The following is a 56,826-nucleotide window of genomic DNA, read 5'->3' on the forward strand; positions in this document are numbered from 1 at the left end:
CTGCATCATCCTGATGCTTTCCTGCTCCGCCGGGTCCGTGCCGGTAATGATAAGATCGCTCAAATTTCCCGGAATCACAAGGGTTTGAGAGGTGTCTCACACTAAATTAAGACTAAGAGTTATCCTAAAGAAATTCTAACCAATTGATCTGGATAACAATAATCTCATGGTCCAAAGAGAGGTGAAAAAAATTAAGAGCGATCTCTCACAGCCCGTGTGAGAGATCTCTTACACGACCGACGGCGAATCCGCCGCGCTTCAGTCCAGCACTGGGCGCAGCGCATCGAGGAAATTCCCCAGCGTCGCCGCCAACAAGGTGCGCTTATCGCTGCCGAATTGCTCCAGCACCACGTTGCCGCTGACGTTGCACAGCGACACCATCGTCATCTCGGATTCGGTGGTCGCCAGGAAGAGGGTCGGTGACAATTTGAGGCGCTTTTGCGTCACCAGATGGCCGATCAGGTTCTCCTGCAGGCGGATGAAATCCTCCTCGCTCCAGACCTGCAGCAGGCTCAGGCGATGCTCCCCAAATTGCGCGCTCATGTCGCCCGCATATTGCTGCGTGTAAAAACGGTGCGCATCCGGCTGCAAACGCAGCTCCAGCGCGGCTTCTACCTTCTCCAGCGTCGCCGCCGGCTCGAAAGGCTGCGGCAACCACAGCACCTCGTCCTCGCGATTCTCCACGATGCAGGGCGACGGCACGCCGTACAATGCCTGGCTGGCCGGCGCGTGGCCGCGCGCTTGCTGCCACAACTCGACATAGCGTTGAGTGAATTCACGCAGAGCGTGCGATACATCATGGTCCATATTCTTTCTCGCATACGTTAAACTGACGGCCATTGTACCTATCTCTGAGCGAGGTGACAGCAGATGTCCTCCTATCAAGACCACCAGGCCCTGTCAGGGCTGACGCTGGGCAAACCCACCGCCTACCGCGATCGCTACGACGCCACGTTGCTGCAGGCGGTGCCGCGCAGCATGAACCGCGAGCCGCTGGGGCTGTATCCCGACAACCTGCCCTTCCACGGCGCGGACATCTGGACGCTGTACGAACTCTCCTGGCTGAAAGCCAACGGGCTGCCGCAGGTGGCGGTCGGCGAGATCAGCCTCAACGCCGACAGCCTGAACCTGATCGAATCGAAAAGCTTCAAACTGTATCTCAACAGCTTCAACCAAACCCCGTTCGCCGATTGGGAAACGGTGCGCAGCACCCTGCAGCGCGATCTGTCTGCCTGTGCCCAGGGCGAGGTAAGCGTCACCCTGTTCAGCGTCGAGCAGCTGGAAGGCACGCCGATCGCCCGTCTGGCCGGCGACTGCATCGACCAGCAGGATATCCGCATCGACAATTATGAGTTCAACGCCGACTACCTGCTGAACGCCGCCGGTGAAGAGGTGGTGGAAGAACAATTGGTCAGCCACCTGCTGAAGTCCAACTGCCTGATCACCCATCAACCGGACTGGGGCTCGGTGCAGATAAGCTACCGCGGCGGCAAGCTCGATCGCGAAGCGCTGCTGCGCTACCTGGTCTCCTTCCGCCACCACAACGAATTCCACGAGCAGTGCGTCGAGCGCATCTTCAACGATCTGATGCGCTACTGCCGGCCGCAAAGCCTGACGGTTTACGCCCGCTACACCCGCCGCGGCGGGCTGGACATCAATCCGTGGCGCAGCAACGTCGTATTCGCTCCCGCGCACGGCCGCCTGGCGCGCCAATAAGTGCGAAACATTGCTCAACAACTGAGCTAACGAGCGGTTTATGTTGGTAAAAGCCCAGGGACGGCGGTAAGGTTAAAACGAGGCTGCGGCCGGGCAGAGCGCCCGCTGCGCCGCAGCACGCCAACCATAACGAGATGCTGTTTTGCTGCGTATGGATTACTACCGCCCCGCACCGGGTGCAAAGGAGTTACCTTGATTACACACATCAGCCCGCTTGGCTCTATGGATTTATTGTCGCAGCTGGAAGTAGACATGCTGAAGCGCACCGCCAGCAGCGACCTGTACCGCCTGTTCCGCAACTGTTCGCTGGCCGTGTTGAACTCCGGCAGCCAAACCGACAACAGCAAACAGCTGCTGTCGCGCTATGAAACCTTCGACATCAACGTGCTGCGCCGCGAGCGCGGGGTGAAGCTGGAGCTGGTCAACCCGCCGGAAGAGGCGTTCGTCGACGGCCGCATCATCCGTTCGCTGCAGGCCAACCTGTTCGCCGTGTTGCGCGACATTCTGTTCGTGCACGGCCAAATCGCCAGCGCCGGCCGTTTCCAACACCTGAACCTGGAAAACTCGGCCCACATCACCAACCTGGTGTTCTCGATCCTGCGCAATGCGCGCACGCTGCATCTGGATGAAGATCCCAACATGGTGGTGTGCTGGGGCGGGCACTCGATCAACGAGAACGAATATCTGTACGCGCGCAAGGTCGGCAGCCAGCTGGGCCTGCGCGAGCTCAACATCTGCACCGGCTGCGGGCCGGGCGCCATGGAAGCGCCGATGAAAGGCGCGGCGGTCGGTCACGCGCAACAGCGTTACCGCAACAGCCGCTTTATCGGCATGACCGAGCCTTCGATCATCGCCGCCGAGCCGCCTAACCCGCTAGTGAACGAGCTGGTGATCATGCCGGACATCGAAAAACGCCTGGAAGCCTTCGTGCGCATCGCGCATGGCATCATTATCTTCCCGGGCGGCGTCGGCACCGCCGAAGAGCTGCTGTACCTGTTGGGTATCCTGATGAACCCGGAGAACAGTGAACAGGTGCTGCCGCTGATCCTGACCGGGCCGAAAGAGAGCGCCGACTACTTCCGCGTGCTGGACGAGTTCATCATGAACACGCTGGGCGACGCCGCGCGCCGCCATTACACCATCATCATCGACGATCCGGCGGAAGTGGCGCGGCAGATGAAAAAAGCCATGCCGCTGGTGAAGGAAAACCGCCGCAACACCGGCGACGCCTACAGCTTTAACTGGTCGATCCGCATCGCGCCGGATTTGCAGCTGCCGTTCGAACCGACCCACGAGAACATGGCGAACCTCAACCTGTATCCGAACCAGCCGCCGGAGCAATTGGCCGCCGCGCTGCGCCGCGCCTTCTCCGGCATCGTGGCCGGCAACGTGAAGGAAAACGGCATCCACGCCATTGAGCAGTTCGGCCCGTACAAGCTGCACGGCGAACCGCAAATGATGAAGCAGATGGATAGCCTGCTGCAGGGCTTTGTTGCCCAGCACCGCATGAAGCTGCCGGGCAGCGCCTATGTGCCCTGCTACGAAATCGTCGCCTGACCCTCAATCCCGGGCGGCGTAACGGCCGCCCTGTTTTTTCTGACCTTACCGCCCATGATGATACACCTACTGATTGTCGACGCCCTGAACCTCATCCGCCGCATTCACGCCGTGCAGGGCACCCCTTGCGTCAACGCCTGCCGCCACGCGCTGCAGCAGTTGATCCAGCACAGCCGCCCGACCCACGCGGTGGCGGTATTCGACGAGGACGACCGCAGCGACAGCTGGCGCCACCAAATTCTGCCGGACTACAAGGCCGGGCGCTCGCCGATGCCGGAAAACCTGCAGCAGGAGATGCCGCAGCTGCGCGAAGCCTTCGCCGAGTTGGGCGTCGCCAGCTGGCATTCGCCCGGCAATGAGGCGGACGATCTGGCGGCCACGCTGGCGGCGAAGGTCGCCGGCGGCGGCCACCAGGTGACCATCGTCTCCACCGACAAAGGCTATTGCCAACTGCTGGCGCCGAACGTACAAATTCGCGATTACTTCCAGAAACGCTGGCTGGATATGCCTTTCGTGCAACAGGAGTTTGGCGTGCAGCCGCAGCAGCTGCCGGACTACTGGGGGTTGGCGGGGATCGGCAGCAGCAAGATCCCCGGCGTGGCCGGCATCGGGCCGAAAACCGCCGTGCTGCTGCTGCAGCAGTCGGGCAGTCTGGACGGGCTTTATCAGCACCTGGAGCAGGTGCCGGAAAAATGGCGCGGTAAGCTGGAGCAGCACCGCGAGCTGGCCTACGTCAGCAAACGGGTCGCCACGCTGTGCACCAATCTGTCGCTGGACGGCAACCTGCAGCAGCTGCGCCTGCCGATACAATAAGGGCGCTGCAAGCAGCGCCCTTCATCAAGGCTTCACGCGGTTAATCGCGTTCGTCGCGGCGGCCCGGCACCGCCGACCACATGCGGCGCACGTGTACGGTGATCTCTTCGCGATCGTGATACAGCTGCTTGGCGTGCACTTCAGCGCTGATGCCGGCGGCGCCCAGCGCTTCGCGGATGCTCATCAGGTTTTGCGACACTTCCTCGTAGCGTTTTTTCATCGGCAGCTTGAGGTTAAAGATCGCTTCACGGCACCAGCCTTTCACCAGCCACTGAATCATCAGGCTGGTCACCTTCGCCGGTTTCTCCACCATGTCGCACACCAGCCAGTAGATCTTGCTGCTGTTCGGCTCGAACTTGAAGCCGTCGGCGCGGTGGTGCGTCACCTGGCCGGTTTCCATCAGGCTCGGCGCCATCGGGCCGTTATCCACCGAATGCACCATCATGCTGCGTTTCACCAGCTGATAGGTCCAGCCGCCCGGGCAGGCCCCCAGATCGACCGCGTGCATGCCGCTGGCCAGGCGCTCGTCCCACTCGTCGGCGGGGATGAACACATGGAACGCTTCTTCCAGCTTCAGCGTCGAACGGCTCGGCGCATCGGCCGGGAAACGCAGACGCGGAATACCCATATAGAACGGTGAGTTGTTGTTGCTGTAGGAGTAACCGACGTAGCAGCAGCCCGGCGCGATGAAAAATACATGCACCACCGGGCGAGTCGGGTTCTCGCGCGCCATCAGCACCTTCTGCTCGCGCATCGCGGCGCGCAGCGGCACCGTCAGCTTGCGGCAGAACTTCATCAGCTCTTTGCTTTCGTTGGTGTCCGGCACTTCCACCCGCAGCTCGCCGCCGCGATCGACCACGCCGATCAGCATGCCGACGATCGGCGATACCCGATCTTCCGGCGGCAGATCGCGCAGCAGCTCCCCCACCACGATCATTTGGCGGGCGAAAATCAGTTCGCGGAACGGAATTTCCCGCGCCAGGCGGTCGGCATCGTCCGGCTGATAGCATTCGAACAACACGTAACCGCTGTGCTCTTTTACCCGCGCAAAGCCGTAAATCTCCAGCTGGGCGGCTTTATCGGTGATCTCCGCCGCACACTCTTTTTCGAAGCCGGGGCGGCAGTACAACGCAATCTTATTCATGGCGCTCGGCCTTTTTCCTCAGACGCAAAGCGCCAATCAACATCAATATCCAGCCGATCAAGAAGCACACGCCGCCAACCGGCGTGATATATACCCAGACCTTCAGGTGCGACAGCGCCAGGCAATAGAGGCTGCCGCTGAACAACACGGTGCCGAACGCCAACAGCGCTCCGCTCCAGTAAAACCACAGGCTCACGCGGCGCTGCATCGCGACCGCCAGCGCCAGGATGGCCAGGGTATGGAACCCCTGATATTCCAGCCCGGTGCGGATCCAGGCCATTTCGTTGGCGCCCAGCGTGCCGCTTAACACATGCGCGCCGAATGCGCCCAACGCGACAAACACAAAGCCGCTGATAGCGGCGAAAACCAGCATGGAACGGCTGCTCATCGTGATCTATCCCATTAAAAATCACCGGCCGCGGCAAGGCGGCGGCCGGCCTTATTGTTCGTAGCGGAAGCGGAACTTCTCTTGTTCGCTGGCGGCGCGCGCCAGGATCCACTGCCGGAAGGCGGCTATTTTACCCAGTTCTGCCTGGCTGTCATGACATACCAGATAAAAAGCGTTTTTACTGACCAACACATCGTTGAACGGGCACACCAGGCGACCGGCTTCGATCTCGGTTTGCGCCATCACGTTATTCACCAGCGCCACGCCCTGGCCGTGCACCGCCGCCTGCACCACCATGGCGCTGTGGCTGAAGATCGGCCCCTGCTGCACGTTAATGTGCTGCAACCCCAGCTGGCGCGTATAGGCCAGCCAGTCGCGGCGTGAAACGTCATGCAGCAACGTATGATAAGCCAGATCGTCTGCGGTTTTCAGCGGATGATCGCCGGTCAGCAGGCTCGGCGAACACACCGGCAGCAGATATTCCGCATACAGGCGCTCGGCGCGCAGCCCCGGCCAATTGCCGCGGCCGTAGAAAATCGCCACATCGACGTCGTCCGCCAGCTTGTCTTCTTCGCGGTCCACCGCCTGGATGCGCACATCGATCCCCGGATAAGCTGAGTTAAAGCCGGAAAGGCGCGGCACCAGCCACTGAATGGCGAAGCTCGGCGGCAGACTGACGGTCAATGCCCCCTTGGCGCTGCGCGCCTGCAGCTTGCGCGTCGCCTCGTTGATCGAAGAGAAGATCTCCTTGATATCGAGGTAGTAACTTTGCCCCTCTTCGGTCAGCAGCAGCGAGCGGTTGCGCCGACGAAACAGCTTCAGCCCGAGGAAGTCCTCCAGCGACTTGATCTGGTGGCTCACCGCGGCCTGGGTCACGAACAGCTCTTCCGCCGCCTTGGTGAAACTCAGGTGGCGAGCGGCCGCATCGAACACGCGCAGCGCATTGAGGGGAGGTAAGCGTTTAGACATTAAATTAGCTACTTTTGTGTAACATTAATCCGAATGATTCGGCGCCGAAAATCGGGCGGCTTTGCGTGGCAAGCCATCGGTAAACGCTAACGGCGTATTGCCATTAGTTTTTTTTATCCGAGCCATTATAATTTGTCCGTTGAGGATGCGCCAGCAAATACCTATAGTGGCGGCACTTCCCGGGCCGGAACGAAAAGGGAGTGGGTGTCGAGGACGCCGATGAACTTTTGGCTTGTGGTTGTGATGTTGTGTTTGCAAATTGTCCGGCGATTCCGGACATGGTAGCTAGGCTACTGTTTTTTCACTTCCTGTACATTTACCCTGTCTGTCCATAGTGATTTTATGCAGCACCGCAAAACTTGCGGTGCTTTTTTTTGCCTGACGCTTATTGGTCGCTTTCAACCATCTCTTTCACATCGGCGCGGTTGATCTGTTGCTCGACGCCGTTGGCGTCTTTATAGCTGATCATGCCGGTATCGTTATCCACTTTAGGCTTGCCGTCAGCAACAATGGTGCGTCCGTCATTGGTATGCATCACGTAGTTGCTGGAACAGGCGGCCAGGGTGAACGTAAGCATCAGGGCAGAGATAACTGCGGCTGTTTTCTTCATTGAGGACTCCTTTGTAGTTTTAAATGCTGATAAATACCTTTTATGTGTATAAATGCGATTAATAAGCGCACATTTAATAGCATAACAAACTTTCTCAGTTTTGCCAGGCGATAAGTCCTAATAGGCAGGATCGCTTGTCTCCGGCGGCAAAATAGGACAGGATCACCCATCGACTCAAGCCAGTGACAATCAGGGTATGACGCCTTTTAACCCCAGCCTTTTTCGCCAACAGTTTCCCGCGCTCGCGCAGGACGGTATCTATCTGGACAGCGCCGCCACCGCGTTGAAACCGCAGGCGGTGATCGACGCCACGCAGCAATTTTATCGCGATGACGCCGCTACCGTGCACCGCAGCCAGCATCGGGCGGCGCAGGATCTGACCGCCCGTTTCGAACGAGCGCGCGGCCAGGTGGCCCAGTTGATCAATGCGCCGTCGGCCGACGACATCGTCTGGGCGCGCGGCACCACCGAGGCGATCAACCTGGTGGCGCAGAGCTACCTGCAGCCACGCCTGCAGCCGGGCGATGAAATTCTGGTGAGCGAAGCGGAACACCACGCCAACCTGATCCCCTGGCTGATGGTGGCGGAGCAAACCGGCGCGCGGGTGGTGAAACTGCCGATCGGCGCCGACCGGCTGCCGGACCTGACGCAGCTGCCCGCCCTGCTCAATGACAAAACCCGCCTGTTGGCGCTGGGGCAAATGTCCAACGTCACCGGCGGCTGCCCGGATCTGGCGCCGGCTATCGCGCTGGCTCATGCCGCCGGCGCGCGCGTGATGATCGACGGCGCACAAGGCGTGGTGCACGGCCCGGCCGACGTGCAGCGGCTCGACATCGATTTCTACGCCTTCTCCGGCCACAAATTGTATGGCCCGACCGGCATCGGCGCGCTGTACGGCAAAGCCGAGCTGTTGGCGCAGATGGCGCCGTGGCAAGGCGGCGGCAAGATGCTGATCCAGGCGTCGTTCGACGGCTTTACCCCGCAAAAGCCGCCGCACTGCTTCGAAGCCGGCACGCCGAACATCGCCGGCGTGCTGGGGTTGGCCGCCGCGCTCACCTGGCTCAGTGAACAGGACATGGCGGCGGCAGAACGCTACAGCCGCGAGCTGGCGGACCGGGCAGAACAGCGGTTGGCGCAGCTGCCGGGTTTTCGCAGCTTCCGCAGTTCCGGTTCCAGCCTGCTGGCGTTCGACATCGCCGGCGTACACCACAGCGACATCGTCACGCTGCTGGCGGAGCAAGGCATTGCGCTGCGCGCCGGCCAGCACTGCGCGCAGCCGCTGATGGCGGCGTTAGGCGTCAGCGGCACGCTGCGCGCGTCGTTCGCTCCCTACAATACTCAACAGGACGTCGATACGCTGGTCAGCGCGTTGACTCACGCCCTCGATCTGCTGGCCGACTGACTTGACTCCCGGAGACGCTATGCTCGCCCCCCATCCTTTTGGCCGAGAGGTCACCGCCGACGCGTTGATCGCCACCTTCAGCGCGCTGAAACAGTGGGAAGACCGCTACCGCCAGCTGATTATGCTCGCAAAACGGCTGCCGCCGCTGCCGGAAGCCTTGCGCAGTGAAGAAATGGCATTGAGCGGTTGTGAAAACCGCGTCTGGCTGGGGCACCAGTTGCTGGAAGACGGCACGCTGCATTTCTATGGCGACAGCGAAGGCCGCATCGTGCGCGGCCTGCTGGCGGTGCTGCTGACCGAAGTGGAAGGGAAAACGCCGCAGCAGATCGCCGCATTGGATCCGCTGGCGTTGTTCGACCGCCTGGCATTGCGCGCGCAGCTGAGCGCCACCCGCGCCAGCGGCCTGGCGGCGTTGGCCGCCGCCGTAAAGGCGATCGCCGCCCGTTACGCCTGACGCGCCGCCTTCGCCACCATCTTTTTCAGCGCGTGCGACACGGCGACGAAGCCGAAGGTGGCGGTAACCATGGTCGCCGCGCCGAAACCTGCGCTGCAATCCATTCTTTTCGGCCCTTCCGCCGTGCTGCGCGAAGCGCATACCGAGCCGTCCGGCTGCGGATAAACCAGCGGCTCGCTGGAGAAGACACAGTCGATGCCCAGCTTGCCCTTGCCGTTTTTCACCACGTTGAAATCGTGCTTCAGCCGCTCGCGCAGTTTGGCGGCCAGCGGATCCTGAATGGTCTTCGCCAGATCGGCCACTTCGATTTTAGTCGGGTCTATTTGCCCGCCGGCGCCGCCGGTAGTCACCACCGGGATCTTGAAACGGCGGCAGTAGGACAGCAGCGCCGCCTTCGGCCGCACGCTGTCGATCGCGTCGATGACATAGCTGAAGTTATGGTCCAGCAGCTCGGCGACGTTGTCCGGAGTGATGAAATCATCGATGCAGGTTACCCGGCATTCCGGGTTAATCGCCAGGATACGCTCCGCCATCACCTCGGTTTTGGATTGCCCGACATGCTGACGCAATGCGTGGATTTGACGATTGGTATTGGTGACGCAGACATCATCCATGTCGATCAGGGTGATGGCGCCGATGCCGGTGCGCGCCAGCGCCTCAGCCGCCCAGGAACCCACGCCGCCGATGCCGATCACGCAGACGTGTGCCTGCGCGAACACCGCCAGCGCCTGCTGGCCGTACAACCGCGCCGTGCCGCCGAAACGCTGCAGATAGGCTTCCGAATAAGCTGTGCTCATAACGCTTTAATTACCTTCGTAATGCAAATGATAAGGGCCGGAAAATCCGGCCCTTGCGGGTCACTCTTTTCACGCCGTATGCGTTTAGCGGGTGGCCAGCAACGAACCGCCGCCGTTTGACTTATTGGCGCTGAACAGCTGGCCGCCGCCATTGTTCTTCAGCACCCAGACGCGGCCGTAGTGGTTGTAGTACCCCGCCGAGTGGCCGGCTTCCGGCCCGATGCCCTGGTACATGTCAAAATGCTGGCCCTTGATGGCGCCGCCCACGTCGAGCGCGACCATCAGACGCATCTCGTATTTTCCCGTGAATTTACCCTTGTTGTCCAGCAGCGGCACTTCGGCCAGCAGCGTGGTGCCCGCCGGGATCAGCGAACGGTCGGAAGCCACCGAGGCTTTGGCGATCAGCGGCACCGCACTGGCGCCTTTCACCGGCGCAAAAGCTTCCGGGCGGAAGAACACGAACGACGGGTTCTGCTCCAGCAGCTCACGCACCTCTGCGGCGCTGTGGGTATCCGCCCACTGACGGATCGCCTGCATCGACATGTCAGCCTTGGCCACTTCGCCGCGATCGATCAGCACCTTGCCGATGCTGCGATAGGCGTGGCCGTTCTTGCCGCCGTAGCCGAAGAACACCAGCGGCTGGCCGTTGCCGTAGTCGACATAACCGCTGCCCTGGACTTCCATCATGAAGTTGTCCATCAGCGAGTTGGTGTAAGCGATGATATAGCGATCGTCGAGCGCGCCGGAGTAGATGCCCGCGCGATCCGGCAAGCGGCCCCTGCCCTTCGGCGGCATGCGGTACAGCGGATAGCGGAACTCGCCCTGTTGGGTATAGCGCGCCTGCACCACCGGCGTATAGTAGCCGGTAAACTGCACGTTGCCGTAATTGTCGACGCCTTCCATCTGGTAAGCGCTGAGGCCGTACTGGCTCAGCATGCGCGTGTCGGCGCCGGACGCCATCCAGCTTTGCACCGCCTGATAGGTGCTGTTGTTGCGGTTAAACAGCGAAGGCGACGCGTACTTGATCTCCATCAGCTGATCCGAGTAATCCTTGGCGTTGACCGGCGAACCTTTGGCGTTGGGCTGATTGACCAGCTCCAGCGATTGATCCAGACGGCCGTCCTTATATTGCTGACCCCGATCGGTCGGCTTGGACGAACAGCCCGCCAACACCGCCACCATCAACCCGCCCAGCAGGTATTTGCCCCAACGTCCTTTCATCGCGCACACTCTCAAACTGATATGATCTACCGGCTGAACGATAACAAACGCTCATTGATAAAGGAATCGCTGCAAATAAAAAAAGCCGCACGGAGGATGGTGATGAAAAAGAAGGCAAATTGCGGGCAAATTCAGCAGAAAAACGGGTTTAGGGCAATAAAATGCAAAAAGGGTTTGCAACAAAACGCATGGAGAGTATAGTGCGCATCCATCGGACGCGGGGTGGAGCAGCCTGGTAGCTCGTCGGGCTCATAACCCGAAGGTCGTCGGTTCAAATCCGGCCCCCGCAACCAACCGATGCCGCATTGGCGGTATTTTTCGTTTGGTTTCGATAACAAAGTATTACACGGACGCGGGGTGGAGCAGCCTGGTAGCTCGTCGGGCTCATAACCCGAAGGTCGTCGGTTCAAATCCGGCCCCCGCAACCAACCGAATGTCGTACCAGCGGCATAACATGAACGGTGGTTTCGTCGTAATACCGCATCAAGACGGACGCGGGGTGGAGCAGCCTGGTAGCTCGTCGGGCTCATAACCCGAAGGTCGTCGGTTCAAATCCGGCCCCCGCAACCAACTCTTGATGACAACAGATAAGCACCCTGACGGGTGTTTTTTTGTATCTGCAATCCGCGAAAATAGCCGGACTCGCGCCCGGCCCTGCCGTTATCGACTCGCCAGCGCGCCGCCGTTGGCGAAATAAGCCTTGATGCCCGCCAGAATCGACTCCGCCACCTGCTGCTGGAAGTGGCTGGTGCGCAGCTTGCGCTCCTCTTCGATGTTGCTGATAAACGCCGTTTCCACCAGGATCGACGGGATATCCGGCGCCTTCAACACCGCAAAACCGGCCTGATCGACGCGATTCTTGTGCAACCGGTTGATTTTGCCCATCCGGTTCAACACTTCCTTGCCGAATTTCAGGCTGTCGTTGATGGTCGCGGTCTGGATCAGATCGAACATGGTGTGGTCGAGATAGCGGTCGCCACTCTTGCTGACGCCGCCGATTTGGTCCGAGGCATTCTGCGTCTGCGCCAGGAACTTGGCCGCCGAGCTGGTGGCGCCTTTGGTGGACAATGCGAACACCGATGACCCGCGCGCGGCGCGGCTGGTGAAGGCGTCGGCGTGAATCGAAACGAACAGATCGGCACGCTGCTTGCGCGCCTTGGCGACGCGCACCTTAAGCGGAATAAACACGTCTTCGTTGCGCGTCATGAACACTTTCATGTTCGGCTCGCGCTTGATCATGGCGCTCAGCTTGCGGGCAATCTGCAGCACGATGTCTTTCTCGCGCGTCTTGTACTTGCCGATCGCACCGGGATCTTCGCCGCCGTGGCCGGGATCCAGCATGATGACGATCGGCCGATCGCGCCCCGCTTTGCCGGCCTGCGGCGCTTCCGGCGGCAGCGTGCGCTCCAGATCGCCCTTGTTGTAATCTTCCAGTAACGCCAGTAGCGGATCATATTCCTCGCCGCCGCTGCCGCCGCTGCCGCCCTTGGTCGGATAGAGATCCATCACCAGACGGTTGCGATACTCCGGCACCGGCGCCAGCGTGAAAATATGCGGGCTGACGCTTTGTTTGAGCTCCAGCACCAGCCGCACGGTATTCTGATCGAACTGGCCGACGCGCGCCTGCTTGAGATAAGGATCGTCGGCGCGCACCTGCCCGGCGATGCCTTTCAGCACGCTGTTGAGATGAACGCCTTCGATATCCACCACCACGCGATCGGGATTGGTCAGGGCGAACTGCTTGTATTTCAGCTCGACGTTGGATTCCAGCGTGACGCGGGTATAGGTGGAGGATGGCCAGACGCGCACGGCGATCACGTGCGATGATGCGGCGAAGCCCGTACGACTCACACTCAGCAACCAGCTGGCGGCAACGCCCTGTAATAAACGACGGCGGCCCAGATTGTGATTAGCGTTTGGCATGCGGCTCCGGCAGTAATAGCTGTTTACAACAGATGAAAAAAACACCAATGAAATGGGGATGCCGAAAACTTTAACCAATCATTCCAGCCCTGTCATCAGAAAATCTTTTTATGGTTTTTCAATTTATTAACGATTTAGCGCCCTTAGCGCACGCTTCATGACGATTTCCCACTTGCCATTGGCGCAATAAAAGAATAAAAATACAAAAATATCGTATAAATATGCAAAGAGGTTTGGCCGTGAAGGAACGTAGTACAGAGCTGGTGCAAGGATTCCGTCACTCAGTCCCCTATATCAACGCCCACCGCGGCAAGACGTTCGTCATCATGCTCGGCGGGGAAGCCATCGAACACGAGAATTTCTCCAACATCGTCAACGATATCGGGTTGCTGCATAGCCTGGGTATTCGCCTGGTGGTGGTTTACGGCGCGCGGCCGCAGATCGACGCCAATCTGGCTCAGCATAACTATGAGCCGATCTACCACAAACACACCCGCGTGACCGACGCCCATACGCTGGAGCTGGTCAAGCAGGCCGCCGGCCTGCTGCAGCTCGACATCACCGCTCGGCTGTCGATGAGCCTCAACAACACGCCACTGCAGGGCGCGCATATCAACGTGGTCAGCGGCAACTTCATCATCGCGCAGCCGCTGGGCGTCGATGACGGCATCGACTACTGCCACAGCGGCCGCATTCGCCGCATCGATGAAGAAGCGATCCACCGTCAGCTCGACAGCAACGCCATCGTGTTGATTGGCCCGGTCGCGGTTTCGGTCACCGGCGAGAGCTTCAACCTGACCTCGGAAGAAGTGGCCACCCAGTTGGCGATTAAGCTGAAGGCGGAAAAAATGATCGGTTTCTGCTCCTCACAGGGCGTGACCGACGCGGAAGGCAACATCCTTTCCGAGCTGTTCCCCAACGACGCGCAAAAGCGCCTTGAAGAGCTGGAGGAAGGCGGTGACTACCATTCCGGCACCGTGCGCTTCCTGCGCGGCGCGGTGAAAGGCTGCCGCAGCGGCGTACGCCGCAGCCACCTGATCAGCTACCAGGAAGACGGCGCGCTGGTACAGGAGTTGTTCTCGCGCGACGGCATCGGCACCCAAATCGTGATGGAGAGCGCCGAACAGGTGCGCCGGGCGACGATCAACGACATCGGCGGCATCCTGGAGCTGATCCGGCCGCTCGAGCAGCAGGGTATTCTGGTGCGCCGTTCGCGTGAACAGCTGGAGATGGAGATCGACAAATTCACCATTATCGAACGCGACAACCTGACCATCGCCTGCGCGGCACTGTACCCGTTCCTGGAGGAAAAAATCGGTGAAATGGCCTGCGTGGCGGTGCATCCCGACTACCGCAGCTCTTCGCGCGGCGAAATGCTGCTGCAGCGGGTGGAAAACCAGGCGCGGCAGATGGGATTAAAGAAGCTGTTCGTACTGACCACCCGCAGCATCCACTGGTTCCAGGAGCGCGGATTCACCCCGGCAGAAGTCGACGTGCTGCCGATGCAAAAGCAGGCGCTGTACAACTACCAGCGCCGTTCCAAAATCCTGTTGGCCGATCTGTAATCTCCGCGGCGCGGCCCTTGCCGCGCCCCTTCAACGCTTATTCCGTTGCCTGCAGCCGTTCAGCCAATCCGCTGCGGCGCTGGGTCGGCATACGAATGGCCCGCAGCAGCACCGCCTCCGTGGCATACAGCGAGAGCTGCTTACGCGCGCGAGTGATCGCGGTATAGACCAATTCGCGCGTCAGCACCGGCAGGAAGTGATTCGGCAACACCAGCACCGTATGGTCAAACTCCGATCCCTGAGATTTGTGCACCGTCATGGCATAGGCGGTTTCATGCGCCGGCAAACGGCTCGGCTGCACCGACTTGATGCTTCCATCAGGCAGCTGGAAATGCACGCGCAGCTCGCCGCGCTCATCCGGCAGCGTAATGCCGATATCCCCATTGAATAACCCCAGCGCGCTGTCGTTGCGGCCGATCATCACCGGCCGCCCCCGATACCAGCGGCCGAGCACGCCCGGTTTGCGGTCGATCAGGCCGGCGCGCTGCAACCCTATCTCAATACGTTCATTCAGGCCGGCAACGCCAAACGGCCCTTCACGCAGCGCGCACAGCACCTGGAAGCGGCCAAAGGCCGCCAGCACCGCCGCCGCATCCGCGCCTTCGGCAGTCAGCCGCAGATAGTCGCGATAGCCCGCCACGCACGCGTCCAGCAGCGCCTGATACTCTTCGCTCGTCGCCAGCGCATAGCCCGCGACATCGCCGAAACTGCCGCTTAAGGCTGCCAGCGCGCGCTCCCCAGCACCGGCGTTGACCGCCAACGCCAATTGACCGATGCCGGATCGAGCGTCAAAACGGTAGCTCTTGCGCAGCAAACACAGGCTGTCGCGCACCGCCGCTTCCGCGTCGGCCTGCCGCCCTGCGAGCGAACAGCCGGTCAGGCGGCTCAGCTCTGCGGCACGCGCATCGCTGTATCCCTGCTCGGCAAAACGGCAAATGTCCCCCAGCACCGCGCCGGCCTCCACCGAGGCCAGCTGATCGCGATCGCCAAGGAAAATCACCCGCGCCCGATCGGGCAGCGCGGCAATCAGGCGCGCCATCATCGGCAGATCGACCATCGAGGCCTCATCCACCACCAGCACATCCAAATGCAGCCGGTTGCCGCGGTGATAGCGCATGCGTTGACTGTTCGGCTGCGCCCCCAACAGGCGGTGTAACGTCGCCGCCTCCGTCGGGAACAGCGCTTGCTGCGCCGGGGTCAACGCCAGCTGACGGCTGGCGCTGCCAAGCGACTCCGTCAGACGCGCCGCCGCCTTGCCAGTCGGCGCCGCCAGCTGAATGCGCAAGCACGCACTTTCATCCAACTGCACCAGCGCCGCCAACAGCTTGGCGACGGTGGTGGTTTTACCGGTGCCCGGCCCGCCGGAAATGACAGCAATGCGCCGCGTGGCGGCTACCGCGGCGGCGATCTTCTGCCAATCGGGTTCGTCGCTCGCCGAACCGAACAAGCGGTCGAGAATAGTGCGCAGTTCAGCCTCCGGCACCGCCAGCGACTCGCCTTCGCCGCCGATAAACGCCGCCACTTCACCTTCGTTTTGCCACATGCGCTGCAGATACAGGCGCGGCCCGCGCAGCACCAGCGGCGTAGCGCTACTGCCGTCCCCGACCGCCGCGCTGGCCGCCAGGCGCTGCTGCCAACGCTCGCTATCCGGTCGCCCGGCCGCCTCCCACAGCGCCAGCGCCAGCGCCGGTTGGCGCCCTTCAAACAGCGTATCCGCCTGCAGCTGCTCCAGCATCAGACAGACGTGACCGGCCCCCGCCTCTGCGCTCAGGCAGGCGGCGGCCAGCAAAATATCGGGCTCGTCTTCGTTCGCCACCACGCGGGCGAACTGCACGTCCAGCGGGCGCAACACGCCAAGCGCCACCGCCTGCTCCAGCAGTGCGATCATGATCCATCCTCCGTCGCAGCAGCCTCGCCGCTGAACAAGCGATCCATCCCCGCCACCAGCTCAAACTCGGGAAGACAGGTGAAAATGCCGTTGCCCGGGTGCGCCGCATCCACGCCGCGCAGGAACAGATAAATCACCCCGCCGAAATGGCGCCGGTAATCGTAATCCGGCAACCGATGGCGCAAGTAACGATGCAACGCCAGCGTATACAGCTGGTATTGCAGATCATAACGATGCTCCGCCATCGCCTGCTCCATCGCCGGCCGGGTATAGGCGCTGCTGTCTTCCCCCAACCAGTTGGACTTGTAGTCCAGCAGGTAGTATTTGCCTTGCCAGCAGAACACCAGGTCGATAAAGCCTTTCAGCATGCCCTGCACCTGATGGAAATCCAGCGCCGGACAGCGGGCGGAAAGCGGATCGTAACGCTTCACCAGGGCATCGAGCTCCTTCGCCTGCAACAGCCGGTTGATCGGCAAATAGAACTGCAGCTCGGCCTGCTTGTGCTGCGGCGTTAGCGCCGCCAGCGTCACGCCGCTGTCGGTGAGCGGCGTGTTGAGCAATACCTGCATCCACGCCAGCAAAATCGGCTGCCAGTGTTCGGCAAATCCTTGCTGTTGCAGCTGTGCCAGCAACCACTGTTCATCCAACGGCTGGGTGAAGTCCAGCGTTTCGAACAGACTGTGCAGGAAGGTGCCGGGCGTTGCGCCGCGCGGGAAGGTATGCGGTGTGAGCGCTGGCTCACTCTCCTCACTCCGCTCCCCCGCAGCGTCGACATCCAGACGCGGCAGCAGATCCTGCATCAGGCTCGCGCCGTGCTGTTGCAAACCGGTATAGCTGGTCACCCGCCAAAAATCCTGGATCCGCCGGGTAAAGCTTTTCGCCGCCAGCGCTTCGGCCAGTGCCGCCTGAGGGTTCCAGGGTACTTCGTCCGGCGGTTCAACCAGCGACAGCGCGATCCCCCCGCCCGCCAATTGCTGCAGCCGCTCCTGCAGGTACACGGCGTCGCCGGCCTGCCCGCCCTGCACCAGATAACCCAATGCGCTGCGGTGCAGATCGGTATCGCCCTGTTTCTTGCGCGTGCCCTGGAACAGCGGCGCGATGCCGATGCTGCAGTGGTACACCGAGCGGGTCAGCGCCACGTACAGCAGACGCAGATCTTCCGCCAAGCGCTCCTCCTCCGCCCAGGCCTGGCTCTCTTCATTGGCGTCGAGATCCAGCAACGCCTGGAAACTGTGGCGATCGTGATACAGCGCCTGTTGCTGCTGGCGGAAGTTGCCGACGAACGGCAGCCACACCAGATCGAACTCCAGCCCCTTGGACTTGTGAATCGTGATCACCTGCACCAGATGCCGGTCGCTCTCCAGCCGCAGCTGCTGATTATCGGACTGGCGATTGGGCTGGGCGATCTGCTGCGCCAGCCAGCGCACCAGCGCATGCTCGCTGTCGAGCTGTGCCGCCGCCTCTTGCAACAGCTCCCCCAGATGCAGCACGTCGGTCAAGCGACGCTCGCCGCCGGCGCTGGCCAACAGGTTCTCCGCCAGCTGACGCGCTTTCATCAGCTCGCTCAGCATCGGCAACACGCCGCGGCGCAGCCAGAGCGTGCGGTAATTGTCGAACTCGTTAACCAGCGCGTCCCAGGCGCGCTCATCGCGGCTCAGGCCGTCCAGCGTCGGCGCGTCCAGCCCCATCAGCCCGGTGGCCATGGCGCTGCGCAGCGTACGCTCCTGCTCCGGCGCCAACACCGCCTGCAGCAACCACAGCAGGTCTTTGGCCTCCGGGGTGTCAAACACGCTGTCGCGGTTGGACAGGTAGACCGACGGGATAGACAGCGCGCTCAACGCATCGCGCACCAACGCCGCCTCATTGCGGCTGCGCACCAGTACCGTGATATCGGAGGCTTGTACCGGCCGTGACTCCTTGCCGTTCTGCAGCAGTGCCAGGCCCTGCTGCCCGGCGCTGAGCCAGTCGCGAATTTGCGTGGCGCACAGGCGCGCCATCAGCTGTTGGTAATCACTTACACCCGCGCCTTCCCCCTGCTGCAGCCAGAACTGCATCGCCGGCTGCGGCTTGCCGTGCAATTCAAACGCCAGCCCTTGGTTCTTTTCCGCCGCGTTAACCTCAATAAAGGGGATTTGGCCGAACAGGAAAGGCTTTTCTACCTGAGAAAACAGGTGATTGACGCTGGCGACCATCGACGGCGACGAGCGCCAGTTAGTCTCCAGCGTATAGTGGGCGCTCACCTCTGAACGCGCGCGCATGTAGGTAAAGATGTCGGCGCCGCGGAAGGCGTAAATCGCCTGCTTGGGATCGCCGATCAACAGCAGGCCGCAATCGGGCCGGCCGACGTAAAGTTTTTGGAAAATACGGTATTGCTGCGGATCGGTATCCTGGAATTCATCGATCATCGCCACCGGATAGCGCTGGCGGATCGCCAGCGCCAACTGTTCGCCGCCGCCGCTTTGCAGGGCGCCGTCCAGCCGGCTGAGCAGGTCGTCAAACCCCAGCTCGGCGCGCTGGCGCTTTTCCTGCTGAATAGAGGTGCGGATCTCGCTGAGCGCGCGCGCCATGATCAGATCGCGCAGCGTCAAGGGTTCATCGAACAGTTCGTCTATCACCGTGAACAGCGCATGACGCGGCGGCTCGCCTTTCTTGGTCTTCTCCAGCAGCACCGACTGGCGAAATTTATCCAGTTCCTTCGGCAGCTGGTAGTCCTGAGTCTCCTGCCCGCTCCATTCGCCGACCTTGTTCAGCCAGTTCGGCAGGTGTTTACTGCTGTAGCTGCGCTTATCGACGCCGGACTGGGCGATCAACGCCTCCAGATCGCCCGCCGCCGCCCGCCATTGCGCCTTGATGGCGTCGATGCGCGCGACGATCTGCTCGTGGCGCATCAGGACGGTTTCTTCGTCCTTCGGCGGCCGACGCAGCGCCGGCGCTTCGCCGTGCAGGTAACCGGAAAGATCGGCCAGCAACGCTTCCGGGCCGCTCCACTCCTGGCTGACCGCACGCGCCACGCCCAGCGGCAACGGATAGCAGTGGCGACGCCAGAAATCGGCACAGGCCTGCCGTCGCAGCGGCAGCTCGTCCTGCACCAGCGTTTGTTCAAACAACATGCCGGACTCGAAGGCATTGTGCGTCAGCATCCGTTGGCAAAAGCCGTGAATGGTGTAGATCGCCGCTTCGTCCATTTGCCGCTCCGCCGCCAGCAGCTGCGAGGCGGCGTCGCTCAAATCGTCAATTTCTTCCATCAGCGCGATAAACAGCGGATTTTTGCATTCCGCGTCTTTACCACGCACGCAGGCAATGCGCAGCCCGTGGATATTGTCGCGGATGCGCCCGCGCAGCTCCTCGGTGGCGGCCTCGGTAAAGGTCACCACCAGGATTTCTTCGACCGTCAGCGGGCGGGGAAACGCCGCGTCACCGCCCAACCCCAGCAGCAAGCGCAGATACAGCGCGCCGATGGTAAAAGTTTTGCCGGTACCCGCCGACGCTTCTATCAGGCGTTCGCCGAACAGCGGCAGCGACAGCGGCTCCAGCCTCTGCGGGGCAATTTCCGTCATGGTGTTGCCACTTTACGCGGCAAAATCTGCTGCAATGCCGACGCGTTCGGATAGGTGACCCAATCCTTAGGCGCCGCGTAATCCGCCTTGTCTTGCCCGCTGCCGCTAACCTGCGACAGCACCGCCAGCCCCTGTGGCTGGATCACCGCCTGGTGGAAATAATCCGCCAGTTTGGCCGGCGTCAGCTGTTGCACCTGTGCGATCAGTTTCTGACGAGTATCGAAGGCGAAGTTGCCGCGATCGAAATCGTTGGCGAACCGGCTGGCCTCTTCGCTCAGGGTTTGCGGCCGCTGTTTCAGCTCATTGATGAGCGCCTGTTTGTACTGTTCAAAGTCCGCCTCGCTCATGTCCCGTAGGCGTTTCTCGGTTTTCGGGTAGAAATCCTGATAGCGCTGGTACAGGTAGGCCGGCTGTTTGCTGTTGCTCTGCAACAGGAAGCCCACGCCCCACTGGCGCCCCACCGACATCGGGAAGGCGAAGACCGCGTACCCCAATTGCTCCTGCGTGCGCAGCTGGCTGTAAAACCACGGCTGAATAATCTGCCCCAGCAGCGAACTGTAGGCCATGCCGGTCACTTCGTCGTAGCCGGTCGGCACATAAACCGCCGCCAGCGCCGAGTCAGTGCTGCTGCCCACCTGTTGCAGGTTGGCCAGATGATTCTTGTCCACCACCACGTCTTCGCCGTGCCACCATTCGCTACCGATACAGCCCAGACGATGTTTCAGCGTCGACGCCAACGTGTCGACCTGCTGCTTGCTCATGTTGCCCACTACCAGCAGCTCCGGCGTGGCCTCGGCCAGCAGGCTGTCGCGATAGGCCAGCACGTCTTTCAGCGTTAACGTCTTCAGCACCTCGCGGCGCTCGCTGCGTTCGGAATACGGCACGCGGGAAACCATCTGCACCGGCTGAATGGCCAGCTCAAACGCCTTGCCCTTCTCGGCGGCGTCCAGCTGCTCCAGATACCAGGATTTGGCTTGCGCCAACTGATCTTCCGTCGGCGTGAAGCTGGAATACCCCTCGATCAGCGCCGTCAGCAACTGCGGCAAACGCTGGGTGAAACCGTTGGCGTTAAACATCAGACCGTTGTTCGGCGAGGTCGAGAAGCTCAACCCGCCGACCGACGCCTGATAGCTCAACTGATCCAACGCGAGGCCGGCCAGATAATCCGTCAGCGAGAACAGCACCTGATTGCGCGCGGAATCCATGGTTTTGGCGTTGCGGAAAGCGACGGTGACGTCGGCCTTCGGCTCGTCGGCGAAGTAACGACTCGGCATGTACAACACGCGCAGGCCGGGTTTATCCACCACCATTTCCGGTTTTTTGAACTCGTGCGATGGCTTGGTCAGGGTAAAGTCATCCGGGATGTACGGGTTGAGCGCCGGCAGCGACAGGGAAATGCCGCTCTCCAACTGCTGCCACTGCGTAAAGCGCTGCGGCGTGATTTTGTCGACCTGGTAAGGCGCGTTGACGAAATAGGCCGTCTTGTTGTGCGGTTCATCCGGGCTGACGAACCAGATGCGCGCGTTTTGCGGCGTCATGGCGTCCAGGCGTTCGGCGATCGCCTTAGGATCATAACGGTCGGCCAGATAAGGCGCGTCCAGCGCATGCTCAACCGGCACGCGCAGCATGGTGTCCACCAGCCATTCGATATAGTCCATGTCGCGCGTGATCGAGGGATAACGGAAGTCCAGGTTCAGAACATGCGAGATTTCATCGAAATAGCTCTGCTTGATGCCCTCGCTGCGCAGCATTTTCAGGTAGTTGAAAATGGCGGCGACGACCTCATCGCGCTGGGCCAGGCCTTTGTCAGTGAGTGAAACGCTGATGGCGAAGACGCCGCCGTTGCGATCAACCATCGGATCGGCGCCGGCATTGATGGCGTCCGCCAACCCCTGCTTCTGCAGCCAGTCAGACAGGGTGTTTTTGCTGCGGTTGCCGATCAGGTAGCTGATGTAGGTATCGGTTTTGCTGCGAAACGCGGCGCTGTTGTTATCGATGCGGAACTCGACCTTCAGCTGCTTGCGCGGCTGCGCCGGCACATAGTGAATGATGATGCCCTGCTGTTCCGGCGTGACGGCCGGCACGGTGATCGGCGGCACGCTAGCGTCATGATTCGGCACGCGGCCAAAGGTTTTCGCCGCAATGTCGGCCAACTGCGGCAGCGACTGATTACCGTACAAAACGCCCATCATCAGATTGGCGGAATAGTAACGCTTATAGAAGCCGGTCAGTTCATCGTGCAACTTGCTGTCCGGCTTGTCTTTCAACGTATCGAGATTGCCGCCGGAGAAGCGCGCGCTCGGGTGCGCCGGGTTAAGGGTTTCCGCGCCGACCTGCGCCATGCGCATGCCGTCGCGCGAACGCGCCATCGTCAACTCGGCGTTCACCGCGTTGCGCTCGCGATCGGCATTGCCCGGATCCAGCAGCGGCTCGGCAATGGCGTCGGCCATGCGGTCGACCGCCGGCTCCAGCGCGTCATTTTCCACTTCCAGATAGAAGGCGGTGCGATAAGAGGCCGTGCTGGCGTTGTGGCTGCCGCCGTGCTTTTTCAGGAATTCGGACAGGTTTTCCGGCTCTGGATAGCGTTTGGAGCCCATCAGCACCATATGTTCCAGATAGTGTGCCAATCCCAGTTGGCTGTTCGGATCTTCGAGCGATCCAACCGGCAATGCCAGCGCCGCCAGCGATTTCGGCGCCTGGGCATCGGACACCAGCAACACCGTCATGCCATTAGCCAACTTGATCGCTTCATACTGACGCGGATCGTGTTCGCTCTTGTTGATCTTCTCCGTCAGCGGTTGCCATCCTTGCGCGGCCCAACTCAACGGTGCCCAACACATAGCCAATAGTACCAGCCCGGTGATACGGGCCAACTGTCTGCGCATATCCAAAATAAACCCCTATTCTGACGTCGCTACGCCCACTCCCTGACGTTGGCGACGTGCATCAAAACCACATAACCAAATCTGTACTCGCCGGGCTCTTCGCCAATGTGGCGGCCCGAAACACGGCGTGTATATGCCTGTACGTTATGTAAGACCGGGAATCACCCCAATGGTTGAATATAACCTTCGTTATTTTTACCACCTCCCGCCGTACAGCACCACCGGGGGATTGTTACCCCAGGTTATGTCGCGCTACCGGCAGCAGATAACGCTCTGTTTCGGCCAGTATTTGCGCTAAGTATTCATTATCCAATTGGCGGAACACTCGCTGCACGTAGGGATCTTCCCCTTCTCCGGGAATGCGCTGATCGCCCTGCCAGGCCTGCAGCAATTTGGCGCGTGCCTTAATTTGCGCTTCTTCCTCCCAGTCGATTTGCTGCGTTTCCGGCTGATAGCACTGACTCAGCCACGCCCAGCCGCTTTTGTTCAGCAACAGCAGCGGCTGACACAGACCGCGCTGATAGCCCGCCAACAGCTCCGCCAGCTGCGCCTGCGCCTCTTCAGGCGCCAGCGCGGCAAAGCGCCAGACGGAGTTCTTGCGGCCGTAGATGCGGCTCTCGCCGGTGCCGCCGGCGCGGCAGTACACCAGATGCTCCAGCCACAGCAATATGCCGTCCACCGCCGACAGCGTAGCGGGCCGCCAGCGCAACAGGCCGTCATCCTGCACCTGATGCAGCCAGCCACTGAGACGTACGCCGGCAATATCGATATCCAGCTCCAGGCTATGGCTCTCTGCGCGTTCCGCACGCACCTGTTCGGCCAGCTCGCTCATCTCTTCCTGCTGCTTTTGCCAATAGATCTCGCCGAAGGCGCCATAGGGCAAGCCGCCGGCGGCACGCACCCGCTGGAACAACCGTTCGGGATCGTCACCGTCGATCAGGGTATTCAGCAGTTGGCTGTTGAACTGGTAGCGGCTGAGGTTATCCAGCGTGAAGGGCTCTTCGTCCGGCAGCTCGGTCTCTTCCAGAATAAAACTGACGCCCAAACGCAGCTGGAAAAACGCGCGAATCGGATGGCGGTAAAACCGCAGCAGCTCATCCAACGATATTTGCTGCAGCGCTTCGGCAGGCAGCGGCTGGTTGAACGCCGGATGCGCCGCACCGCGACCATCGGCGGCGGGCAGCCACTCGGCGGCATAGCTTTGCGCCTCCGAGCCCGGCAAGAAATTCTCGGCGGCGAACGGCATGCGCGCATGCCACTTCAGCAAGTGCTCACCAACCCGTCGGGCGCTGTCGTCTGCACTGAGTTCCTCATCTCCCGGCAGGCAATAGCTTTGCTCCAGGTACTCAAGCAGCTCAGTGACCAGCACCGAAGGGTAGCGCGGGCTGTTGTCCTGAATGGAACGGCCGATGAAGCTGATATACAGCCGCTGCTGAGCGGACAAAATCGCTTCCAGGAACAGATAGCGGTCGTCATCGCGGCGGCTGCGGTCGCCGCGTTTGACCTGCTGCGCCATCAGATCAAAGCCCAGCGGCGGCAGCGTGCGCGGATACACGCCGTCGTTCATGCCCAGCAGGCACACCACCTTGAACGGAATGGAACGCATCGGCATCAGCGTGCAGAAGTTGATTTGCCCGGCGAGGAAGCGCTGGCTGATGCGCTCCTGATCGAGGCGCGCCGCCAGGTCGTCGCGCAGAATGGTCAACGGCACCTCATCGGGATAGCGCGCCGCCAGGCCAAAATTGATGGCCTGCTGCCACTGCTGTTCGATCAGCGCCAGCACCACTTCGGTGTCGCTGTCCGCTGCGAAGAAGGCATCCAGCAGTTGCCGGCACAGCGGCAGCCACGCCTCGAGCGGGCGCGCTTCGCTCAAGATTTGCCGCCAGTGGCTGAGCTGCGCCAGCAGGTCCGCCAGTTGCCCCGCCAGTTCGGCGACCAACCCGCTCGACTCGTCGTAAGGCAAAATGCCCTGCCAATCGCCGGCGTTGCTGTCCATCGCGTAACCGAGCAGCATGCGCGTAATGCCGAAGCGCCAGGTGTGCTGGCCGGTGGCGGGCAGATCCAGTTCGCGCACGTTATCATCGTCCAGGCCCCAGCGCACGCCGGATTCACCGACCCAATGACGCAGCAGGCGCAGCCCCTCTTCGCCAATGGCGAAACGGGCGGCCAGGGCCGGCACCTCCAGCAACGCCAGTACCTGTTCCGAGGCAAAGCGGCTTTGCGGTAGATCGAGCAGTGAAATGAACGCCTGCAGCGCCGGATGCGCCTGGCGCGCTTTACGGTCGGAAATGGCAAACGGCAGGTAGCGCTCGGCGGGGGCATTGCCGAACACCGCCTGAATGTATGGCGTGTAGCTGTCGATATCCGCCACCATCACGATGATGTCGCGCGGCGTCAACGACGGATCCTGCGCCAGCATGCTCAGCAGCTGATCGTGCAAAACCTCCACTTCCCGCTGCGGGCTGTGACAAGCGTGCAGGCTGAGGGAGCGGTCGTTCTCATCAAGCGGACGTTTGCTGAAGCTGCTTTCCAGCGTTTCCGCGGTAATACCGATTACCGCATGGTCTTCCAGTTCCAGCATATCGCGCTGAACGGCGTGCAGCATGGTATCGGCGGGGATATCGACAAAGGCGTCGACCTCTTGCGCCCCTTCCATCTGCGACAGCAGGTAAAGGTGATCGCGCCCCAGCTTGCCCCAGGAGGCCAGCAGCGGATTGCTGAGTTGCTGCTGCCCTTCGGCGTCAAACAGGCGCGCCGCGTCGGCCGGTTCGCGAAACAGCCCTTGCTCGCGCGCCTGATGATAGTGACGGCGCTTGCGGCTCTGCAAGCGGGCCAGGAAAGCGTAATCCTGAATGTCGCCCCAGTAATAACGACAAGGGTTGGTGAACATCAGGTGGATATCGATATGCCGCCCCAGCGCCTGCAGCGCCTCCAGATAGACCGGCGGCAACGCCGAGATGCCGCAGATAAACACCCGCGGCGGCAAACCGGGCGGACACGTTGTTGCCTGTTCCAACGCGTGGATAAAGCGGCTATACAGATTGGCGCGGTGCCATTCCGGCTGCCCCAGTTCACGCGTGTATTCCACCAGTCGCGCCCAGAGCGGCGCCTGCCATTGCTGAGCCTCCGCCAGACCGTCAATGCGTTCGCCGCGCTGCCAGCTCTCCAGCCACTGCGGGCGATAAACCAAATATTGGTCGAACAGGTCGGCGACCCGGCCGGCCAACTGGTGGATTTTGCGCTTGTCGCCGTCATCGGTCAGATAGTGCTGCAGTGGCGCAAACGCCGGCTGAGTCAGCATCTCCGGCAACAACCACATCAGCTTCCAGGTCATGGCATCCTTGCTGAAGGCGCTCTCTTTCGGGATATCCGGCAACACCCGGGTGAACATGTCCCAAATGAAGGTCGCCGGCAGCGGAAACGCGACATTGGCGGCGATACCGAACTGTTCCGCCAGCTGCATCTGCAGCCATTGCGCCATACCGGGGCTTTGCACCAGCACCACCTCCTGTTGAAAAGGATCGGTCAACGGATCTCTGGCTATCAGCGCGCTGGTCAGCGTTTTCAATAAATCCAGCTGATTGGAATGATAAACCGTGAACATGATGGCTCCTTTAAAACAAGATACGTACCGGCTCAAAAACGGGCGCAATACCAGCGGCTCAGCGTCGCCCACTGCCGTTGCGGAGTTTGTACTCTGACCGTCAATCGGCGGCAATCACTCCCCGCATCGTCAAGTGTCGTCTCGCGCCGCCAGCCTTCCGGCAGCGGTTCAGCCTCGAGCCGACCGGTGACGGCGAACGCCTCCAACTGCTGATGCGCCATCACCCAGGCTTGCCGGTAGTGCCACTGGCGCTGGAACGACTGCAACAGCACCTGATGATACTGTAACAAACCCAGCAGCGACACCGAGAACAACAATGCCGCCACCAACACCTCCGGCAGGCTGAAGCCGTTGCGGGATATCCGCGCTGCCCGAGCGTTAGCCGTCACAGTCGGCCAACCTTTTCTCGGGGCAAAAATCCAACCGACCGCCCGGCTGTGCTTGCAACTTGCCAGCAGCCTCGGCGCCGTCAAAGGTGCCCCATTGATACAGCCATACCGGTTCACCGCCGCGCATCTCCCCAAGGCCGCGTATCGTCACCATGCCCGCTCTGGCAGACAGCCGGGCGCAGGCCGTCAGTTCCGCGCGCTGCCTGCATAACCAGGCCGCCGCACTCAGCTCGGCGCGCGGCCAACGCTGGAGCATGCCCCAACTCAGCGCCGAAGCGGCCTGATTGTAAGCCTGAAGGTAACGCTGCTGATCGGCGGCCAGTAACAGCGCGTTATCCAATTGCCGATGCTGAGCATTGAGCAACATCAGCCCCAGCGCCAACAGCAACATTACCGCCGCCAAAGTGCTGCCGCCTCGCTGGCTCCGCCGGTTCATGGCAACGCCGCCATTTCGACGCTCCCGCTCAGGCTACGCCTGATACGCGCATCGCCGACAGAGCGCCCCGCCAGAGTCAAACGGGCCAGCGCACCGCCATGCTCCCCGCGCTCTATCGCCACATGAAACCGCTCAATGCGCACTTCGTCACGATCGAGCAGCCGCTCCCAGCCGCCGCCATCGCATTGGCTCACGCCGCGCTGCCCTTCCAGGCCGCCATTGCGCAGCCGATAACCGAAATAACCTGCATCCTCGCCCGAGGTGAGCCATTGCCCGCTGCGGGTGATGTCGTAAGCGACGATAACGCAGCTGCCCGCCGCTTCTCCCGCCGCCTGGCCGATCAGCAGTGGGCGGCCGGCGCACTGCCCGGCACAGAAACCGGCACGGCGCAGGTCTTTCTCGATGCCGAACGCCAGTTGCCGCAGCGTTGACTCCAGCCGAAAATGCTGGCCGACGGCCACGTTTTGCTGACGCAACAGCGGGTAGGTTTTCGCGGCGCCGAGCGCGATCACGCTGCCGAACACCAGCGCCAACATCACCTCCGGCAAGGTAAAACCGCGTTCGACAGTCAGCATGGCGCGGTCCCCCTTATCCAGAGCCCTTCGCTGCACAAACGCAGCCGCCCTCGGGCGGACAGCACCAGCCGCAGGCCGCCTGCGTCGTTGCTGAGAAGGATGTGCCCCGCCTGCGCAGTATTGCGCAAACCATAAAACCCAATCTCTTTGCCGGAGTAGCCGCTCAGCGCAACGTCGCGATAAGGCGGCAAGAAAACGGAGCCTTCGGCGGAAGCGCAATCCGTCGGCGGCACACCGCCGCCCAGGCACCAGGGCGTGCCATTCTTGAACCACAGCAGCGTCGTGCGGTTACGCCAGTTGGCGTCCGCCTGCAGTCGCAGCAAAAACGCCAGCAGCTGTTGGGCCGTGTGTTCCAACCGCAGCGCTTGCTGATGATAGCGCCATTGCCCGACGCCCCAGCCGGTGAGCATGCCGGCGATCAGGATCGCCGCCAATAGCTCAATTAGCGTCATGCCCCGTTGGCGATCATCGATGTTCGAGAGAGTATTGTCGTTCATGCCGCCAGTGTAAGGGCCGTAACAACGCGGTAAAGCCACATGCGCAAGCGCTGCGGCAAGCTGCGCAATGTTTTCTCTACGACGGCAGACCGCGACAAAAAAATGCGGCGCGGTACGCAATGCGGATAAAAAAAGGGGCGCAATCGCTGCGCCCCTGGTGTGATGCGGTTAAGGTCAGATCGCGACCGGCGCCTTGATGGCCGGATGCGGATCGTAACCTTCGATCTCGAAGTCTTCGAAACGGTAATCGAACAGTGAAGCCGGTTTGCGTTTGATCACCAGTTTCGGCAACGGACGGGGTTCACGCGTCAGTTGCAGCTGAGTCTGTTCCATGTGGTTGCTGTACAGGTGGGTATCGCCGCCGGTCCAGACGAAATCGCCCACTTCCAGATCGCACTGCTGCGCCATCATGTGCACCAACAGCGCGTAGCTGGCGATGTTGAACGGCAGGCCGAGGAAGACGTCGCAGGAACGCTGGTACAGCTGGCAAGAGAGCTTGCCATCCGCCACGTAGAACTGGAAGAACGCGTGGCACGGCGCCAACGCCATCTGATCCAACTCGCCGACGTTCCAGGCGGAAACAATGATGCGACGCGAATCCGGATCTTGCTTCAGCTGCTGGAGCACGTTGCTCAGCTGATCGATCTGACGGCCGTCCGCCGCGCCCCAGGCGCGCCACTGTTTGCCGTACACCGGGCCGAGATCGCCGTTTTCATCGGCCCACTCGTCCCAAATGGTGACCTTGTTGTCACGCAGGTAGGCGATGTTGGTATCGCCGTTCAGGAACCATAACAGCTCATGAATGATCGAACGCAGATGACATTTCTTGGTGGTCACCAACGGGAAACCTTCCTGCAAGTTGAAACGCATCTGGTGGCCGAAAATCGACAATGTGCCAGTGCCGGTACGGTCGGCTTTAGGGGTGCCCTCGGCGAGCACCTTGTTCATCAAATCCAGATACTGTTTCATTTGTCCCTCACGACACTTGTTGCTGCGGGCGACGACGGTACGCCCAAATCATCATAATAACACCGGCCACCACCATTGGGATGGACAGGATCTGCCCCATGCTGATCACGCCGTCGAACAGGCCGAGCTGAGCATCCGGTTGGCGGAACGCTTCAACGATGATGCGGAATGCGCCATACCCGATCAGGAACAGGCCTGATACGGCGCCCATCGGCCGCGGCTTGCGAATAAACAGGTTCAGAATGATAAACAGCACCACGCCTTCCAGCAGCAGTTCATACAGCTGCGACGGGTGGCGCGGCAGTACGCCGTACTGATTCAGCAACGGCAACAGAGAGGGATCGGCGGCGGCGAGGGCCACGTCTTCGCTGCGCGAGCTTGGGAACAACATCGCCCAAGGGGTGTCGGTGGTGACGCGGCCCCATAGCTCGCCGTTGATAAAGTTGCCGAGGCGGCCGGCGCCCAGGCCGAATGGGATCAATGGCGCGATAAAATCGGAAACCTGGAAGAAGGTGCGTTTGGTGCGGCGAGCGAACCAGAACATCACCAGAATCACCCCCATCAAGCCGCCGTGGAACGACATGCCGCCATCCCAGACCTTGAACAGATAGAGCGGGTTATCCAGGAACAGCGGCAGGTTGTAGAACAGCACATAGCCTACGCGGCCGCCGACGAATACGCCCAGGAAGCCGGCGTAGAGCAGGTTTTCCACTTCGTCTTTGGTCCAGCCGCTGCCCGGCTTGTTGGCGCGACGCACCGCCAGCCACATGGCAAAAACGAAGCCGACCAGGTACATCAGGCCGTACCAATGCAGAGAAACGGGGCCAATGGAGAAAATGACCGGATCAAATTTAGGAAACGCCAGATAGCTATTGCTCATCTATCACCACAACATGTCTGTTATTTTTCCCCATGCGGGGGCGGCAGGTGCCAAGCGGCGACGGAGATTATCCCGCGCCTTGCAAGCGGCAGCATTAGCCGCTGCGGTCTGCAAGACGACGAACATGCGCCGCGCTGAGGTTGCGCATCATAACATAGGCTTAGCGCGGTCCGGTCCGGCAGGGCGGGAAAAGTTCTGTAAAAAAATCACACCGCGCGGCGGTTATCGGCCCCCGCGGATCAGCCCGCCCATGCCGCGCCGCTCCATAAACGCCGCCACCAGATGGCGCACTTCGGTGGTCATCTGGGTGTTCAACACCCGGTGAGCCAGCATTTCAGCGTCGGCAAGGTCGATATGCCGCAGCAGGTATTTGATGCGCGCCACGCTGCGGCCATTCATGCTCAGATTGCGATAGCCCATGCCCACCAGCAACAGCGCGCCCATCGGATCGCCGGCCAGTTCACCGCACAGGCTAAGCTGCAGCCCGGCCGATTTTCCCTGTTCGGCGATCAAGTTCAGCACCTGCAGCATCGCGGGATGCAGGCTGTCGTACAGCGAGGCTACCCGCGTGTTGTTGCGATCCACCGCCAGCAGGTACTGGGTCAAGTCGTTGGTGCCTACCGAGATGAAATCGACGCGCCCGGCCAAATGCGGGATCAGGAAAATCATCGACGGCACTTCCAGCATCACGCCGATTTTCGGTTTCGGGATCGCATAGCCAAGCACCTCTTCCACCTCGCGCCCGGCTCGGTCAATCAGGCGTTTAGCTTCGTCGACCTCTTCAAGGCTGGTGACCATCGGCAGCAAAATACCCAGGTTGCCGGTGCCGGCATTGGCGCGCAGCATGGCGCGTACCTGAATCAAAAAGATCTCCGGCTGATCCAGAGTGATGCGGATGCCGCGCCACCCCAGGCAAGGGTTCTCTTCGCTGATCGGCATATAGGGCAGTTGCTTGTCGGCGCCGATATCCAGGGTGCGCAGCGTAACCGGCTTGCTCGGATAAAGCTGCAGCATGCCTTGATACTGCGCGACCTGTTCTTCTTCGGAGGGGAAACCGCTTTGCAACATGAACGGGATTTCGGTGCGGTACAACCCCACGCCATCCACCCGGCCGCCCAACAGTTGTTCATGTTCCGGGCTGAGGCCGGCGTTCAGCATCACCTGGATACGCTCGCCGCTTTTCAACTGCGCCGGCTGCTCGACGTCGTCTTCCGCCAGCTTGCTCAGCTCCAGCTCTTCGCTGATCAGCCGTTGATATTCCTGCACCAGCACCGGCTCAGGATCGACCAACAGTTCACCGCGATAACCGTCGACGATCAGCAACCGCTGGCTGAGCAGAGAAGGTTGGATGTCGGCGCCCATCACCGTCGGCACGCCCATCGCACGCACCAAAATCGCCGCATGCGAGTTGGCGGCGCCGTCGCGCACCACCACGCCGACCAGGCGATCCTGCGGCACTTCGGCCAGCAATGTCGCGGTCAGCTCATCCGCCACCAGCACAAAACGCGCCGGCCACTGGGTGGCGCCCTGGGTGGTGTCGTCGAGGTGGAACAGCAGGCGTTGGCCCAGCGCGCGCAGGTCGCTGCCGCGCTCGCGCATATAGGTGTCCTGCAGTTTGGCGAACTGTTCGGCAAAGGCTTCTATCACCTGTTTCACCGCCCACTCCGCCACCGAACCGTTGTCGATTTCGGCGAACAGTTCGCGCTTGAGGCGAGCGTCGTTTAACAGGTGAGAATAAAGATCGAAGATCGCCGCGCTCTCTTTTTGCGAGCTGGCGGCAAAACGCTTGCTGAAGCGGCGAAACTCCGCGCCGGCCTCTTCCAGCGCCAACATCAGGCGCTCGCGCTCGCTGGCGGTGTCCAGCGTCGACGCGCGGTAAACCTGATCGAGCGAAGGCTGGCTACTGTCCTGCCACCCTTCCGCCACCGCCACGCCGGGCGAGGCCGCCAGCGCGCGCACGCGCGTTTGGCGATACTGGCCGAAAATGGCGTTGAGCTGCGACTGTGAAAGGATCCCGGCCATCTGCGTGGCCAGGGTGACCATGAACGACTCTTCGCTTTCATCGAACTGGCGCAGCTCGCGCTGCTGCACCACCAGCACCCCCAGCAGCTGGCGCCGATGAATGATCGGCACCCCGAGGAAGGATCGGAAGCGATCCTCTTTCACCTGCGGAACATACTTGAAGCTGGGGTGACTTTGGGCATCGGCCAGGTTGATAGGCTCGGCTCGGCGGCCGACCAACCCGACGACGCCCTCGTCAAACGCCAATGCGATAGTGCGCCCACGCGGCTTTTTCAGCCCGCGCGTGGCCATCAGGTAGTAGCAGCGGCGATCGTTGTCCGCCAGGTAGATGGAACACACTTCGGTGTCCATCGCCAGACAGGTTTCATTGACCAGCAGATCCAGCGCATCCGTCAGACTGGCCGCCGCGGCCACCTTCTCTACAATTTCTCGCAAGCGCGTGAGCATAGTCGGCTTAACTTAACCTCTCTTTCGGCGATAAGCGGGAGCCTGCCGCGGCGCCGCCTGCTCTTGCATCGGCATCACGGTCACGGCGAATTCTTTCATCACCCGGCGGTAGACGTCGCGTTTGAACGACACCACCTGGCGCACCGGATACCAGAAGCTCACCCAGCGCCAACCGTCGAACTCCGGCGTGCTGCTGCGCTGCATATTGATATCAGCGTCATTGCACAGTAGCTGCAACAAAAACCATTTTTGCTTTTGGCCGATACAAACCGGCTTTGTGTCCCAACGCACCAAACGTTTCGGCAATTTATAGCGCAACCAGTTGCGGGTCGAAGCCAGGATGCGCACATCCTTTTTACTCAGCCCCACTTCTTCGAACAGCTCACGGTACATCGCCTGCTCCGCAGTTTCGCCAGGGTTAATCCCACCTTGGGGAAACTGCCAGGAGTGCTGACCGTAACGGCGGGCCCATAAGACCTGCCCCTGACGATTACAGATTACGATACCAACATTCGGGCGGTAGCCATCATCATCGATCACCGGACTACCTCGATAAGCTTAAATTCGCATAGATGTCCTGATTGTTTCACACAAGCTACAGGCGGTAAACCACTGCTTTACGGCGCTGCGGGCCGGATAACATTGGGATAACTCACAGATATAGGCAAAGTTATAAACATACCCCAGCCTTTCAGACCGGTTTTATTCACTTTTTCTGTGGATAGGTGTGTGCAGAACTCGAGGGATAAGCCGGTAAAACTCTCGCCCCCTAAAATCCCCCCTCATACCTAAAAACAAATATTAAACTTAAAAACATATAGTTAACCAATATCTCACAGTGATGCACAGGGCAAAAATGTGATCTATGCACGGTAAGGATCTTACCCTGGCGAAAGATCCACCAACGCCGTTTTTATCCACAGATTATCCGGGCAAGTTACGCACAAAACGGACAAATTCGTAAAAATCCGCCTGAGTCAAGGCTGTAAATTGAACCAGTGATCGGTAAAAATTTGGGTTATCCCATAAATCTGTGGATAAATAGGTGTAAGATCCTGTTTATTGTCGGTGGCTTCAGGTGAACAAGCCCCGCAAGTGCATTGTCGCCCGCGTAAGGAAAGAAAAAAAGTCATGTAAAATCATGCTACTATTATTCTTTTCCCCAGGCGACAGCGGTTATCGCTCGCCGTGTATAATTGCAGTACGTTTTTCAACCAAATTCGACAGGCTTGATTTATGGCATTTTTATCCCCTTTGCCGCCCCCGCCGGAAAATGAACGGCAGCTGTTCGAGCGCGCTCAGGCGCTGGCCGGCTTCAGCTTTGGCGAACTGGCCGCCCGTGCGCAATTGCCGATCCCCAAGGATCTGAAACGCGATAAAGGCTGGGTGGGCATGCTGCTGGAGCTGTATCTCGGCGCCATGGCCGGCAGCAAACCGGAACAGGATTTTCCCGAGTTGGGCATTGAGCTGAAAACCATTCCTGTCGACGCCGCCGGCAAACCGCTGGAAACCACTTTCGTCTGCGTCGCCCCACTCACCGGCAACAGCGGCGTCACCTGGGCCAGCAGCCACGTTCGCCACAAGCTGGCGCGCGTGTTGTGGATACCGGTAGAAGGAGAACGGCAAATCCCGCTGGCCCAGCGCCGCGTCGGTTCGCCGCTGCTATGGAGCCCGAGCCTTGCTGAAGAAGAGAGGTTGCGCCGCGATTGGGAAGAGCTGATGGATCTGATTGTGCTCGGTCACGTAGAACGCATCACCGCACGCCACGGCGAAGTGCTGCAACTGCGCCCCAAAGCGGCCAACAACAAGGCGCTCACCGAAGCCATCGGTGAACAGGGGCAACCTATCATGACGCTGCCGCGCGGTTTCTATCTGAAAAAGGGTTTTACCGGCGCGCTGCTGGCAAGACATTTCTCAATCTAAGCGATTTCGTTTAACTCTGGTTTAGCTAGCCCTGTCAGCGCCGCGATAAACGCGTATAATTCACGCTTTGCATTTATTAAGGTGTGTCGGGTAATGTTCGAATGGATTATGGATCCCAATGCCTGGTTAGCGTTAGGTACGCTAACCATTCTTGAGATCGTACTGGGTATTGATAACATCATTTTTCTGTCGCTGGTGGTAGCCAAGTTGCCCAAAGCGCAACAGAACAAAGCTCGCCGGCTCGGGCTGGCCGCCGCCATGCTGATGCGCCTGGCGCTGCTGGCCTCTATCGCCTGGGTGATCCGCTTGACGCACCCGCTGTTCACCGTGCTGGATCACGCCATTTCCGCCCGCGATTTGATCCTGCTGCTGGGGGGACTGTTCCTGATCTGGAAAGCCAGCAAAGAGATCCACGAAACCATCGAAGGGTCGGAAGAAGAGCACCACACCAAGGTGCACAGCTTCTTCGGCGCGATCGTACAGATCATGCTGTTGGATATCATCTTCAGTCTGGATTCGGTGATTACCGCCGTGGGCCTTTCCGACCATCTGTTCATCATGATGGCGGCGGTGGTGATCGCCGTCGGCGTGATGATGTTCGCCGCCCGGCCGATCGGCGAGTTCGTCAACCGCCATCCGTCGGTAAAAATGCTGGCGCTGGCGTTCCTGATCCTGGTGGGCTTCACGCTGATGCTGGAAAGCTTCCAGGTGCATGTGCCGAAAGGCTACATCTACTTCGCCATGTTCTTCTCCATGTCGGTAGAAGCGCTCAATCTGATGCGCAGCAAGAAAAACCGTTCGCCGGAATAACCCTGCGCGGAGGCCGCCATCGGCGGCTTCCATCGCTTCGTTGACCTCTCATTTCACTTCTTCTTATCAGATAAAGACTTATCTGAGACGCCCCCGGCCAAGAGTTTGCTAATCTTGAAAGAACATTGTTTTTGCATAATCGAGGATCCGCAGGATGAAAAAGTGGGTAATGGCAGTGTCTGCGCTGGTGATGGCGGCCGGTTTGGCGGGATGTTCCAGCGACTATGTCATGGCGACCAAAGACGGCAACATGATCCTGACGCAAGGCAAGCCAGAGATCGACGAAGACACCGGCCTCATCAGCTATAAAGACGAGAAAGGCAACCACCGCCAGATCAACGGCGATCAGGTTTCCCAGGTTATCGAACGCTAATCACCGCTCGCCGGCTATCGCCCGTTCAAGCGCGGTAGCCCTCATTCGTCTCCGCACTGAATCCGCTTCCCCCATCTTCACCGCTTGGTTATAGTCAGGAAAGGCGACATCGCCGCCCGACGGACTTTGCGCCGTCTTCTGAATTGGGCTCCTGTTTCACCGGGCCGCGCGGCCCGTCAGCGCTAACAAGAAAGGAAGGCCGTTAATGCAATACCACCGTATTCCCCACAGTTCTTTAGAAGTGAGCGTGCTGGGACTGGGCACCATGACCTTTGGCGAACAGAACAGCGAAGCCGACGCCCATGCGCAACTGGACTATGCATTGGCCGCAGGCGTGAACCTGATAGACACCGCCGAACTGTACCCGGTGCCGCCTCGCCCGGAAACCCAGGGCCTGACCGAGAGCTATATCGGCAGTTGGATCAAGGCGCGCGGTAATCGCGAAAAAATCGTCCTGGCCAGCAAAGTTTCGGGCCCGGTGCGCGGCACCGACAGCAGCATCCGCCCGCAGCAGGCGCTCGATCGCAAAAACATCCGCGCCGCGCTGGACGCCAGCCTCAAACGGCTGAACACCGATTATCTCGATCTTTATCAATTGCATTGGCCGCAGCGCGCCACCAACTGCTTTGGCAAACTCAACTATCAATACACCGACGACAAAGCTACGGTCACGCTGTTGGAAACGCTGGAGGCGCTGACCGAGCAGGTGCGCGCCGGCAAGATCCGCTATATCGGGGTTTCCAATGAAACGCCCTGGGGCGTGATGCGCTATCTGCAGCTGGCGGAGAAACATGAGCTGCCACGCATCGTGTCGATTCAAAACCCGTACAGCCTGCTGAACCGCAGCTTTGAGATTGGCCTGGCCGAGATCAGCCAGCACGAAGGGGTGGAACTGCTGGCCTATTCCAGCCTGGCGTTCGGCACCCTGAGCGGTAAATACCTCAACGGCGCAAAACCGGCCGGCGCGCGCAATACGCTGTTCACCCGCTTCAACCGTTATTCAGGACAGCAAACCCAGTTGGCGATCGCCGAATACGTGGCGCTGGCCCAAAAACACGGACTGGATCCTTCGCAGATGGCCTTGGCTTTCGTGCGTCAGCAGCCGTTCGTCGCCAGCACTCTGCTGGGCGCCACCTCGGTGGATCAGTTGAAAATCAACCTCGACAGCCTCGACGTGATTCTGGATGAGGACGTGCTGCAGGCGCTCGAAGAAATCCACACCCGGTTTACCATTCCGGCGCCTTAATCCCCCTGAGGGCGCAGCCAGGCTGCGCCCCGTTTCACCGCCGCTGCGACCACCACAACGCGCTAATCGCCAGCGCAAACACCACGCCAAACCCTACGCCGACGCCCACCACCGGCACGCCCAGCTTCACGACCAAAGAATACAGGCCCAGCATCAGCAACATGGCGGCGTTTTCACCCAGGTTTTGCACCGCGATCGCATTGCCGGCGCCGACCGAATGTTTGCCCCGCTCCTGCAGCAACGCATTGAGTGGCACCACGAAGAAGCCCCCCAGCATGCCGATGATCGCCAGCAAGACGTAGGCATTGAGCATGGTCGTTTGCAACGCAAACACCGCGACCGCGACGCCGATAAGGATCCCGGCCGGCATGCAGCGCTTCACCGTCTTCAGCGTGACGAAGCGCGCGGCGGCGCCGGCGCCCACCACGATGCCGACGGCCACCATGGCGTTCAGCAGCGTCGGCGTGGCGTTATCGGCGATGCCAAGCGCCACCGGCACCCACAGCACCAACAGAAAACGCAGCGTCACGCCGGCCCCCCAAAACAGGCTGGTGCCAATCAATGAGAAACGCGTCTGCCCATCGCGCCATAATGTGACGCAGGCGGTAAAGAAACTGTGCGTCATGGCCCGCGGCCGCCATGAAGCCCCTGGGCGCGCCGCCGCCAGACGTGGAATATACAGGTTGGCGACCACCGCCCCCGCGTAAACCAACGCGCAGGCCGCCAGCGCCGCGACCACGTGCCAGTCCGCCAGAATACCGCCGGCCACCGAACCGGTCAGAATGGCGGCGATGGTCGAGGCCTCCATCAGGCCGTTAGCCTTGACCAGCTTCTCGCCGCTGGTGATCTCGCCCAGAATGCCGTATTTGGCCGGAGAATACGCGGCGGCCCCCACGCCGACCAGGCTGTAACCCAGAAACGGGTTCCCCCCAAAACAGATCACCAATGCCCCCGCCAGCTTCAGCGCGTTGGCGAACATCATCACCCGCCCTTTGGCGAAGCTGTCGGCCACCTGGCCGACAAACGGCGCCAGGATGATGTAGGTGGCGACGAAGGCCATCTGCAGGATCGGCTGGCTCCAGTCCGGATACAGCTGCTGCTTGATCAGCGCCAGCGTGGCGAACAGCAACGCATTGTCGCCGAACGCCGAGAGGAACTGCGCGCTGATCACGGCGATCATGCCGCGTGACAACAAAGGGGATTCGGTCGAAGGATTCATCAGGCACTCTCCGGCTGTTCGGCCATATGACGCAGGGTGACGAAATCAGGTTTGCCGCTGCCGAGCACCGGCAGCGTTTTCAACAGGCGAATATCGCGCGGCACCGCCAGCTCCGGGCTGCCCAGCTCGCGCGCCACCCGCAGCAATGCCTCGCGGGTAATGGCGGGATCGGTGGTGAACAGCACCAGCGCCTCGCCTTTGCTGCTGTCGCTTTTGACCGTGGCGGCATGCAGTTTTTCCGGCGACAGCCGTTGCGCCAGCAGTTCGACGCTCTCCAGCGACACCATCTCGCCCGCCAGCTTGGCGAAGCGCTTCACGCGTCCGCGAATGGTGCAGTAACCCTGCTCATCCAGGCTGACGATATCGCCGGTATCATACCAACCCGGCTGCAGCACACCGTTCTCATCTTCCGCCGCCGGCGGTTCCAGCTCACCGGGACGTTCAACCCGCAGGTAGCCTTTCATGATATTCGGCCCCTTCAGCTGCAGGCGGCCGCCGTTATCGATGCCCGGCACCGCGATCAAGCGCGCCTCCATCTGCGGCATGATGCGGCCAACGGTGCCCACCTTGGTCGCCAGCGGCACGTTGATCGACACCACCGGCGCGCACTCGGTCACGCCATAGCCTTCCAGAATGCGGATGCCGTATTTATCCTGATAGATCTGTTTGGTGCTGTCCGCCAGTTTCTCCGCGCCGGCCACCACATAGCGCAAGCGGGCGAAATCATACGGATGCGCGAAGCGCGCATAATTGTTGAGGAAGGTCGCCGTGCCGAACAGCACCGTGCAGTTACGGTCATACACCAACTCCGGCACCACGCGATAGTGCAGCGGGCTGGGGTAGAGGAAAATGCGGCTGCCGGTGAGAAGCGGCGTCAGCAGCCCCACCGTCAGGCCGAACGAGTGGAACAATGGCAGCGATGACATGAAACGGTCGCGCGGCGTGAAATCGGCGATGGTGCGAATTTGTTCTACGTTGGCCAGCAGGCTGGCATGCGAATGCACCACGCCCTTGGGGTGGCCTTCGGAGCCGGAAGTGAACAAGATCAGCGCCGCGTCCTCCGGGCGTTGCGGCAACATCGCGCGCTGCGGTTGCAGCAAGTGCCGCAGGATCCACAGCTTGTCCGCCAGCGTAACGGTGTCTTTCAGATCCTCCAGATACACCCAGTTGGCCTGCGGCACCTGTTCCGGCAGATGGGTCAGCTTGCCCTTCTCCAGGAACTGGCGCGAGGTGACGATGGTCTTGATGCCGGCGGCGGTCATCGCGCTGTTCAGGCCGTTGGCGCCGGCGGTGTAGTTGAGCATCGCCGGAATGCGGTTGCGCAGCGAAGCGCCGAAGATCGCCGCCGCGGTGATGGTGGCGTTGGGCAACAGCAGCCCGACGTGCTCCCCTTCGGCGGTAAAGCGCTGCAGAATGCGGCTGACGCCCAGCGATTTCTTGATCAGCGTTTGGTAGCTGTCCTCTTTGAAAGCGATGTCTTCGATGCAGGGCTTGCGCCGCCCATAGCGCTGCTGCGCCGCCAGCAAGGCATGGAACAGCGTCTGCGGTTCGCGCGTCTCCATGCGCGCCCGCATCATGATCTGCATCAGCCGATCGCCCGCCAGCGCCCGCCGCTCGCGCGCACGCGGCGCCTCCGGCATCGGCAGCGTGGTCGGCGGCAAGATGCGGATGCTGATTTGCGGAAACCAGCGGATCTTGAACACCCCGGCCATGCGGCCGAACGGGCTGAATTCGGGGCCGTCGATCCGCACCGGCACCACGGTGGCGCCCGATTTGGCGGCGATAAACGCCGCGCCGTCGTAGATTTTCATCAGCGCGCCGGTTACGGTGATGCGCCCTTCAGGGAACACCACGATCGGCCGCCCCTGTTCGACCATGCGCACCAGCTGCTTGATGGCCATCGGCTTGGTGGGATCGAGCGAGACGAAATCGATGTAGGGCCGAAGCCAGCGCATAAACCAGCTCTCGCCGATGCTGGCATAGACCGCAAACACCGGTTTTATCGGCAGGAACAGCGCCAGCAGTACGCCATCAAGGAAAGAAACGTGGTTCGGCGTAATCAGTAATTTTTGCCGTTCGAAGTGCTGGACGCCCCCTTCGACCCGTACCCGAAACAACAGGCGAAACAGCGCGCGCAGCAGTGAAAAGATCATGCCCTTCTCCCTTGACCATGGAGGCGTAAATCGTTGTAGGGAAAAGAATACTATATGGCAGGCAAAAAAAAACCTACGCATCCGCGTAGGTTGGTGCAATTGAAAATGGCTTCAACATACAGAGTATGCTGATTTCTCACCAATCAATACCTCTGGGATCACCTACTCTAGAGAGATGGCGTGCAGGAAACTACCGCCGAATCGCAAGAGTTCTGCTCCAAATGCAACCAGCTGTAAATTTCCCGCGATCTGCTGTAATAACTCAATGAAACTTAAACCTTCCCGCAGCAACGAAAATAAATATAACAACGACGAGCCAGTGACCCAGTCGTGAAATCTTCACTCATCGTGCGCTGACCTCGACCAGGCAGCTCATGGCGTTCGGCCCCTGCGTCAGCGGCGAGGTGCCGATATCCAGCGTCAGCACGTTCGGGTTGCCCGCCTGCTCGAGCGGCCGGCGCTGCGCGTCGAAACCCGGCTCGAACCAGGCGCCGGTCGCCATCAGCACCACGCCGCGCGTCACACCATCGGTGAGCGATACCCCCGCCAGACAGCTGCCGCGCGCATTGCTGACCAGCACTTCGGCGCCGTCCGCCACGCCGCGCGGCGCCGCATCGTCCGGATGCATATACAGGGTTTCGCGCCCGGCGGTCTTGTTGCCCTGCGCCAGCGGCGCCGGATCCATCTGGCTATGCAGGCGATCGCTCGGTTGAATGGAGATAAGGTGTAGCGGCCAGTTTTTGGCCTGCGGCGCACCCAGCCACTCCACCGGCGGCCGCCACTGCGGATGTGGAGCGAAATCTTCGTAGCGATAGCCGGCGATCCGCTCGCTGAACAATTCGATCTTGCCGCTGGGCGTTTGCAGCGGGTTAACCTGGGGATCGGCGCGAAACGCGTCAAAAAATACAAACTCTTTGGCCGGCGCGGGCAGCTCGACATAGCCCCGTTGCCAGAACGCCTCAAACTCGGGCCAGGCGACGCCGGCGCGCTGCTGCGCCGCGCCGCATTGCCGATAGATAGCTTCGATCCAGGCGCGCTCATCGCGGTTTTCGGTAAAGCGCTCGCGATAACCGAGACGCTCGGCCAGATCGGCGAAGATATCGAAATCGTTGCGCGCCTGATGCTGCGGCGCAATGGCCTGATGCATCGCCAGCACGTAGCGATCGCGCGACGAGCCGCCGATGTCGTTGCGCTCCAGCGAACTGGTGACCGGCAACACGATATCCGCCATTTTGGCTGCCGCCGTCCACCAGATATCTTGGACGATCACCGTATCCGGCTTCTGCCAACCTTCCACCAGTCGGTTCAACTGCTGATGGTGATGGAACGGGTTGCCGCCGGCCCAGTGCACCAGATGGATATCCGGATAATGCCGCGTCTCGCCGCAAAATTGATAGGCCTCACCGGGGTGCAGCAGCATGTCGCAGATGCGCGCCACCGGGATCGCCAGCCCGGCCGGGTTATCCCCTACTGGCATGGTCGGCGCGGGGGTATCCACGCGCGGATTGCCGACGCCATTCATTGAGCCGTGGCCGAACGAGAAACCGCCGCCCGGCAGCCCCACCTGGCCCAGCATCGCCGATAGCGCGATCATCATCCAATACGGTTGCTCCCCCCGATGCGCGCGTTGCACGGAGTAGGAACAGGTGATGAAACTGCGCACGCCGATCAGTTGCCGCGCCAGCAGCGCGATGCGCGCCGCCGGAATGCCGGTGATGGCGCTGGCCCAGGCCGGCGTTTTCGCCACGCCGTCGCTCACGCCGTTCAGGTAATCCGCCAACTGTTGATAGCCCACGCAGTGGCTGTGCAGGAAGGCTTCATCCTGCGCGCCCAGCCGCTGGATTTCGTAAGCCAGCGCCAGCATCAGCGCCACGTCGGTATTCGGCCGGATCGGGATCCATTCCGCATTGACGAACTCGGGGCAATCATCGCGCATCGGGCTGATGTTGACCACCGGCGTACCCTTGCGCGCCAGCTTTTGCAGCCAGGGCTTGAGCGCATGTTCCGCCGCGCCGCCGGAAGAGACCTGAGCGTTTTTCAGCGCCAACCCGCCAAACGCCACAAACAGCTCGCAATGCTCCACCACGCTCGGCCAACTGGTGACGCGCCCGGTCAACGGCGAGAAAGTGCCGATCACATACGGCAGAAAGAACTGCGCCGCGCCCCAGCTGTAGTTGCCCTGCTGATCGACCCCGCCGCCGCCGCTGAAATAGAATCGCCGCACCAGCGAGCGGGCATGGTGCAGCCGCCCGGCCGACGACCAGCCATAAGAGCCGGTAAACAATCCGGAGGCGCCGTAGCGCTCGCGCACCCGGCGATTCTCCTGCGCCACCAAATCGAGCGCCAATTCCCAGTCCACCTCGACGAAATCTTCCCTGCCGCGCAGCGTACGGTCGCTGCCCTCGCGCTTTTGCAGCCACGAGCGGCGCACCGCCGGCTTGCGAATGCGTTTGTCGGAGTAGACCATCGGGACGATGGAATCGAGCAGCGGCGAAGGGTCGGGATCGTCGACGAAGGGTTCACAACGGATAAGCCGGCCGTCTTCAACCACGGCGGTATAAGCGCCCCAATGGGCGAGCTGCGGATAGCGTTTAATGGACATGGCATTCTCGGCGCAAATCGGAATGCACAGACGTTACCTCAGCCCGCCGCCGGTGCCAACGTACAAATTGCGCTATCGTTCGGTAGCAGTTGGTTATGCGTACAGACTCGAAGAGATTCTGCAACGGCCGCCACAAGTTGCGCACGAGACCGCTTGCAGCCCCGGTTTTTTTCCGCAAAACTGGGGGATGTAAGCGATTACCCAGGATGTGTTGACTGATATGGCTACGATAAAGGATGTTGCCAGGCTGGCGGGGGTTTCCGTGGCCACGGTATCCCGCGTGATAAACAATTCCCCCAAGGCCAGCGAAGGGTCGCGCACCGCGGTGCAGGCCGCGATGGAACAGCTGCAGTATCACCCTAACGCCAACGCACGAGCGCTGGCGCAGCAATCCACCGAGACGCTGGGGCTGATCGTCTCCGACGTTTCCGATCCCTTCTTCGGCGCGATGGTCAAAGCGGTCGAGCAGGTGGCCTACGCCACCCACAATTTTCTGCTGATTGGCAACGGTTACCACGACGCCGAAAAAGAGCGTCAGGCGATTGAACAACTGGTGCGGCACCGCTGCGAAGCGCTGGTGGTGCACGCCAAAAGGCTGAGCGATCAGGAACTTTGCGGCTGGATGCAACAGATCCCGGGCATGGTGCTGATCAACCGCACGCTACCGGGGTTTGAAACGCGCTGCGTGGCGCTCGACGATCGCTACGGCGCCTGGCTGGCAACCCGACATCTGATCCAGCAAGGGCACCAGCGCATCGCCATCATCTGCTCCACCCACCAGATTTCCGACGCCACCGATCGTCTGCAGGGCTATCTCGACGCACTGCGGGAACACGGCATTGCGGTGGATGAAAAGCTGATCGCCTACGGCGAACCGGACGAGATCGGCGGCGAACAGGCGATGACCGAATTGCTCGGCCGCGGCCGTTCGTTCTCCGCCATTACCTGTTACAACGATCCGATGGCCGCCGGCGCGCTTTCGGTGCTGAGCGATAACAGCGTCGACGTACCGGGGGAAATTTCGCTGATCGGTTTCGACGACGTGCTGATTTCGCGCTATCTTCGGCCGCGCCTGACCACCATTCGCTACCCGATCGTGGCGATGGCGACCCAGGCGGCGGAGCTGGCGCTGGCGCTGGCCAACCGGCAACCGCTGCCGGAAATCACCAACATGTTCAGCCCGACGCTGGTGCGCCGCCACTCGGTCGCCACCCTCAATAACGCGCACGAACAGCCGTAATTCCCGCCGCCGCATGGGTGAGCCGTCACCCATGCGCTCAGATTGCGCAGCCCGCCGCATTTCCCGCTTTTGGATTTTTTCCGCTCCCAGCGTTCGTGCATATTGTTGGCACAATAACCTTTACACTATATAGCACAAACGCTATATTCGAAGCGCATCATGTGGCAAGTGGTGACCGTCGAACGGTTTGACGACTGGTTTTTAGCGCTGAACAACGCCCAGCAAACAAGCATCCTGGCGGCGATCTACAAATTGCAGACGTTCGGCCCGCAATTGGCGCGGCCGCATGCCGATACGCTGCATTTTTCCGACGCGGTCCGACAGTTGAAGGAGCTGCGCATTCAACATCGCGGGCGCCCTTTCAGGGTGTTTTTCGCCTTTGATCCACAGCGGCAAGCGGTATTGCTGTGCGGCGGCGATAAAACCGGCGACAAACGCTTTTACCAGCGCATGTTGCCCATCGCCGCCATGGAGTTTTCACATTATCTGGCAACCCGGAGGTAGTGCAGATGGCCAAACCTTTATCCCAACTGATCGATAAACTCGATCCCGCCGTCGTTGCCGCCGCCAGGCAAAAAGCGGACCAGGAGATTTTCGAGCTGCGGCTGGCGATGCTGAGGGAAGAGTTGGCGGTTTCTCAGGTTGAATTGGCGAAGCGGCTCGGCATCAGCCAACCCTCCGTCGCCAATTTGGAAAAGCGCGGCAGCGAAATCAAGCTGTCATCGCTCAAACGCTATATCGAGGCGATGGGCGGCACGCTGTCGCTGGATGTGCAATTGCCCAATGGCCAGCACCGCCGCATGACGCTGTGAAGCGGGCGCAAGGCGCCCGCCCGCTGATCAGATAAGTTCCAGCGCGATCAGTTCTTCGATGGTTTGGCGGCGGCGGATCAAACGCGGCTCGCCGTTTTCGAACAGCACTTCAGGCAACAGCGGACGGCTGTTGTAGTTGGAGGACATCGATGCGCCGTAGGCGCCGGTGTCGTGGAACACCAGATAATCGCCGATCTGCACCGGCGGCAGCTCGCGGGTTTCCACGCCGCCGCCCGCCTGCTGGGTGAACACGTCGCCGGATTCGCACAGCGGCCCGGCGATCACCGTTTCGCGCAGCGCTTTCCCCGAGGTATCGCGCCCATCGGCCGGCAACAGCGAAATATGGTGGTAACTGCCGTACATTGCCGGACGCATCAGATCGTTAAAACCGGCGTCCACCAGCACGAAGTGGCGGCTGCCCATGTCTTTTACCGCCCGCACTTCGGCCACCAAGACGCCCGCTTCCGCCATCAGGAAACGCCCGGGTTCAATCTCCAACTGCACCGGATGCCCCAGATGCGCGGCGATGCGTTCACGCGCCCGATTCCACAAACCGAAATAGTGTTCGGTATCGATCGCCTCTTCGCCGTACAGATACGGGATAGACAGGCCGCCGCCGGCGGAAATGGCGCTGATGTCATGACCGAGATCGATCACTTGCTGCACCATCGCATCGCAGACCCGCTCCAGATGCTGATAATCGACCCCGGAACCGATGTGCATATGCACGCCGATCAGTTGCAGGCCATAGCGGCGAATTTTCTCCACCGCCTGCGGCAGGTCGGCATACCAGATGCCGTGCTTGCTGTTCTCGCCGCCGGTGTTGGTTTTCTGGCTGTGGCCGTGGCCAAACCCCGGGTTAATGCGCAGCCACACCGGATGCCCTGCGGAAACCTGGCCGAGCTGATCCAGCATGTCGATGGAACCGGCGTTAACCGGGATCTTCAATTCGCTGACGCGCGCCAGCGTGGCGTGATCCAACACATCCGCGGTAAACACGATCTCGCTCGGTTCGCCTCCTGGCTGAAAACCGGCCTGCAGCGCCCGTTCGATCTCGCCCAGCGACACCGAATCCACCTTCACGCCCTGCTCGCGCATCAAGCGCAAAATATGAATGTTCGAACAGGCCTTCTGCGCGAAACGAATGGTGTCGAAGTGGCGCAGCTGAGCGATGCGCTGGCTGATGATGTCCGCATCATAGGCCCAGACCGGGCAACCGAAACGCTGCGGCAAGGCCAGCAGATTAGCGGCGTTCAACGCGGTGGAGGTGTCGTGCAACGGGCGTGGCATGGCGATATTCCCAATTCGAAAATGACGGCAGATAAAGCCATAGTGCCGCACGCTGAATCGAGTGGAAAATATCTATTTAGCCGTAGTCTATTCATTTATGATATGGCTTTCTCTACAGTCGAGCGGCCTCGCCATGCACAGTATCTCTTTGCGGCAGATAGAAATCTTTCGGGCGGTGATGACCACCGGCAACCTGACCGAGGCGGCAGCCCTGCTGCAAACCTCGCAACCGACCGTCAGCCGCGAGCTGGCGCGCTTTGAAAAGCTGATTCGGCTGCAGTTGTTCGACCGGGTGCGTGGGCGTTTGTCCCCCACCGTGCAAGGGTTACGGTTGTTCGAAGAGGTACAGCGCTCCTATTACGGCCTCGATCGCATCGTCAACGCCGCCGCCGGCATCCGCCAGTTTCAACAGGCGCAGCTGTCGATCGTGTGCCTACCGGTATTCTCCCAATCGCTGCTGCCGGCGGTGTGCCAGCCCTTTATCGAACGTTATCCGGAAGTCAGCTTCAGCGTGATCCCGCAAGAGTCGCCGCTGCTGGAAGAGTGGCTGTCTGCCCAGCGCCACGATCTCGGGCTGACGGAAACCACCCTCACGCCGGCGGGCACCGAACGGGTGACGCTGATGACGTTGAACGAAGTGTGCGTGTTGCCGACGGGCCACCCGCTGCTGGTAAAAGACCAGCTGACGCCGCAGGACTTCGCCGGGCAGAACTTTATCAGCCTGTCGAGCACCGACAGCTATCGTCACTTGCTGGATGCGCTGTTCGGCGAACAGGGCGTCGAGCGCCGCATGGTGATGGAAACGCACAGTGCGGCGTCGGTGTGCGCCATGGTGAGAGCCGGCGTGGGGGTGTCGATCGTCAACCCGCTGACGGCGCTCGACTATGCCGGCAGCGGCGTGCACGTGCGGCCGTTCAGCATCGACGTGCCGTTCACCGTCAGCCTGATCCGGCCGCTGCACCGCCCTTCATCGGCGCTGGTCACGGCCTTTATCGACCATCTGCATCAGCAGGCGGCACGCTTCTCCGCCCGGCTGGTCGCCGCTGTCAGGCGCTGAAAGCGGCCAGGGAATATTGCCGGGACCTTAGCGCAGCGTCGCCTGCCACTGCGGATCGGTGGCGAACCACTCCACCAGAAAGTCCAGCATGGTGCGCAAGGTGGCGGGCATCTGGCGACGCGAGGTGTAGATGCCGTAGATGCCCATCGACTGCGGCCGATAATCCGGCAACAATTCGACCAGTTCGCCGCTGGCCAGCAGCGGGGCAGCCGAATAATAGGGCTGCATGGAAATGCCCGCGCCCTGCACCGTGCCGGCCATCAACACCACCGACTCGTTGGCGCTCAGGTTGCCGCTGACCGCCACCGCCGATTTCACCCCCTGAGCGTCGAAGTGCCACAGGCTTTTGCCGAAATAGGAGTAGGTCAGGCAGTTGTGCAACGCCAGATCCTGCGGTTGGCGCGGGGTACCGTGTGCCGCCAGATACGCCGGCGCGGCGCACACCACCGATGCACAGGTGGACAGCGGACGGGCGATCAGGTTGGGATCCAGCTCGTTGGTGATGCGCAGCGCCAGATCGATGCGCTCTTCCACCAGGTTCACCGCCCGGTTGTTCATCTGCAGATCGACCGCCACCTGCGGGTGACGCTTCAGATACTGAGCGACCGCCCCCACCAGCGCCGTTTGCCCGAGCGACTGCGAACAGGTAATGCGCAGCAGGCCGCGCAGTTCGTCGCTCTGCCCTTCCTCCACCAGATCGATTTCCCCCGCCAGCGCCAGCATTTGTCGGCAACGTTCCAGAGTACGCTCACCGGCGTCGGTCAGACTAAGCTTACGGGTAGTGCGGTGCAGTAAACGCGCGCCGGCCCATTGCTCCATCTGCGCCAGGTAGCGCGTCACCATCGCGCGCGACATCTCCAACGTTTCCGCGGCGGCGATCATGCTGCCGCGATCGACGATGGTGACAAAAACTTCAGCGGCGGTAATGCGATCCATGATTAGTCCGATTTATGCAACGAATAATTGCTTATTATCCGGTTTTTCTATCGCTTTATGCAACCTAACATCGTTACAACATTAACCGATACCTAAGGATCTCTGCCCATGTTTAAGAAATCACTATTAACTCTGGCCTTCACCGGCGTCGCCACCCTGAGCACCTACGCCACCGCTGCCGATACCCTGACCATGGAAGTGTATAACCCGGGCGAGAAAAGCGTGTTCCCGGTGTCTTCCGAAATCGTCAGCGGCCAACACGAAGTGGCGCTGATTGACGCTCAGTTCCAGCGTAACGATGCCGAAGAGCTGGTGAAAAAGATCAAGGCGACCGGCAAGAAGCTGACCACCGTTTATATCAGCCACTCAGACCCGGATTTCTATTTCGGTCTGGACGTGATTAAGGCGGCCTTCCCGGAGGCGAAAATCATCGCTTCGCCTGGCACCATCAAGGACATCAACGCCACCAAAGACGGCAAAGTCGCCTATTGGGGCCCGATCCTGAAAGACAACGCGCCGAAAACCGTGATCGTGCCGCAGCCGCTGCAGGGCGACAGCTTCACCATCGACGGCCAGAAAGTGGAAGTGAAAGGCCTGAACGGCCCGACCCCCGATCGCACCTTCGTCTGGATCCCGGCGCTGAAAGCGGTCGTGGGCGGCGTCGCGGTCGCCGGTGACAATATCCATCCGTGGATCGCCGACAACCAGACCGTGGAATCGCGCCAGCACTGGCAGCAGACGCTGAAAAACATCGAAGCGCTGAAGCCGCAGGTCGTCGTGCCGGGCCACTTCCTGCCGGGTGCCGCACAGACGCTGGCATCGGTGCACTTTACCCAGAAATACCTGACCACGCTGGAAGCCGAACTGCCGAAGGCCAAGGATTCCGCCGCGCTGATTGAAGCGATGAAAAAACACTACCCGACGCTGAAAGACGAATCGAGCCTGGAACTGAGCGCGAAAGTGCTGAAAGGCGAGATGAAGTGGCCGCAATAAGCGCCCCTGCGTGATTGAGCCAGCCCTGGCGCCGCGGCGAGCTGCCGCGCGCCAAGCGAGGAGTAAAAGTAAAGATGACCGAAACCACTCTGCATTACATTTTCGATCCGCTGTGTGGCTGGTGCTATGGCGCCGCGCCGCTGGTGAAAGCGGCTCAGAGCCTCCCCGGGCTGAAGATCGTGCCGCACGCCGGCGGCATGATGACCGGTAACAACCGCCGCCAAATCACCGATGAATGGCGCAACTACGTCATTCCACACGACAAACGCATCGCCGAGATGACGGGACAGCCTTTTGGCGAAGCCTATTTCAACGGCCTGCTGCGTGACACGACGGCGGTGATGGATTCCGAGCCATCAATTACCGCTATCCTGGCCGCAGAAAAGCTGGCGGGACGCGGGCTGGATATGTTGCACCGCATTCAGCAGGCACACTATAAGGAAGGCCGGCGCATCGCCGACACACCGGTGCTGGAGGCGTTGGCGAAAGAGCTGGGGTTGCCTTCGGCGGCGTTTATCGCCGAAATGCGTTTCAACAGCGGTGCGCCGACCGCGCAACACATCGCGGAAAGCCGGGCGTTGCTGGCCAAAGTGCAAGGCCAGGGCTTCCCGACCTTTGCGCTGCAGGATAGTGATGGCCGCCTGCATCTGCTGCCAGCCGGCAACTATCTGGGTAATGTGGAAGCCTGGAAAAACCTGCTGGGCGCCGCCGCGCTGGCGTAACCCTTCTCGCCCCGGTTGTCGGGGCGGGTCATTCGACCCGCACGAATCGCCCTTCCGCCCGCACGTTGTGACCGAACCCGCAATCCCCCCGCGTATGCATCTCCAGCGCCTGCTCGCCAAACGCCATCGTCACGTCGCAGACCTGCGCGCTGTCCGACTCGTGCTGGTGGTAGACGGCCTTGCCGTGTGCGATCGGCAGCTCGGCGGAGAAGTCCCCCATGTTCGGACCGTAATACAGCCCCATCTGCGGCATGGCGTAGCCGGAAAAATCGATCAACCAGCGCTCGCCCTGCGGCTTCACCACCACTTCGCTCCACACACCGCGCCCGGCGTATTGCCAATATACGCCGCCCGGCCCCTGCGGCTGCGGCCGCTGCGCCAGCCGTTGGCGCAACAGGCTCAGGTTGTGCTGCGATTTGTCATCGTGCGGCGCCAGCGCCAGATAGGCCTGCGCCTTGAGCAATTCGCCGGCGTGCATCAGCGACAGCGCCACGTTGTTGTAAGCCGTGGCGACCGCCTGCTCGCTCAAGCCGCAAAACTCGCTCCAGGCCGCCTGATCGCGAAAGATGTCGGCGGCTTTGGCGTAATCCTGCCGCTGATAGGCCTTTTTTCCCAGTTCGGCGTAGCTCGCCACCTTTTGGCAGTCGGCGGCGATGTCCGGCTCGTCAATGTGCGCCCAGGCCCGGGCGCTGGCGAAGACGCCGCAGGTCAGCAACAGGGGAAACCAAGCCTTCATCGTTTATCCTTTCTGCAAAAATTCGGCGCCAGTATAACCGCCCGGCGCCAGAGTGTATGCCGCAATTGCGCCCGCCAGCGTGCCGCTGGCGATTCAGCCGCCTTATTTCAAACGGTTAGCGGAGTCAAAACTGCTTACAGTCGCGGTTTGTTTGTTACCGGCCCGCAGCCCATGCTGAACAAAATACCGCAATTATCGAGCCGTTATGAACGCAACCCCCTTGCAGAAACACGCCGTGTGGCAGCTGATCAAACCCTTTTGGGTGTCTGAGGAGCGATGGCGCGCCTGGGCGATGCTGATCGCCATCGTCATCCTGTCGCTCGGTCTGGTCTATATCAGCGTGCAGATCAACCAGTGGAACCAGGTGTTCTACGATGCGTTGCAGAACAAAAACTACCCGGTGTTCAAGGCGCAGCTGTGGCGCTTCACCTATCTGGCGCTGATCTTCATCGTGCTGGCGGTCTACAAGATCTACCTGACTCAGGGGCTGCAGATGCGCTGGCGGCGCTGGATGACGGAAAAGTTCATGGGAAAATGGCTGGCGCACCAGGCGTATTACCATACCGAGCAGCAGCAGATCGTCGATAACCCCGACCAGCGTATCGCCGAAGATCTCAACGTATTGACCCAATATACCCTGTCACTGTCGCTCGGGCTGCTCTCCAGCCTGGTGACGCTGTTTTCCTTCATCGACATTTTATGGCACGTCAGCGGGCCGATGACCTTCGCGCTCGGTCAACACGCCATCACCTTGCCCGGCTATATGGTGTGGTTCGCGCTGCTGTATGCGGTGCTGGGATCGCTGCTGATCTGGTGGGTCGGCAAACCGCTGGTCATGCTGGGCTTTAACCAGGAGCGGTATGAGGCGAACTTCCGTTTCGGCCTGATCCGCATCCGCGAAAACAACGACGCCATTGCGCTATACCACGGCGAACCGCGCGAGGCGCAACAGTTGGGTGGCCGTTTCGACACCATTCGCAGCAACTGGTGGGCGATCATGCGCATCACCCGGCGGCTGAACATCGCCACCAACTTCTACGGCCAGTTCGCCATCGTGTTTCCCCTGCTGGTGGCGGCGCCGCGCTACTTCTCCGGCGCCATTCAGATGGGCGGCCTGATGCAGATCGCCTCGGCCTTCGGCCAGGTGCAGGGTGCGCTGTCGTGGTTTATCGACGCGTTTAACGACTTGGCGACCTGGAAAGCCTGCGTTAACCGTTTGGCCGGCTTCAACGCCGCCGTCGATCAGGTTCACCATCAGCCGCGCGGCATTCAGTTGCGGGAAGAGAGCGCCCATCCGTTGACGCTGGATAACCTCAGCCTGAACTTGCCCGACGGCCAACCGCTGCTGGCCGGCGCCGAGATGACGCTGCAACGCGGCGATCGCCTGCTGATCGTCGGCCCTTCCGGCTGCGGCAAGTCGACGCTGCTGCGGGCCATCGCCGGTATCTGGCCTTACGGCGCGGGCGCCATCGGGGTGGCGGCCAACGCCAACACGCTGTTCCTGCCCCAACGCAGCTACATTCCGATCGGCACGCTGCGCGAGGCGCTGAGCTACCCGAGCCTGGCGTCAGAATACAGCGACGAACAGTTGATGCGGGTGCTGGAAAACTGCCGTCTGAAACACCTGCAGCGCTGGCTGGATACCTCCGCCAACTGGAGCCATCGCCTGTCGCCGGGTGAGCAACAGCGGCTGGCGTTCGCCCGCGCCCTGTTGATTCGCCCGAACCTCCTGTTCCTCGACGAAGCCACCAGCGCGCTGGACGACGAAACCGAGCAACTGATGTACTGCCTGCTGGTGGATGAACTGCCGGACATGACGCTGATCAGCGTAGCGCACCGCAACAGCGTGGCGAAGTACCACCAGACCTGCTGGCGCTTCAACCGCGGCGAAGACCAACCGGCGCGCCTGGCGCTGAGCCCGTTGCCGGCATAACTCACGCAGCCGGGCGCAGGCGCGCCCGGTTTTCGTTCAGATGCCATCGGCCTGCGCGTCTTCGCACTTCACCCGGCGGCGTTCATGCCACAGGCTGGTCAGCCCGCGTTTACCGCACGCCAAAGCCATCTCGCGAAATTCATCCAGGCTCAGCCCATCGCGCTCCAGCATCATTTCCGCCGCCAACTGCATGTTGACACCGGTCAGCACTTCACAATCCCCCTGCGCATCCGCCAGCTCGCAGGCGCTGCGAAACGGCGAACCGCCGAGCATATCGGTCAGGAACACCACGCCGTCCGGCTGCGCCACCGCCGCCAGCGCCGAGCGTAGGGCGTCGTTGAGCTGCGCGGTGCTCATCTGTTCGGGGAAATCGACCGCCGCGCAGTGCGGCTGCGGCCCCACCACCTGTTCCACCGCCTGCAACAGCCCGGTGGCAAAGCCGCCGTGGCCGGTAATCACAATGCCTGGCATAGCCCGCTCCTCACAGAATACCGATAAATTTGCCCGCCACGCCGATGACTACGGTGACGCCAATCAGCTTCACCGGCGAGAATCCGCGCTTCATCAGGAAGAAAATGAGCAGCGTGAAACACAGCGGCAACAAGTTGGGCATCAGCTTGTCCAGCACGTCGGTCTGCAGCGCCACGCTGGCCTTGCCGGCATGCATCACCAGCGGCGTGGATAGATGCACATACGAGGCCACCAGCGCGCCGATCACCGTCATGCCGACAATGGAGGCGGCGTGCGAAATGCGCCGGGTGTGGGTCTTCAGCAGCGCCAGCGCGCTGGTGCCGGCCTGGTAGCCGTAGTGCGCCAGCCCAAAACGCAGGCCGAAATGGAACAGGTTGAACAGCAACAGGAAGACGATCGGCCCGAACAGGCTGCCCTCCAATGCCAGCGAAGCGCCTATGCCGGCGCAGATCGGCAACAGCGTCAGCCAAAACAGCGCGTCGCCGATGCCGCCGAGCGGCCCCATCAGCGCCACTTTCACCGCGCGAATGGTGGAGATCTTCTCCTTGTTCTGCTCCATCGCCAGCACCAGGCCGGACAGGAAGGTGACGTCGAACGGGTGCACGTTGATAAATTCCATGTGCATCTTCATCGAGTTGGCCAGATCCTGCGGGTTGCGATGGATCTTGCGCAGCGCGGGGATCAGTTGATACAGCCAGCCGCCCGCCTGCATGCGCTCGTAGTTGAACGACGCCTGTAGCAGCAGCGAACGCCAGGCCATGCGGTTGATGTCGCCGCGCGTCAGCGCTTCGGCGGGCTGACTGTCCAGATAATCGTCCTGTTCCACCTGGCTGGTGGCCAGCGCCTGCGCCATGCGCTGCTCGGCCTTTTGCGCCAGCAGATCGTCGGAATCGTTAAATGCCATCTTCGGCGTCCTCCTGCGGAGCGGGCCGGGCGGTTGCCTCTGTCGCGCCGCGTTGCGTGTTGAAGAAGTCGATCAGAGCGATCGCCAGAGCCCCAAGCGCCACCGCCAGGATCGGCAGCTTGAGAAACGTGACCGAGATGAAACCGAGGATAAAATAGGCCACGTAGGTTTTTTTCATCATCACTTTCATCAGCAGCGAGAAACCGATCGCCGGCATCATGCCGCCCGCCACCGCCAGCCCGTCCAGCAGCCAGCCCGGCGCCTTCTGCACCATGGCGCTGGCCGCATCGGCGCCGAAGTAAATCGGCAGGAACGCCACCACGAAATAGAAGATGAACAGAATGCTGATGCCCAGGTAATTCACCCGTTCGATGCCGCGCCAGTTCAGCGCTTTCACCATGCGATCGCAGCGGTGCATCATCGGTGAAAACAACGTAAACAGCAGCGTGATGCAGCCCTGCACCGCGATCGAGAAAGGCACCGCCACGCCGATCGCCACTTTAGGATCGGCCTTGGTCAGAATGGCGAACGCGGTGCCGATCACCCCGCCGATCACCACGTTCGGCGGTTGGGCGCCCGCCAGCGGCACCATCCCCATCCACACCAGCTCCAGCGTGCCGCCCACCAGCAACCCGGTGTAGACATCGCCCAAAATCAGCCCCACCAGCGGCCCCATCACCACTGGCCGGTGGAAGTGGGTCAGACCGTCGAACAGGTCAACACCCGCCAACCCCGCCAACAGCGCAATCAATAACGCATCCGTCAACATGCTTTCCCCCTGGCTCAAAAGAGCAGTTTGCCGATCGCCTCGCCCGCTTCATCAGGCACCCGACGCACTTCGCACTCCACGCCCAGTTCAGCCAGCGCGCGGAACGCGGCCACGTCGCCGTCGTCCAGCGACACCGTTTTGTGCACCTGCCGCTTTCCCTCGGCGAAGTGCATATTGCCGACGTTGACGAAACGGATCGGCACCCCGCCGCGCACCAGCGTCAACACGTCCTGCGGCGTTTTGCACACCAGAAAGATCTTCTGCCGATCCGCCGCCTTGTGGATCACGTCAATGGTTTTCTGCAGCGTGAAATAACGGGTCTGCACCCCTTCCGCCACCACCATGTCCATCAGGTTCTGCTGCACCGGATCGGCGGCGGCCTCGTCGTTGGCCACCACCACCAGGTTGGCGCCAAGGGTGTTGGTCCAGGTCACGCCCACCTGGCCATGTACCAGGCGATTGTCGATGCGGGTCATTAAAATGTTCGGCATATCAGCGGCCCTCCGGATAGCAGGCGGCGTGGTAATCGTCGAGCACCTGCGTCACTTTGTGCAGCACCCACTCCTGCGGATCGGCGCTCAATTCACCGGCGTTCAGCGCCCGCGCCTGATCCGGCAGGTACTGGCTGAGCAGCGCCAGCGGCGCCGGGCTGCGGCGCAGGTTGTCCAGCAAACCGTCGACCGCCTGCTGCACCTGCGGCTGCGGCCAGTAGTAACGCACCCGATCGCTCAGGCTGTAGTGGCGATCGAGGTACTGTTGGTGCGGCGTGCCGTGGTAATAGCGGCTCCACTGCTGCGGCTGCTCGCGCATCACCTGCTCCAGCGTGGCGCACAGCTGCGCCGACTGGCGTTCCCCCAGCCATTCGCGCTCGATGCGATCGAGAGCGAACAGCGCTTCGCGCAGCGCAAAGGTCAGCGCCGGCCCCACCTTCAGGATGGCGAAATGATCGCGCACCAGTTGGCGGTAGGCCTGCGGCGGCTGATAGTCCGTGGAGTGCGCTTCATAGATCATGCCCGGCTGCCGTTCAATGAAATGGCTCAATGCGTCGGCGCGCTGTGGCTGGTAGTGCTCAACGCTGTGGTGATCGAACTCGACGCCCGGCTGCACCACCAGCGCGATAGTTCGCTGCCAGGCATCGTTCAGCTCGGCCTTTTGCCAGGCGATACGGTGTGTTTCCAGCGTTTGCGCCACCGCCTGCGGCGTGGTGACCTGCAGACCCGCCAGCGCCTCCTGCGCGCCGCCCGGCACCGGCACTTCGGTGCCGATCACATAGACCGGCGCTTCACCGCCGCTCTGCGCCCAGGCGCGTTCCGCTACCGCGCACAAACGCGCCGCCCGCTCGGCAACCGTGGCATCCCCCAGAGGCGAGGGATCATCGGCGCACGACATGGAACAATCGAGGTGAATTTTGCGAAATCCGGCGCGAACGTAATCGTCTATCAAGGTTTCCGCCAGCGCCATCGCTTCCTGAGCCGGGCGATCTTGCCAAGCGTTGGGCCCCAGATGATCGCCGCCCAGCCACACGCGCTCGCGCGCCAGGCCCACCTCATCCGCCAGACGCCACAGCGCATCGCGGAACTGGGTCGCCGTTTGGCCGGTATAGCCGCCGAACTGATTGACCTGATTGGACGTCGCCTCCACCAACACCGGCGTGCCACGCGCTTTGGCCTGCCGCAGCGCGGCCTTCAGAACCCAGGGATGGGCGGAACAGACGGAAAAGATCCCGACCGGCATACCGGCCTTGTGCTGCTCGATAAGCTGTAACAACTGCTGCATGAAGCCCCCATGCAGGCGCCGTGCTACCGATCGGCGATGATGACCTCAACGCCCAGCTCGGTTAACGCCCGCTCGTAATCGTCCGGAAGACGGCTGTCGGTGATCAGCCGATGGATTTGTCCGGCTTCGCGAATCATGCAAAAGCTTTTGCGA

At 61.1% G+C, this 56,826-nt stretch carries 49 protein-coding genes and 3 tRNA genes (1 of these 52 cut by a window edge); 20 read left to right on the forward strand and 32 right to left on the reverse strand.

What is annotated here, in order from left to right; all coding sequences use genetic code 11:
• Positions 1-258: 258 nt before the first annotated feature.
• On the reverse strand, positions 259-807 hold the full coding sequence (gene syd / locus ACJ8OK_RS17035) for a SecY-interacting protein (protein ID WP_004931906.1): 549 nt from the start codon (positions 805-807) through the stop codon (positions 259-261).
• Between the two features lie 63 nt (positions 808-870).
• Here syd and queF point away from each other — a divergent pair, with 63 nt between their 5' ends.
• The 3 genes from queF to xni all read left to right on the forward strand — a co-directional run bounded on the left by queF (position 871) and on the right by xni (position 4,086).
• Complete coding sequence (gene queF / locus ACJ8OK_RS17040; RefSeq protein WP_442530738.1) at positions 871-1,716, forward strand: NADPH-dependent 7-cyano-7-deazaguanine reductase QueF; 846 nt, start codon at positions 871-873, stop codon at positions 1,714-1,716.
• 192 nt (positions 1,717-1,908) lie between these two features.
• Positions 1,909-3,273, forward strand: a complete 1,365-nt coding sequence (ppnN, locus tag ACJ8OK_RS17045) for a nucleotide 5'-monophosphate nucleosidase PpnN (RefSeq protein ID WP_019455737.1) — start codon at positions 1,909-1,911, stop codon at positions 3,271-3,273.
• Positions 3,274-3,327: 54 nt separating this feature from the next.
• Complete coding sequence (gene xni, locus ACJ8OK_RS17050) at positions 3,328-4,086, forward strand: flap endonuclease Xni (RefSeq protein ID WP_060560118.1); 759 nt, start codon at positions 3,328-3,330, stop codon at positions 4,084-4,086.
• A gap of 40 nt (positions 4,087-4,126) precedes the next feature.
• On the opposite strand, the gene rlmM is transcribed toward xni, so the two are convergent.
• The 4 genes from rlmM to ACJ8OK_RS17070 all read right to left on the reverse strand — a co-directional run bounded on the left by rlmM (position 4,127) and on the right by ACJ8OK_RS17070 (position 7,197).
• Positions 4,127-5,230 (reverse strand): 23S rRNA (cytidine(2498)-2'-O)-methyltransferase RlmM, encoded by a 1,104-nt coding sequence (gene rlmM, locus ACJ8OK_RS17055; protein ID WP_004931897.1) that lies wholly within the window; start codon positions 5,228-5,230, stop codon positions 4,127-4,129.
• Positions 5,223-5,618 carry a DUF423 domain-containing protein gene (locus ACJ8OK_RS17060; protein WP_004931896.1) on the reverse strand — a complete coding sequence of 132 codons (396 nt, stop codon included), beginning with the start codon at positions 5,616-5,618 and terminating at the stop codon, positions 5,223-5,225. Before ACJ8OK_RS17060 ends, rlmM begins: the two co-directional genes overlap by 8 nt.
• Positions 5,619-5,669: 51 nt before the next feature.
• On the reverse strand, positions 5,670-6,587 hold the full coding sequence (locus ACJ8OK_RS17065; protein WP_004931894.1) for a transcriptional regulator GcvA: 918 nt from the start codon (positions 6,585-6,587) through the stop codon (positions 5,670-5,672).
• Between the two features lie 385 nt (positions 6,588-6,972).
• Entirely contained in the window at positions 6,973-7,197 is a 225-nt protein-coding gene (locus ACJ8OK_RS17070; protein WP_033632238.1) for a YgdI/YgdR family lipoprotein, read from the reverse strand.
• 196 nt (positions 7,198-7,393) lie between these two features.
• Here ACJ8OK_RS17070 and csdA point away from each other — a divergent pair, with 196 nt between their 5' ends.
• On the forward strand, positions 7,394-8,599 hold the full coding sequence (gene csdA, locus ACJ8OK_RS17075; RefSeq protein ID WP_049278249.1) for a cysteine desulfurase CsdA: 1,206 nt from the start codon (positions 7,394-7,396) through the stop codon (positions 8,597-8,599).
• 19 nt (positions 8,600-8,618) lie between these two features.
• A complete protein-coding gene (gene csdE / locus ACJ8OK_RS17080; protein ID WP_033632236.1) occupies positions 8,619-9,053 on the forward strand; it encodes a cysteine desulfurase sulfur acceptor subunit CsdE in 435 nt (144 codons plus the stop codon).
• On the opposite strand, the gene tcdA is transcribed toward csdE, so the two are convergent.
• Positions 9,044-9,850: a tRNA cyclic N6-threonylcarbamoyladenosine(37) synthase TcdA gene (gene tcdA / locus ACJ8OK_RS17085; RefSeq protein WP_004931886.1), complete on the reverse strand. Its 807-nt coding sequence runs from the start codon at positions 9,848-9,850 to the stop codon at positions 9,044-9,046. The two genes, csdE and tcdA, sit on opposite strands and share 10 nt — an antisense overlap.
• An 84-nt stretch (positions 9,851-9,934) precedes the next feature.
• A complete protein-coding gene (gene mltA / locus ACJ8OK_RS17090) occupies positions 9,935-11,071 on the reverse strand; it encodes a murein transglycosylase A (RefSeq protein ID WP_033632235.1) in 1,137 nt (378 codons plus the stop codon).
• A 216-nt stretch (positions 11,072-11,287) separates the two neighbouring features.
• Here mltA and ACJ8OK_RS17095 point away from each other — a divergent pair.
• The 3 genes from ACJ8OK_RS17095 (at position 11,288) to ACJ8OK_RS17105 (ending at position 11,641) form a co-directional block, all read left to right on the forward strand.
• Positions 11,288-11,364, forward strand: a tRNA-Met gene (locus ACJ8OK_RS17095).
• Between the two features lie 58 nt (positions 11,365-11,422).
• Positions 11,423-11,499: transfer RNA gene (locus ACJ8OK_RS17100), tRNA-Met, on the forward strand.
• A 65-nt stretch (positions 11,500-11,564) separates the two neighbouring features.
• Positions 11,565-11,641 (forward strand) — tRNA-Met (locus ACJ8OK_RS17105).
• 90 nt (positions 11,642-11,731) lie between these two features.
• Here the strand turns inward: ACJ8OK_RS17105 and amiC are convergent.
• Positions 11,732-12,994, reverse strand: a complete 1,263-nt coding sequence (gene amiC / locus ACJ8OK_RS17110; protein WP_442530741.1) for an N-acetylmuramoyl-L-alanine amidase AmiC — start codon at positions 12,992-12,994, stop codon at positions 11,732-11,734.
• Positions 12,995-13,233: 239 nt separating this feature from the next.
• On the opposite strand from amiC, the gene argA reads away from it, so the two are divergent.
• A complete protein-coding gene (gene argA, locus ACJ8OK_RS17115) occupies positions 13,234-14,559 on the forward strand; it encodes an amino-acid N-acetyltransferase (RefSeq protein WP_004931881.1) in 1,326 nt (441 codons plus the stop codon).
• A 37-nt stretch (positions 14,560-14,596) separates the two neighbouring features.
• Here argA and recD read toward each other — a convergent pair whose 3' ends face one another.
• From recD to rppH, 12 genes are all read right to left on the reverse strand, one after another.
• On the reverse strand, positions 14,597-16,447 hold the full coding sequence (gene recD / locus ACJ8OK_RS17120) for an exodeoxyribonuclease V subunit alpha (protein WP_442530742.1): 1,851 nt from the start codon (positions 16,445-16,447) through the stop codon (positions 14,597-14,599).
• Complete coding sequence (gene recB, locus ACJ8OK_RS17125; protein ID WP_442530744.1) at positions 16,444-20,004, reverse strand: exodeoxyribonuclease V subunit beta; 3,561 nt, start codon at positions 20,002-20,004, stop codon at positions 16,444-16,446. Before recB ends, recD begins: the two co-directional genes overlap by 4 nt.
• Positions 20,001-22,889, reverse strand: coding sequence for a pitrilysin (ptrA, locus tag ACJ8OK_RS17130; protein ID WP_060560465.1), 2,889 nt, complete (start codon positions 22,887-22,889; stop codon positions 20,001-20,003). Before ptrA ends, recB begins: the two co-directional genes overlap by 4 nt.
• A 232-nt stretch (positions 22,890-23,121) precedes the next feature.
• The gene (recC, locus tag ACJ8OK_RS17135; protein ID WP_442530746.1) at positions 23,122-26,493 is read right to left on the reverse strand and encodes an exodeoxyribonuclease V subunit gamma; all 3,372 of its coding nucleotides are present in this window, start codon (positions 26,491-26,493) and stop codon (positions 23,122-23,124) included.
• Positions 26,494-26,525: 32 nt separating this feature from the next.
• A complete protein-coding gene (locus ACJ8OK_RS17140) occupies positions 26,526-26,882 on the reverse strand; it encodes a prepilin-type N-terminal cleavage/methylation domain-containing protein (protein ID WP_139831020.1) in 357 nt (118 codons plus the stop codon).
• A complete protein-coding gene (locus ACJ8OK_RS17145; protein ID WP_060560130.1) occupies positions 26,872-27,318 on the reverse strand; it encodes a YgdB family protein in 447 nt (148 codons plus the stop codon). The genes ACJ8OK_RS17140 and ACJ8OK_RS17145 overlap by 11 nt, the downstream gene beginning before the upstream one ends.
• The gene (locus ACJ8OK_RS17150) at positions 27,315-27,893 is read right to left on the reverse strand and encodes a prepilin peptidase-dependent protein (RefSeq protein WP_047026609.1); all 579 of its coding nucleotides are present in this window, start codon (positions 27,891-27,893) and stop codon (positions 27,315-27,317) included. Before ACJ8OK_RS17150 ends, ACJ8OK_RS17145 begins: the two co-directional genes overlap by 4 nt.
• Positions 27,887-28,390 (reverse strand): prepilin peptidase-dependent protein, encoded by a 504-nt coding sequence (locus ACJ8OK_RS17155; RefSeq protein ID WP_437199429.1) that lies wholly within the window; start codon positions 28,388-28,390, stop codon positions 27,887-27,889. Before ACJ8OK_RS17155 ends, ACJ8OK_RS17150 begins: the two co-directional genes overlap by 7 nt.
• Positions 28,391-28,564: 174 nt before the next feature.
• A complete protein-coding gene (gene thyA / locus ACJ8OK_RS17160) occupies positions 28,565-29,359 on the reverse strand; it encodes a thymidylate synthase (protein ID WP_016929918.1) in 795 nt (264 codons plus the stop codon).
• A 7-nt stretch (positions 29,360-29,366) separates the two neighbouring features.
• Complete coding sequence (gene lgt, locus ACJ8OK_RS17165) at positions 29,367-30,239, reverse strand: prolipoprotein diacylglyceryl transferase (protein ID WP_019455719.1); 873 nt, start codon at positions 30,237-30,239, stop codon at positions 29,367-29,369.
• Positions 30,240-30,461: 222 nt separating this feature from the next.
• A complete protein-coding gene (gene ptsP, locus ACJ8OK_RS17170) occupies positions 30,462-32,708 on the reverse strand; it encodes a phosphoenolpyruvate--protein phosphotransferase (RefSeq protein ID WP_060560136.1) in 2,247 nt (748 codons plus the stop codon).
• Between the two features lie 12 nt (positions 32,709-32,720).
• Positions 32,721-33,248, reverse strand: coding sequence for an RNA pyrophosphohydrolase (gene rppH / locus ACJ8OK_RS17175; protein WP_004931849.1), 528 nt, complete (start codon positions 33,246-33,248; stop codon positions 32,721-32,723).
• Between the two features lie 696 nt (positions 33,249-33,944).
• Between rppH and mutH the strand changes: the two genes are divergently transcribed.
• The 4 genes from mutH to ACJ8OK_RS17195 all read left to right on the forward strand — a co-directional run bounded on the left by mutH (position 33,945) and on the right by ACJ8OK_RS17195 (position 37,060).
• Positions 33,945-34,631: a DNA mismatch repair endonuclease MutH gene (gene mutH, locus ACJ8OK_RS17180; protein ID WP_033632226.1), complete on the forward strand. Its 687-nt coding sequence runs from the start codon at positions 33,945-33,947 to the stop codon at positions 34,629-34,631.
• A 93-nt stretch (positions 34,632-34,724) separates the two neighbouring features.
• On the forward strand, positions 34,725-35,441 hold the full coding sequence (locus ACJ8OK_RS17185; RefSeq protein ID WP_033632225.1) for a TerC family protein: 717 nt from the start codon (positions 34,725-34,727) through the stop codon (positions 35,439-35,441).
• A gap of 154 nt (positions 35,442-35,595) precedes the next feature.
• Complete coding sequence (locus tag ACJ8OK_RS17190) at positions 35,596-35,814, forward strand: YgdI/YgdR family lipoprotein (protein WP_004931843.1); 219 nt, start codon at positions 35,596-35,598, stop codon at positions 35,812-35,814.
• A gap of 205 nt (positions 35,815-36,019) precedes the next feature.
• Positions 36,020-37,060, forward strand: a complete 1,041-nt coding sequence (locus ACJ8OK_RS17195) for an NADP(H)-dependent aldo-keto reductase (protein ID WP_033632224.1) — start codon at positions 36,020-36,022, stop codon at positions 37,058-37,060.
• A 34-nt stretch (positions 37,061-37,094) separates the two neighbouring features.
• Here ACJ8OK_RS17195 and lplT read toward each other — a convergent pair whose 3' ends face one another.
• The 3 genes from lplT to ACJ8OK_RS17210 form a co-directional block, all read right to left on the reverse strand.
• Positions 37,095-38,279, reverse strand: coding sequence for a lysophospholipid transporter LplT (gene lplT, locus ACJ8OK_RS17200; RefSeq protein WP_033632223.1), 1,185 nt, complete (start codon positions 38,277-38,279; stop codon positions 37,095-37,097).
• Positions 38,279-40,432 (reverse strand): bifunctional acyl-ACP--phospholipid O-acyltransferase/long-chain-fatty-acid--ACP ligase, encoded by a 2,154-nt coding sequence (gene aas, locus ACJ8OK_RS17205; protein ID WP_442530749.1) that lies wholly within the window; start codon positions 40,430-40,432, stop codon positions 38,279-38,281. Before aas ends, lplT begins: the two co-directional genes overlap by 1 nt.
• Positions 40,433-40,775: 343 nt before the next feature.
• A complete protein-coding gene (locus ACJ8OK_RS17210) occupies positions 40,776-43,034 on the reverse strand; it encodes a molybdopterin guanine dinucleotide-containing S/N-oxide reductase (RefSeq protein WP_033632221.1) in 2,259 nt (752 codons plus the stop codon).
• 220 nt (positions 43,035-43,254) lie between these two features.
• Between ACJ8OK_RS17210 and galR the strand changes: the two genes are divergently transcribed.
• The 3 genes from galR (at position 43,255) to ACJ8OK_RS17225 (ending at position 45,086) form a co-directional block, all read left to right on the forward strand.
• Positions 43,255-44,274 (forward strand): HTH-type transcriptional regulator GalR, encoded by a 1,020-nt coding sequence (gene galR / locus ACJ8OK_RS17215; RefSeq protein ID WP_004931832.1) that lies wholly within the window; start codon positions 43,255-43,257, stop codon positions 44,272-44,274.
• A gap of 159 nt (positions 44,275-44,433) precedes the next feature.
• Positions 44,434-44,778 (forward strand): type II toxin-antitoxin system RelE/ParE family toxin, encoded by a 345-nt coding sequence (locus ACJ8OK_RS17220; protein WP_004931830.1) that lies wholly within the window; start codon positions 44,434-44,436, stop codon positions 44,776-44,778.
• A gap of 5 nt (positions 44,779-44,783) precedes the next feature.
• Entirely contained in the window at positions 44,784-45,086 is a 303-nt protein-coding gene (locus ACJ8OK_RS17225; protein WP_004931828.1) for a helix-turn-helix domain-containing protein, read from the forward strand.
• Positions 45,087-45,113: 27 nt separating this feature from the next.
• On the opposite strand, the gene lysA is transcribed toward ACJ8OK_RS17225, so the two are convergent.
• Positions 45,114-46,376 carry a diaminopimelate decarboxylase gene (gene lysA / locus ACJ8OK_RS17230; RefSeq protein WP_235363286.1) on the reverse strand — a complete coding sequence of 421 codons (1,263 nt, stop codon included), beginning with the start codon at positions 46,374-46,376 and terminating at the stop codon, positions 45,114-45,116.
• A 133-nt stretch (positions 46,377-46,509) separates the two neighbouring features.
• Between lysA and ACJ8OK_RS17235 the strand changes: the two genes are divergently transcribed.
• Positions 46,510-47,433: a LysR family transcriptional regulator gene (locus tag ACJ8OK_RS17235; protein ID WP_082997419.1), complete on the forward strand. Its 924-nt coding sequence runs from the start codon at positions 46,510-46,512 to the stop codon at positions 47,431-47,433.
• Positions 47,434-47,460: 27 nt separating this feature from the next.
• On the opposite strand, the gene ACJ8OK_RS17240 is transcribed toward ACJ8OK_RS17235, so the two are convergent.
• Entirely contained in the window at positions 47,461-48,369 is a 909-nt protein-coding gene (locus tag ACJ8OK_RS17240) for a LysR family transcriptional regulator (protein WP_015378928.1), read from the reverse strand.
• A 108-nt stretch (positions 48,370-48,477) separates the two neighbouring features.
• Between ACJ8OK_RS17240 and ACJ8OK_RS17245 the strand changes: the two genes are divergently transcribed.
• Positions 48,478-49,362: an MBL fold metallo-hydrolase gene (locus ACJ8OK_RS17245; protein WP_004931820.1), complete on the forward strand. Its 885-nt coding sequence runs from the start codon at positions 48,478-48,480 to the stop codon at positions 49,360-49,362.
• A gap of 74 nt (positions 49,363-49,436) precedes the next feature.
• Positions 49,437-50,084 (forward strand): DsbA family protein, encoded by a 648-nt coding sequence (locus ACJ8OK_RS17250; protein ID WP_082997420.1) that lies wholly within the window; start codon positions 49,437-49,439, stop codon positions 50,082-50,084.
• Between the two features lie 28 nt (positions 50,085-50,112).
• On the opposite strand, the gene ACJ8OK_RS17255 is transcribed toward ACJ8OK_RS17250, so the two are convergent.
• Positions 50,113-50,820 carry a hypothetical protein gene (locus ACJ8OK_RS17255; RefSeq protein WP_033632218.1) on the reverse strand — a complete coding sequence of 236 codons (708 nt, stop codon included), beginning with the start codon at positions 50,818-50,820 and terminating at the stop codon, positions 50,113-50,115.
• Positions 50,821-51,025: 205 nt separating this feature from the next.
• Here ACJ8OK_RS17255 and ACJ8OK_RS17260 point away from each other — a divergent pair, with 205 nt between their 5' ends.
• Complete coding sequence (locus tag ACJ8OK_RS17260; protein WP_048324781.1) at positions 51,026-52,753, forward strand: ABC transporter ATP-binding protein/permease; 1,728 nt, start codon at positions 51,026-51,028, stop codon at positions 52,751-52,753.
• 36 nt (positions 52,754-52,789) lie between these two features.
• Here the strand turns inward: ACJ8OK_RS17260 and agaF are convergent, their stop codons facing one another.
• The 6 genes in view from agaF to agaR are tightly spaced (at most 23 nt apart) and all read right to left on the reverse strand, a layout consistent with a single transcriptional unit that may run on beyond the window.
• Positions 52,790-53,224, reverse strand: coding sequence for a PTS galactosamine/N-acetylgalactosamine transporter subunit IIA (gene agaF, locus ACJ8OK_RS17265; protein ID WP_033632216.1), 435 nt, complete (start codon positions 53,222-53,224; stop codon positions 52,790-52,792).
• 10 nt (positions 53,225-53,234) lie between these two features.
• A complete protein-coding gene (locus ACJ8OK_RS17270; protein ID WP_033632215.1) occupies positions 53,235-54,128 on the reverse strand; it encodes a PTS system mannose/fructose/sorbose family transporter subunit IID in 894 nt (297 codons plus the stop codon).
• Positions 54,118-54,897, reverse strand: a complete 780-nt coding sequence (gene agaW / locus ACJ8OK_RS17275; protein ID WP_033632214.1) for a PTS N-acetylgalactosamine transporter subunit IIC — start codon at positions 54,895-54,897, stop codon at positions 54,118-54,120. The genes ACJ8OK_RS17270 and agaW overlap by 11 nt, the downstream gene beginning before the upstream one ends.
• Before the next feature lie 14 nt (positions 54,898-54,911).
• Positions 54,912-55,388: a PTS N-acetylgalactosamine transporter subunit IIB gene (gene agaV, locus ACJ8OK_RS17280; RefSeq protein ID WP_004931808.1), complete on the reverse strand. Its 477-nt coding sequence runs from the start codon at positions 55,386-55,388 to the stop codon at positions 54,912-54,914.
• A 1-nt stretch (position 55,389) separates the two neighbouring features.
• A complete protein-coding gene (locus tag ACJ8OK_RS17285; RefSeq protein ID WP_085058845.1) occupies positions 55,390-56,673 on the reverse strand; it encodes a D-tagatose-bisphosphate aldolase, class II, non-catalytic subunit in 1,284 nt (427 codons plus the stop codon).
• Positions 56,674-56,696: 23 nt separating this feature from the next.
• Positions 56,697-56,826, reverse strand: the 3' end of a protein-coding gene (gene agaR / locus ACJ8OK_RS17290) for a transcriptional repressor AgaR (protein WP_004931804.1). The gene runs 644 nt beyond the window's last position; the window shows 130 of its 774 coding nt (coding positions 645-774); its start codon lies beyond the right edge, outside the window — the gene reads right to left on this strand; its stop codon occupies positions 56,697-56,699.

This window comes from Serratia sp. CY71090 (assembly GCF_052166845.1).
Classification (GTDB): Bacteria; Pseudomonadota; Gammaproteobacteria; order Enterobacterales; family Enterobacteriaceae; genus Serratia; species Serratia nematodiphila.

What these genes read in the sequence shown, in the direction of transcription:
- syd (WP_004931906.1), bottom strand. Translation starts at nt 807, where the DNA reads ATGGACCATGATGTATCGCACGCTCTGCGTGAATTCACTCAACGCTAT.
- queF (WP_442530738.1), top strand. Translation starts at nt 871, where the DNA reads ATGTCCTCCTATCAAGACCACCAGGCCCTGTCAGGGCTGACGCTGGGC.
- xni (WP_060560118.1), top strand. Translation starts at nt 3,328, where the DNA reads ATGATGATACACCTACTGATTGTCGACGCCCTGAACCTCATCCGCCGC.
- rlmM (WP_004931897.1), bottom strand. Translation starts at nt 5,230, where the DNA reads ATGAATAAGATTGCGTTGTACTGCCGCCCCGGCTTCGAAAAAGAGTGT.
- ACJ8OK_RS17060 (WP_004931896.1), bottom strand. Translation starts at nt 5,618, where the DNA reads ATGAGCAGCCGTTCCATGCTGGTTTTCGCCGCTATCAGCGGCTTTGTG.
- ACJ8OK_RS17065 (WP_004931894.1), bottom strand. Translation starts at nt 6,587, where the DNA reads ATGTCTAAACGCTTACCTCCCCTCAATGCGCTGCGCGTGTTCGATGCG.
- ACJ8OK_RS17070 (WP_033632238.1), bottom strand. Translation starts at nt 7,197, where the DNA reads ATGAAGAAAACAGCCGCAGTTATCTCTGCCCTGATGCTTACGTTCACC.
- csdA (WP_049278249.1), top strand. Translation starts at nt 7,394, where the DNA reads ATGACGCCTTTTAACCCCAGCCTTTTTCGCCAACAGTTTCCCGCGCTC.
- csdE (WP_033632236.1), top strand. Translation starts at nt 8,619, where the DNA reads ATGCTCGCCCCCCATCCTTTTGGCCGAGAGGTCACCGCCGACGCGTTG.
- tcdA (WP_004931886.1), bottom strand. Translation starts at nt 9,850, where the DNA reads ATGAGCACAGCTTATTCGGAAGCCTATCTGCAGCGTTTCGGCGGCACG.
- mltA (WP_033632235.1), bottom strand. Translation starts at nt 11,071, where the DNA reads ATGAAAGGACGTTGGGGCAAATACCTGCTGGGCGGGTTGATGGTGGCG.
- amiC (WP_442530741.1), bottom strand. Translation starts at nt 12,994, where the DNA reads ATGCCAAACGCTAATCACAATCTGGGCCGCCGTCGTTTATTACAGGGC.
- recD (WP_442530742.1), bottom strand. Translation starts at nt 16,447, where the DNA reads ATGATCGCACTGCTGGAGCAGGCGGTGGCGCTTGGCGTGTTGCGCCCG.
- recB (WP_442530744.1), bottom strand. Translation starts at nt 20,004, where the DNA reads ATGACGGAAATTGCCCCGCAGAGGCTGGAGCCGCTGTCGCTGCCGCTG.
- ptrA (WP_060560465.1), bottom strand. Translation starts at nt 22,889, where the DNA reads ATGCGCAGACAGTTGGCCCGTATCACCGGGCTGGTACTATTGGCTATG.
- recC (WP_442530746.1), bottom strand. Translation starts at nt 26,493, where the DNA reads ATGTTCACGGTTTATCATTCCAATCAGCTGGATTTATTGAAAACGCTG.
- ACJ8OK_RS17145 (WP_060560130.1), bottom strand. Translation starts at nt 27,318, where the DNA reads ATGAACCGGCGGAGCCAGCGAGGCGGCAGCACTTTGGCGGCGGTAATG.
- ACJ8OK_RS17150 (WP_047026609.1), bottom strand. Translation starts at nt 27,893, where the DNA reads ATGCTGACTGTCGAACGCGGTTTTACCTTGCCGGAGGTGATGTTGGCG.
- ACJ8OK_RS17155 (WP_437199429.1), bottom strand. Translation starts at nt 28,390, where the DNA reads ATGAACGACAATACTCTCTCGAACATCGATGATCGCCAACGGGGCATG.
- thyA (WP_016929918.1), bottom strand. Translation starts at nt 29,359, where the DNA reads ATGAAACAGTATCTGGATTTGATGAACAAGGTGCTCGCCGAGGGCACC.
- lgt (WP_019455719.1), bottom strand. Translation starts at nt 30,239, where the DNA reads ATGAGCAATAGCTATCTGGCGTTTCCTAAATTTGATCCGGTCATTTTC.
- ptsP (WP_060560136.1), bottom strand. Translation starts at nt 32,708, where the DNA reads ATGCTCACGCGCTTGCGAGAAATTGTAGAGAAGGTGGCCGCGGCGGCC.
- mutH (WP_033632226.1), top strand. Translation starts at nt 33,945, where the DNA reads ATGGCATTTTTATCCCCTTTGCCGCCCCCGCCGGAAAATGAACGGCAG.
- ACJ8OK_RS17185 (WP_033632225.1), top strand. Translation starts at nt 34,725, where the DNA reads ATGTTCGAATGGATTATGGATCCCAATGCCTGGTTAGCGTTAGGTACG.
- ACJ8OK_RS17190 (WP_004931843.1), top strand. Translation starts at nt 35,596, where the DNA reads ATGAAAAAGTGGGTAATGGCAGTGTCTGCGCTGGTGATGGCGGCCGGT.
- ACJ8OK_RS17195 (WP_033632224.1), top strand. Translation starts at nt 36,020, where the DNA reads ATGCAATACCACCGTATTCCCCACAGTTCTTTAGAAGTGAGCGTGCTG.
- lplT (WP_033632223.1), bottom strand. Translation starts at nt 38,279, where the DNA reads ATGAATCCTTCGACCGAATCCCCTTTGTTGTCACGCGGCATGATCGCC.
- aas (WP_442530749.1), bottom strand. Translation starts at nt 40,432, where the DNA reads ATGATCTTTTCACTGCTGCGCGCGCTGTTTCGCCTGTTGTTTCGGGTA.
- ACJ8OK_RS17210 (WP_033632221.1), bottom strand. Translation starts at nt 43,034, where the DNA reads ATGTCCATTAAACGCTATCCGCAGCTCGCCCATTGGGGCGCTTATACC.
- galR (WP_004931832.1), top strand. Translation starts at nt 43,255, where the DNA reads ATGGCTACGATAAAGGATGTTGCCAGGCTGGCGGGGGTTTCCGTGGCC.
- ACJ8OK_RS17220 (WP_004931830.1), top strand. Translation starts at nt 44,434, where the DNA reads ATGTGGCAAGTGGTGACCGTCGAACGGTTTGACGACTGGTTTTTAGCG.
- ACJ8OK_RS17225 (WP_004931828.1), top strand. Translation starts at nt 44,784, where the DNA reads ATGGCCAAACCTTTATCCCAACTGATCGATAAACTCGATCCCGCCGTC.
- lysA (WP_235363286.1), bottom strand. Translation starts at nt 46,376, where the DNA reads ATGCCACGCCCGTTGCACGACACCTCCACCGCGTTGAACGCCGCTAAT.
- ACJ8OK_RS17235 (WP_082997419.1), top strand. Translation starts at nt 46,510, where the DNA reads ATGCACAGTATCTCTTTGCGGCAGATAGAAATCTTTCGGGCGGTGATG.
- ACJ8OK_RS17240 (WP_015378928.1), bottom strand. Translation starts at nt 48,369, where the DNA reads ATGGATCGCATTACCGCCGCTGAAGTTTTTGTCACCATCGTCGATCGC.
- ACJ8OK_RS17245 (WP_004931820.1), top strand. Translation starts at nt 48,478, where the DNA reads ATGTTTAAGAAATCACTATTAACTCTGGCCTTCACCGGCGTCGCCACC.
- ACJ8OK_RS17250 (WP_082997420.1), top strand. Translation starts at nt 49,437, where the DNA reads ATGACCGAAACCACTCTGCATTACATTTTCGATCCGCTGTGTGGCTGG.
- ACJ8OK_RS17255 (WP_033632218.1), bottom strand. Translation starts at nt 50,820, where the DNA reads ATGAAGGCTTGGTTTCCCCTGTTGCTGACCTGCGGCGTCTTCGCCAGC.
- ACJ8OK_RS17260 (WP_048324781.1), top strand. Translation starts at nt 51,026, where the DNA reads ATGAACGCAACCCCCTTGCAGAAACACGCCGTGTGGCAGCTGATCAAA.
- agaF (WP_033632216.1), bottom strand. Translation starts at nt 53,224, where the DNA reads ATGCCAGGCATTGTGATTACCGGCCACGGCGGCTTTGCCACCGGGCTG.
- ACJ8OK_RS17270 (WP_033632215.1), bottom strand. Translation starts at nt 54,128, where the DNA reads ATGGCATTTAACGATTCCGACGATCTGCTGGCGCAAAAGGCCGAGCAG.
- agaW (WP_033632214.1), bottom strand. Translation starts at nt 54,897, where the DNA reads ATGTTGACGGATGCGTTATTGATTGCGCTGTTGGCGGGGTTGGCGGGT.
- agaV (WP_004931808.1), bottom strand. Translation starts at nt 55,388, where the DNA reads ATGCCGAACATTTTAATGACCCGCATCGACAATCGCCTGGTACATGGC.
- ACJ8OK_RS17285 (WP_085058845.1), bottom strand. Translation starts at nt 56,673, where the DNA reads ATGCAGCAGTTGTTACAGCTTATCGAGCAGCACAAGGCCGGTATGCCG.